The 57,671-nt window shown below is 31.5% G+C and carries 46 protein-coding genes and 5 tRNA genes (1 of these 51 running past the window's edge); 44 read left to right on the top strand and 7 right to left on the bottom strand.

Features of this window, described 5'->3' with window-relative positions; genetic code table 11:
* A protein-coding gene (locus ACVC08_RS07560) for a glycosyltransferase (RefSeq protein WP_452601589.1) crosses the window boundary here: on the bottom strand, window positions 1-1,135 show its 5' portion. The gene continues 5 nt to the left of window position 1, outside the view; the window shows 1,135 of its 1,140 coding nt (coding positions 1-1,135); it begins with the start codon at window positions 1,133-1,135; its stop codon lies beyond the left edge, outside the window.
* A 47-nt stretch (window positions 1,136-1,182) separates the two neighbouring features.
* Here ACVC08_RS07560 and ACVC08_RS07555 point away from each other — a divergent pair, with 47 nt between their 5' ends.
* Together ACVC08_RS07555 and ACVC08_RS07550 are read left to right on the top strand one after the other, a co-directional pair.
* Window positions 1,183-2,289, top strand: coding sequence for a glycosyltransferase (locus ACVC08_RS07555; protein WP_452601588.1), 1,107 nt, complete (start codon window positions 1,183-1,185; stop codon window positions 2,287-2,289).
* Between the two features lie 22 nt (window positions 2,290-2,311).
* Window positions 2,312-2,728 (top strand): sugar 3,4-ketoisomerase, encoded by a 417-nt coding sequence (locus ACVC08_RS07550; protein ID WP_452600194.1) that lies wholly within the window; start codon window positions 2,312-2,314, stop codon window positions 2,726-2,728.
* A 6-nt stretch (window positions 2,729-2,734) separates the two neighbouring features.
* Here ACVC08_RS07550 and ACVC08_RS07545 read toward each other — a convergent pair whose 3' ends face one another.
* Window positions 2,735-3,622, bottom strand: a complete 888-nt coding sequence (locus tag ACVC08_RS07545; RefSeq protein WP_452601587.1) for a glycosyltransferase family 2 protein — start codon at window positions 3,620-3,622, stop codon at window positions 2,735-2,737.
* 300 nt (window positions 3,623-3,922) lie between these two features.
* On the opposite strand from ACVC08_RS07545, the gene ACVC08_RS07540 reads away from it, so the two are divergent.
* Complete coding sequence (locus ACVC08_RS07540) at window positions 3,923-5,353, top strand: hypothetical protein (RefSeq protein ID WP_452601586.1); 1,431 nt, start codon at window positions 3,923-3,925, stop codon at window positions 5,351-5,353.
* A gap of 1 nt (window position 5,354) precedes the next feature.
* Window positions 5,355-6,821 (top strand): hypothetical protein, encoded by a 1,467-nt coding sequence (locus ACVC08_RS07535; protein WP_452601585.1) that lies wholly within the window; start codon window positions 5,355-5,357, stop codon window positions 6,819-6,821.
* Window positions 6,822-6,826: 5 nt separating this feature from the next.
* Here ACVC08_RS07535 and ACVC08_RS07530 read toward each other — a convergent pair whose 3' ends face one another.
* Window positions 6,827-7,510: a cell division ATP-binding protein FtsE gene (locus ACVC08_RS07530; protein ID WP_452601584.1), complete on the bottom strand. Its 684-nt coding sequence runs from the start codon at window positions 7,508-7,510 to the stop codon at window positions 6,827-6,829.
* Between the two features lie 223 nt (window positions 7,511-7,733).
* Here ACVC08_RS07530 and ACVC08_RS07525 point away from each other — a divergent pair, with 223 nt between their 5' ends.
* The 9 genes from ACVC08_RS07525 (at window position 7,734) to ACVC08_RS07485 (ending at window position 18,945) form a co-directional block, all read left to right on the top strand.
* On the top strand, window positions 7,734-10,754 hold the full coding sequence (locus ACVC08_RS07525) for a tetratricopeptide repeat protein (protein ID WP_452601583.1): 3,021 nt from the start codon (window positions 7,734-7,736) through the stop codon (window positions 10,752-10,754).
* A 52-nt stretch (window positions 10,755-10,806) separates the two neighbouring features.
* Entirely contained in the window at window positions 10,807-12,549 is a 1,743-nt protein-coding gene (locus tag ACVC08_RS07520; protein ID WP_452601582.1) for a TonB-dependent receptor, read from the top strand.
* A gap of 118 nt (window positions 12,550-12,667) precedes the next feature.
* On the top strand, window positions 12,668-14,383 hold the full coding sequence (locus tag ACVC08_RS07515; RefSeq protein ID WP_452601581.1) for a hypothetical protein: 1,716 nt from the start codon (window positions 12,668-12,670) through the stop codon (window positions 14,381-14,383).
* A gap of 13 nt (window positions 14,384-14,396) precedes the next feature.
* Entirely contained in the window at window positions 14,397-14,867 is a 471-nt protein-coding gene (locus ACVC08_RS07510; RefSeq protein WP_452601580.1) for a hypothetical protein, read from the top strand.
* Window positions 14,868-15,269: 402 nt separating this feature from the next.
* Complete coding sequence (locus ACVC08_RS07505) at window positions 15,270-15,749, top strand: hypothetical protein (RefSeq protein WP_452601579.1); 480 nt, start codon at window positions 15,270-15,272, stop codon at window positions 15,747-15,749.
* A 73-nt stretch (window positions 15,750-15,822) separates the two neighbouring features.
* Complete coding sequence (locus tag ACVC08_RS07500) at window positions 15,823-16,389, top strand: hypothetical protein (protein WP_452601578.1); 567 nt, start codon at window positions 15,823-15,825, stop codon at window positions 16,387-16,389.
* Between the two features lie 114 nt (window positions 16,390-16,503).
* Window positions 16,504-18,126, top strand: a complete 1,623-nt coding sequence (locus tag ACVC08_RS07495; protein ID WP_452601577.1) for an amidohydrolase — start codon at window positions 16,504-16,506, stop codon at window positions 18,124-18,126.
* A gap of 30 nt (window positions 18,127-18,156) precedes the next feature.
* The gene (locus ACVC08_RS07490; RefSeq protein WP_452601576.1) at window positions 18,157-18,684 is read left to right on the top strand and encodes a DUF2059 domain-containing protein; all 528 of its coding nucleotides are present in this window, start codon (window positions 18,157-18,159) and stop codon (window positions 18,682-18,684) included.
* Complete coding sequence (locus tag ACVC08_RS07485; protein ID WP_452601575.1) at window positions 18,685-18,945, top strand: hypothetical protein; 261 nt, start codon at window positions 18,685-18,687, stop codon at window positions 18,943-18,945.
* Window positions 18,946-19,071: 126 nt separating this feature from the next.
* Here ACVC08_RS07485 and ACVC08_RS07480 read toward each other — a convergent pair whose 3' ends face one another.
* Window positions 19,072-19,770, bottom strand: a complete 699-nt coding sequence (locus ACVC08_RS07480; protein ID WP_452601574.1) for a class I SAM-dependent methyltransferase — start codon at window positions 19,768-19,770, stop codon at window positions 19,072-19,074.
* A gap of 57 nt (window positions 19,771-19,827) precedes the next feature.
* Between ACVC08_RS07480 and ACVC08_RS07475 the strand changes: the two genes are divergently transcribed.
* The 4 genes from ACVC08_RS07475 to ACVC08_RS07460 all read left to right on the top strand — a co-directional run bounded on the left by ACVC08_RS07475 (window position 19,828) and on the right by ACVC08_RS07460 (window position 23,680).
* Window positions 19,828-20,319, top strand: a complete 492-nt coding sequence (locus tag ACVC08_RS07475) for a YkgJ family cysteine cluster protein (protein WP_452600260.1) — start codon at window positions 19,828-19,830, stop codon at window positions 20,317-20,319.
* A 91-nt stretch (window positions 20,320-20,410) separates the two neighbouring features.
* Complete coding sequence (locus ACVC08_RS07470; protein WP_452600261.1) at window positions 20,411-21,223, top strand: sterol desaturase family protein; 813 nt, start codon at window positions 20,411-20,413, stop codon at window positions 21,221-21,223.
* A gap of 74 nt (window positions 21,224-21,297) precedes the next feature.
* Entirely contained in the window at window positions 21,298-22,509 is a 1,212-nt protein-coding gene (locus tag ACVC08_RS07465) for a hypothetical protein (RefSeq protein ID WP_452601573.1), read from the top strand.
* A gap of 319 nt (window positions 22,510-22,828) precedes the next feature.
* Window positions 22,829-23,680, top strand: coding sequence for a hypothetical protein (locus tag ACVC08_RS07460; protein WP_452599320.1), 852 nt, complete (start codon window positions 22,829-22,831; stop codon window positions 23,678-23,680).
* Between the two features lie 2 nt (window positions 23,681-23,682).
* Here ACVC08_RS07460 and ACVC08_RS07455 read toward each other — a convergent pair whose 3' ends face one another.
* The gene (locus ACVC08_RS07455) at window positions 23,683-24,936 is read right to left on the bottom strand and encodes an exo-beta-N-acetylmuramidase NamZ family protein (protein ID WP_452601572.1); all 1,254 of its coding nucleotides are present in this window, start codon (window positions 24,934-24,936) and stop codon (window positions 23,683-23,685) included.
* A gap of 10 nt (window positions 24,937-24,946) precedes the next feature.
* Here ACVC08_RS07455 and ACVC08_RS07450 point away from each other — a divergent pair, with 10 nt between their 5' ends.
* Together ACVC08_RS07450 and ACVC08_RS07445 are read left to right on the top strand one after the other, a co-directional pair.
* Window positions 24,947-26,182: an ABC transporter permease gene (locus ACVC08_RS07450; protein WP_452601708.1), complete on the top strand. Its 1,236-nt coding sequence runs from the start codon at window positions 24,947-24,949 to the stop codon at window positions 26,180-26,182.
* A gap of 83 nt (window positions 26,183-26,265) precedes the next feature.
* Window positions 26,266-27,246, top strand: coding sequence for a PLP-dependent cysteine synthase family protein (locus ACVC08_RS07445; protein WP_452599322.1), 981 nt, complete (start codon window positions 26,266-26,268; stop codon window positions 27,244-27,246).
* A gap of 75 nt (window positions 27,247-27,321) precedes the next feature.
* Here the strand turns inward: ACVC08_RS07445 and ACVC08_RS07440 are convergent, their stop codons facing one another.
* Window positions 27,322-28,041, bottom strand: a complete 720-nt coding sequence (locus ACVC08_RS07440) for a TlpA family protein disulfide reductase (RefSeq protein ID WP_452601571.1) — start codon at window positions 28,039-28,041, stop codon at window positions 27,322-27,324.
* Window positions 28,042-28,181: 140 nt separating this feature from the next.
* Here ACVC08_RS07440 and ACVC08_RS07435 point away from each other — a divergent pair, with 140 nt between their 5' ends.
* The 24 genes from ACVC08_RS07435 (at window position 28,182) to ACVC08_RS07320 (ending at window position 51,712) form a co-directional block, all read left to right on the top strand.
* Window positions 28,182-29,450, top strand: coding sequence for a DUF2851 family protein (locus tag ACVC08_RS07435; protein ID WP_452601570.1), 1,269 nt, complete (start codon window positions 28,182-28,184; stop codon window positions 29,448-29,450).
* 184 nt (window positions 29,451-29,634) lie between these two features.
* Window positions 29,635-29,862, top strand: a complete 228-nt coding sequence (locus ACVC08_RS07430) for a PspC domain-containing protein (RefSeq protein WP_452601569.1) — start codon at window positions 29,635-29,637, stop codon at window positions 29,860-29,862.
* The gene (locus ACVC08_RS07425; protein ID WP_452598177.1) at window positions 29,859-30,887 is read left to right on the top strand and encodes a potassium channel family protein; all 1,029 of its coding nucleotides are present in this window, start codon (window positions 29,859-29,861) and stop codon (window positions 30,885-30,887) included. Before ACVC08_RS07430 ends, ACVC08_RS07425 begins: the two co-directional genes overlap by 4 nt.
* Window positions 30,888-31,014: 127 nt before the next feature.
* Complete coding sequence (locus tag ACVC08_RS07420; RefSeq protein ID WP_452598178.1) at window positions 31,015-32,610, top strand: alanine/glycine:cation symporter family protein; 1,596 nt, start codon at window positions 31,015-31,017, stop codon at window positions 32,608-32,610.
* Between the two features lie 14 nt (window positions 32,611-32,624).
* Window positions 32,625-33,500, top strand: coding sequence for a ComEA family DNA-binding protein (locus ACVC08_RS07415; RefSeq protein ID WP_452601568.1), 876 nt, complete (start codon window positions 32,625-32,627; stop codon window positions 33,498-33,500).
* Window positions 33,501-33,521: 21 nt separating this feature from the next.
* On the top strand, window positions 33,522-34,694 hold the full coding sequence (locus ACVC08_RS07410; protein ID WP_452601567.1) for an acyl-CoA dehydrogenase family protein: 1,173 nt from the start codon (window positions 33,522-33,524) through the stop codon (window positions 34,692-34,694).
* A gap of 383 nt (window positions 34,695-35,077) precedes the next feature.
* Window positions 35,078-36,505: a carboxypeptidase-like regulatory domain-containing protein gene (locus tag ACVC08_RS07405; RefSeq protein WP_452597590.1), complete on the top strand. Its 1,428-nt coding sequence runs from the start codon at window positions 35,078-35,080 to the stop codon at window positions 36,503-36,505.
* A 181-nt stretch (window positions 36,506-36,686) separates the two neighbouring features.
* Window positions 36,687-37,577, top strand: coding sequence for a tyrosine-type recombinase/integrase (locus tag ACVC08_RS07400; RefSeq protein WP_452601566.1), 891 nt, complete (start codon window positions 36,687-36,689; stop codon window positions 37,575-37,577).
* Window positions 37,578-37,615: 38 nt separating this feature from the next.
* The gene (gene hpf / locus ACVC08_RS07395; protein ID WP_452599655.1) at window positions 37,616-37,918 is read left to right on the top strand and encodes a ribosome hibernation-promoting factor, HPF/YfiA family; all 303 of its coding nucleotides are present in this window, start codon (window positions 37,616-37,618) and stop codon (window positions 37,916-37,918) included.
* Window positions 37,919-38,031: 113 nt separating this feature from the next.
* Window positions 38,032-38,105: transfer RNA gene (locus tag ACVC08_RS07390), tRNA-Thr, on the top strand.
* A gap of 75 nt (window positions 38,106-38,180) precedes the next feature.
* Window positions 38,181-38,262 (top strand) — tRNA-Tyr (locus ACVC08_RS07385).
* 46 nt (window positions 38,263-38,308) lie between these two features.
* A tRNA-Gly gene (locus ACVC08_RS07380) sits at window positions 38,309-38,381 on the top strand.
* 11 nt (window positions 38,382-38,392) lie between these two features.
* Window positions 38,393-38,464, top strand: a tRNA-Thr gene (locus ACVC08_RS07375).
* Between the two features lie 67 nt (window positions 38,465-38,531).
* Window positions 38,532-39,716, top strand: coding sequence for an elongation factor Tu (tuf, locus tag ACVC08_RS07370; protein ID WP_452601565.1), 1,185 nt, complete (start codon window positions 38,532-38,534; stop codon window positions 39,714-39,716).
* A 66-nt stretch (window positions 39,717-39,782) separates the two neighbouring features.
* A tRNA-Trp gene (locus tag ACVC08_RS07365) sits at window positions 39,783-39,855 on the top strand.
* Window positions 39,856-39,953: 98 nt separating this feature from the next.
* The gene (gene secE / locus ACVC08_RS07360; protein ID WP_452598358.1) at window positions 39,954-40,148 is read left to right on the top strand and encodes a preprotein translocase subunit SecE; all 195 of its coding nucleotides are present in this window, start codon (window positions 39,954-39,956) and stop codon (window positions 40,146-40,148) included.
* 12 nt (window positions 40,149-40,160) lie between these two features.
* Window positions 40,161-40,715, top strand: a complete 555-nt coding sequence (gene nusG / locus ACVC08_RS07355) for a transcription termination/antitermination protein NusG (RefSeq protein WP_452598357.1) — start codon at window positions 40,161-40,163, stop codon at window positions 40,713-40,715.
* 72 nt (window positions 40,716-40,787) lie between these two features.
* Window positions 40,788-41,228, top strand: coding sequence for a 50S ribosomal protein L11 (gene rplK, locus ACVC08_RS07350; protein ID WP_452598356.1), 441 nt, complete (start codon window positions 40,788-40,790; stop codon window positions 41,226-41,228).
* Window positions 41,229-41,245: 17 nt separating this feature from the next.
* Window positions 41,246-41,935, top strand: a complete 690-nt coding sequence (gene rplA / locus ACVC08_RS07345; protein WP_452601564.1) for a 50S ribosomal protein L1 — start codon at window positions 41,246-41,248, stop codon at window positions 41,933-41,935.
* A 20-nt stretch (window positions 41,936-41,955) separates the two neighbouring features.
* Entirely contained in the window at window positions 41,956-42,477 is a 522-nt protein-coding gene (gene rplJ, locus ACVC08_RS07340) for a 50S ribosomal protein L10 (protein WP_452601563.1), read from the top strand.
* 60 nt (window positions 42,478-42,537) lie between these two features.
* The gene (rplL, locus tag ACVC08_RS07335; RefSeq protein WP_452601562.1) at window positions 42,538-42,912 is read left to right on the top strand and encodes a 50S ribosomal protein L7/L12; all 375 of its coding nucleotides are present in this window, start codon (window positions 42,538-42,540) and stop codon (window positions 42,910-42,912) included.
* 125 nt (window positions 42,913-43,037) lie between these two features.
* Window positions 43,038-46,850, top strand: a complete 3,813-nt coding sequence (gene rpoB / locus ACVC08_RS07330; protein WP_452598823.1) for a DNA-directed RNA polymerase subunit beta — start codon at window positions 43,038-43,040, stop codon at window positions 46,848-46,850.
* A 91-nt stretch (window positions 46,851-46,941) separates the two neighbouring features.
* Window positions 46,942-51,243: a DNA-directed RNA polymerase subunit beta' gene (rpoC, locus tag ACVC08_RS07325; RefSeq protein WP_452598820.1), complete on the top strand. Its 4,302-nt coding sequence runs from the start codon at window positions 46,942-46,944 to the stop codon at window positions 51,241-51,243.
* 148 nt (window positions 51,244-51,391) lie between these two features.
* A complete protein-coding gene (locus ACVC08_RS07320; protein ID WP_452598819.1) occupies window positions 51,392-51,712 on the top strand; it encodes a DUF3467 domain-containing protein in 321 nt (106 codons plus the stop codon).
* A 193-nt stretch (window positions 51,713-51,905) separates the two neighbouring features.
* Here ACVC08_RS07320 and ACVC08_RS07315 read toward each other — a convergent pair whose 3' ends face one another.
* Window positions 51,906-53,495, bottom strand: coding sequence for a peptide chain release factor 3 (locus tag ACVC08_RS07315; RefSeq protein WP_452601561.1), 1,590 nt, complete (start codon window positions 53,493-53,495; stop codon window positions 51,906-51,908).
* Window positions 53,496-53,862: 367 nt separating this feature from the next.
* On the opposite strand from ACVC08_RS07315, the gene ACVC08_RS07310 reads away from it, so the two are divergent.
* A partial coding sequence (locus ACVC08_RS07310; RefSeq protein ID WP_452601560.1) for a beta strand repeat-containing protein occupies window positions 53,863-57,671 on the top strand: 3,809 nt, incomplete at its 3' end.

Raw genomic sequence — 57,671 nt, 5'->3', positions numbered from 1 at the left:
TATTGTTCCAGTAATTTAAATATCTATTTGCAGCATCAATATAATTATGTTTTTCCTCTATAAATTGCCTAGCATTTTTAGAAATTTCGACTATTTTTTGTGGATTTAAAATTAACCACTCTAATTTTTTTACAATAAAATCAACATCAGGTAAAATATTTATGGCAACTAAATCTTCTTTTAAATTATAATAATCTAACCACTCTATTTCAGCGCCTGTAAAAACAACTTTACCTTTAGCCATAGCCTCTAGTGCGTTATAGCCTTGATCGAAACTATAAACTTGATCCATTAAAATATGTGCATCATTATAAATTTTTATGTAGGTTTCATACGGAATATTACAAGTACTTTTTACAGACACTTTATTGGGGTACTTCTTAGCAATAATCTTTAATGCCTCATCAATGATTTCACCTCCTTTTTTTATAGTATTACTTTTATTAATGCCATGAAAAATAGTTATTGTCTCATTAATCTCTAATGGAGAATAAATAATAGTATCTGTATTTATAGGGTTTGGAATCATCCCTAAATATTTTGGATGATTTAATAGCGGTAAATGGTAATCTATATCTGAAGCAATAACGCCATTTATATTATTAAAAATAAATGAGTGTAATTTATAATGAGAAGGACTTAAGTATTTAAGAACAAATTGATATTCTTTAGTTAAACCCATTTCATGATAAGGAGTCATAATAGAATATCTAATTTTTTTATCATAAGCATATTTTACACTACTATAATCTGTGCCACAGGATAACAGAAAAAGTTTTTTATTTTGTTTTAAAACAGCTTTTAAAAAACGAATTTCTAACTTAGTACTCGTGTTAACAACCTTTTCATTAATTAATTGTACAAGATCGAAGTCTTTTAATTTAGGAAGAGTAGCTTTAAAATTATAGTAGTTTTCTAATTCATGTAAGTTAATACCAGTAAATTTTAAAATTAGTTTACTTAAAACCTTTAGAGCGCTATATTTTAAGACTTTAGATTTAATCTTAATATCTGCTGGGTAATCTTTAAAACCATCGCCAGTACTAATAAGAGTTACCTCGTGTCCTAGTTGTATTAATCCTTCTTTTAATGAATTATGTAACCTACTATACTCTCCTATTAATAAAATCTTCATTCACTATATTTGTTGGAAATATTAAATAAGTTTGCTAAAAATAACCAATGCAAAGTAATAATAAAAAAAAGATATGTATTGTAGTGTCTTCATTAGGAAGAGGAGGAGCCCAAAAAGCATCGGCAACACTGTCTAAAATGTTACACGCTATTGGTTATAAAGTGCATATAGTTAGTGTTTTAAATCAAGTAGAGTACGATTATAAAGGCACGCTGTTTAATCTAGGAGAACTAAAAGATAAAAAAGATACTTTTTTAGGCAGGTTAGATAGACTTCGTAAATTTAAAACGTATTTAAAAAAGCATCAATTCGATTGTATAATAGACAATAGAGCGCGAGTGTCTGCATATAGAGCGTTTTTAGTAAGTAAATTTATTTATAAAAACTGGCCTGTAGTTTATGTTATTCATAACTATAAAACAAGTCATGCCTTTTCTCGTTACAATTGGTTAAGTAAATTGCTCTATAAAAATGAAAATATGGTTGCGGTCTCTAATGAAGCAGCAACAAAATTTAAAAAGAAGTTTAGTTTAAAAAGAGTGACAACAATTTACAATGCTTTCGATGATAGTAATGTTAATAAAGAAGATAAAGGCGTAACACCGCAAGAATTAAACTTAGATAAATATATTATTTTCTTCGGAAGGATTAAAGATAAACACAAAAACTTAAAACTTTTATTAAACGCATATAAGGTATCAAAACTTTCTGCGTTAGACTATAAATTATTAATATTGGGAGACGGTGAAAATTTACAAGAAATTAAAGATTACACCGCACAATTAAATCTAAATACAGACGTTGTTTTTAAAAGTTATGTTGTTAATCCAGCTTATTTAGTCGAAAATGCCAGATATACAGTTTTAACAAGCAGGTATGAAGGGTTTCCTATGGTTTTAATAGAATCTCTGTCTTTAAAAACACCAGTAATTTCAGTAAACTGTAAGTCGGGGCCAAAGGAGGTAATTATTAATGAAGAAAATGGGCTGTTAGTTGAAAATTATAATGTAAATGCTTTTGCAGAAGCCATGAATAGGTTAGTGCTAGATGATACACTATATCAAAAATGTAAGAGTAATGCCAAACAGAGCATAGCACGGTTTTCAATGGAGCGTATAGCACAAAACTGGAAACAATATATAGAGCAACTATAAAGCAAAAAAAATAAAAATGTAAATGAAAAAAAATACAATCGATTCTACAACCGTTATAGAAATCCCAAGAATAGTAGACGAAGGAGGGAGAGGAAATCTATCTGTTATAGAAAAAGACTGTTTACCATTTAAAATAGAACGTGTTTATTATTTATACGATGTACCTATAGATGCTTATCGAGGAGGACATGCTCATAAAAACTTAAAACAATTTTTATTACCATTAAGTGGTAGTTTTGATGTTATTTTAAAAGATGGAAAAAATACTAAAACAGTAACACTTAATAAACCTAATAAAGGCCTATTAATAGTTCCTGGAATTTGGCGAGAGTTAGAGAATTTCTCTTCAGGAGCTGTGTGTTTAGTATTAGCTTCAGATGTTTATAAAGAAGACGATTATATTAGAGATTTTGAAGAATTTGTTGCTGCTAAAAAGTAGTCTAGATTAAAGAGAGTTTACTTTTTTTGAAGTATAACACATATATGAGATTTTATAAAACTGTAAAACTCCAATTAAAGGTCTGTCACTTGTTAAATTTAAACACATAATTGGTTTTAATAGTTTATACAAACTACTAAAAAATGAAATTAAGTGGTAGCGTTTCAATTTAAGGTATAACAACAATAGGTCATTGCTGTGGGCTGTAATAGTATTAGAATTATATAAGTGAATTAAAGTTTCGGCAGCCTGTTCTTTTTTCTTTAAATAATCTTTACTTTTCTCAATACCTAAATGATAGACTTCATTATCTGTATGGAGTACTTTAATACAATGTTGTTTTAGTAAGGCTCCAAAATAATTATCGTAGCCATAACCTTTTCCATTCATTTTAGTATTAATGGTTTCAAAAATAGATTTTCGTATTAAATAATTAGCAGAAATAATAACTTTATATGGGTTATGGTTTCTTTTTACAGAAGAGACTTGTTCTTTTGTTTTTCCATATTTCCAACGTAAAACATAATTTTTTTTAGGCTTATCTTTATAATAAGCAAAGCCTCCAAAAATAACATCGTAACCTAGTTTTGTTTGCAATATATAATCATGAATAAAAGAGCTTTTTTTTGGAAGCACATCTGCATCAAGAAATAATAACCAATTGTATTGCGCTTTACTAGCTAAAAATTGTCTAGCACTCACACGACCTAGATTAGATTTATTAATTAAAACCTGAGTGTTTGTTAAGTTTAAACTTGTATTTATATGTGTAGTACTACCATCTTCAAGAATAATGATTTCAAAATCGACAAGACTAGCTTTTAGTTGCTTATGTACAGTTTGTAACAGCGCACTTATGTCGTAATTATATGTGGGAATTAATACCGAAATCATACATGATATATCTTCAAAAGTACACCTTTTCTATATTCAATAATAACGTTTATGTCTTTTTTTAAAAATAATAGTCAGTATTGTTTGGCATTTCTTACAAAAATATTCATTGGAGCTTATATACCTTCATATTTTGAAGATAATTAAAGAGTAACTTATATGAAAAAAGAAAAAAAATAAGGTTTTGAAAAAGAAAAGAGGTTAATAGATAAAATATTAACTTGCAAGCTTACTTATAGAATACTCTAACTACTTTTATGGTTATAAGTAGGATTAATGTAAAAGTGTAAAAATTAATTAATGTTTAAAAAGCAATTTTTATTTACAGATAAGCAAGTACAATTACTAGGTAACTTTAAAGAAGTTACTATAGGTACGTATTATTTGCAGTATAGTAAAATATTAAATTATACTACCGCCAGTAATACCGAAACAACAATACATTTACTTGGAGATGTTTTTAGCTATAAATCGCCAGAGTTATCTAATTATAATATTGTAGAACACTTATTACTAGCAAATACTTTCGAAGCCTTTTTAGTGAATCTTTCGGAGTATTATGGGCAGTATGTTATTATTTATAAAAATGAGACAGAGTTAATTCTGTTAAATGATGCCTGTGCACAATCCGAAATATATTACACTACAAATTACAAAGCTTTTGGATCGCAAGTAAAAATATTAGAACAATGTGTAAATACAATTCCGCATAGTAATCCAGAGGCAAAAGCATATTATAACTCAAACGAATTTAATAAATTAAGACTGTTTATTAATAACACGACTCATGTTGAAAATGTAAAGCATTTATATGCAAATCACTATATCGATATTAATAAAAAAGAAATAAAAAGATTTTACCCTAACCAATCAAATTATAAAATAACTATAGATGAAGCAGTTGTTAAAGTTGCAACAATGCTAAAAGGCTATTTAAAAGCAATTTCTTTAAGGCATAAAATATGTTTACCAGTAACAGCTGGTTACGATAGTAGAGTTTTGTTTTTGGCAAGTTTAGGTTTAGACTGCAACTATTTTGTAACACGGTTTAAGGAGATGGGGGATAACCATAATGACTTGGTAATCTCAAAAAAACTGGTAGAGCTCTACGGTAAAGATTTTAACATTATAGAAGATAATATTCTTAAAAAAGAGGACTTTGACCCCAATTACGAGAAGAGTTTAGACTTTCCATTATTTTTAAGTCCAGATTTAGTTAACGGTAGAGTTATTATTAATGGAAACATAAGTGAGATAGGACGCAATGGACTTTATTACATAAAATGGATAACACCAAAAAACCTCAATGTTGCTAATTTTTTTAAACGCCATCCGTTTATAACTCAAGAATATAGTAAGTGGTTAAAACAAAATAAGAAGCGTTTAAAAGCTCTAAAATACCATGTTTTAGATATCTTTTTATGGGAACAATTTATGGGAATTGTACATGGAAAGGCTAAATCTCAAAATAAAGAATTAGGAGTAACAGTTATGAGTCCATACAATTCAAGACAGCTTCTAGATATAATGTTACGGGTAAATAGAAATAAAAGAGACCGCTTAGACAATGAGTTCTTTAATAAAATCATTGCACATTTATGCGATAATAATGAAGCAGTAATAAAACTACCTATAAACCCGAGTGCTTCAAAAATGAAATATTTAAGAATTAAAAAATTTAAACTGCACAAACTATATAGTACTTTAAAAATTAAATTAAAATCCCTGTAAATTGAAAAAAAACTTAGTAATTATTATCACAGCACTTGTTGGTGTTATAGCAGCAATATACCAATACCTATACAATAGAAGTGTGTGGCTAGATGAAGCTAAGTTGGCATTAAATATTTTAGATAGAGATTACCTAGGTTTAACACAACCACTAGACAGTGGGCAAGTAGCACCTATTCTGTTTTTATGGATAGAAAAATGTAATATAGAACTATTTGGAAGTAATGAATTAGCATTACGGTTATTACCGTTATTAGCATTCCTTATCTCAATTATACTGGTTATTAAAGTCACAGCATTAATAACCCAAAATAAAATGATTGTATGGTACACAACAGCTTTGTTTTGTTTATCGCCAAGACTAATATATTATGCCTCAGAGATAAAGCAATATAGTGTAGATGTTATGGTTTTACTGTTGCTATATTATGTGTTTTTTAAATCGTACAAAACAAAAAATAGTAAACGTGCAGTATTAATTATAGTAGGTATGTTAACTATTTTTATCTCTAACATATCTGTATTAATTTTATTTGTTTTTGGGTGCTATACTTTAGTATTTAACAGAAACAAAATAAGACCATTACTATTACCAGCTGCCTTTTGGGGTGTTACTTTTGGAATCTATTATTCATTATTTATACACAACCACCCAAATGCAGTTATCATGAAATCGTATTGGGGCTTTGCCTTTTTGCCAAGGAATCCTTTTTCTATGGCATTTTGGGATTGGATCTGGCAAACATTTAAAACTATTTTTATATACCTATTGGGGTTTGTTGCAAAATTCCATATTAATAGTGTAATGGCTTTACTATACGTATTCAGTATTGTAATAATGTTGCAAAAGCGAGCCTATAAAGTGTGTTTTTTGGTATTGTTTCCAATAATATTGCACTTAGTGCTATCAATGCTAAAACTATACCCATTTGCACCTAGATTAGTGTTGTATCAAGTGCCATTATACCTTTTAACTATGGGCTATGGTTTAAATAGTATTTTAAGTTATGGTAAAGAAAAATTTAATGATAAGCTGGTTCTAGCCTTTACATTATTTCCAATACTAATAGCAGCAATTTTATTATGGAAACGGTTACCTTTAAAAAAAGAAGAGATAAAACCTGTTTACGATTATATAACCAATACTATACAGCCAGAGGACAAAATATATGTTTATTCTAAAAATCAGGATGTCTTCGATTTTTATAATAAAATAGGCTATTTAAATTATAAAAATGAAATAATACTAAGTGGAAGTAATCGAAAGAATTTTAAAAACAATGATGCTGAATTAGACAAACTTAGTGGTCACGTTTGGTTTATTTTTGCACATAATTATAAATTTAAGCACGATAAAATATCCGAACAAGAATATATTTTAAACTATATGAAAGCGAATGGAGGTGTGGTACAAGACTCTGTTTTAAGTATAAAAAGCGATGGCTATTTAATAGAAGTAAAACACTAAACTATTTAATTGCGTCTTTGTACAACTTCAAAAACTTGATTTTCGTCACATTTTAAGGTCTTACTTGGGTATTTTAATAATAAAGCATAATCATGGGTTGCCATTAAAATAGTATTACCGTTTTTATTAATTTCTTGCAATACTTGCATGATTTCAACACTAGTTTGCGGATCTAAGTTTCCAGTAGGCTCATCTGCCAAAATAAGCTCAGGCTCATTAAGTAGAGCACGAGCAATAGCAATACGTTGTTGTTCTCCACCAGATAACTCATGAGGGAATTTAAAACCAGTAGTTTTCATGCCAACCTTATCTAAAACCTCTGCTATTCTAGAATTCATAGCATTCTTATCTTTCCAACCAGTTGCTTTTAAAACAAACAATAAATTGTCGTTTATAGTACGATCGGTTAATAATTTAAAATCTTGGAAAACAACACCAAGCTTACGTCTTAAAAAAGGAATATCTCTTTCTTTTAAAGTTTTCAAATCAAAATCAACAATACTACCATCACCTTCCTTTAAAGGTAAATCGGCATAAAGCGTTTTCATAAAACTACTTTTTCCAGACCCAGTTTTACCAATTAAGTATACAAAATCACCTTTGTCTACTTGCACATTAACATTAGAAAGCACAAGACTTTCTCCTTGAAAAATAGAAGCGTTTTTAAATTCTAAAATGGTTTTGGACATACGTTTATTATTTTGAAAAAACTTAAGACAAGTACAACTTACTTAATACATGGTAAAAGTATCATTAAAAAGTAAAAAGACAAAAACTAGACGCTTTAAAATTAAAATAGTGGCACGATATATGTTAAAAAATAATACGTTCAACTATAATTATAATTAAATTCTTTCGTTATCAGGTAAAGATAAATTTTATCTTTGGGTGTAAATTAAAATACGTAGTTTAATGACTAGAAAATATATTTTAACAAGTCTATTATTTACCGCATTTAGTATTCAACTGTATGCACAGCAATCGGCCGTGTATACTAGTAATCTAGAAGACTATCAAAAAGCGCTATCACTATACAATAATCAACAATATCTAGCAGCTCAGGCATTGTTTACGCAAGTAAAAAAGGATGCCGCTACAGATAACATAGCATCAGACTGTGCTTTTTATGTAGCCAATTGTGCGGTACGATTAAACCAGCAAAATGCAGACCAATTAGTAGAGCAGTTTGTAGAAGATTACCCTACAAGTACTAAGCGAAATACAGCTTTTGTAGATGTTGCAGATTATTATTTTGAGAACGGAAAATATGCCTATGCGCAAAAATGGTACGAAAAAGTAGATGAAGAATCCTTAAGCAAATCCGAACAAGAAAAATATAACTTTAATAATGGGTATGTTTCTTTTTCTACTAAAAATTATAAAGAGGCTAAAAAATATTTAACACGTGTAGAAACATCAGAAAAATACGGAGCGCAAGCAAAATATTATATAGGTTTTATGGCTTATGAAGGTGATGATTACGATAAAGCCAATGAATATTTTGATCAAGTAAGTGACAAAGAAAAATACAAAGAGAAACTATCGTATTATCAAGCAGATTTAAATTTTAAATTAGGAAAATTTGAAAAAGCAATAGAATTAGCAAAAAGTAAATTAGATACAAGTAGCGATGAAGAAGTATCCGAGTTATCTAAAATAATAGGAGAAAGTTATTTTAATTTAGAACAATATGCAGAAGCCATTCCATATTTAACCGAATATAAAGGGAAAAACGGAAAGTGGACTAATACCGATTATTACCAATTAGGATATGCGTATTATAAGCAAGGCGATTACGGCAAAGCTATTTCTGAATTTAATAAAATTGTAGATGGTAATAATAGTGTAGCACAAAATGCCTATTACCATTTAGGAGAAAGTTATGTTAACGTAGATAAAAAGCAAGAAGCATTAAACGCTTTTAGAAATGCATCGCAAATGGATTACGACTTAAAAATTCAAGAAGATGCTTGGTTAAACTACGCTAAAATTAGTTACGAAATAGGTAATCCATACCAATCTGTTCCGCAAGTATTAGCAGCCTATCTAGATAAATACCCAGATACGAGCTATGAAGAAGAAATAGAAGGCTTATTAATAGATTCTTACATTACATCAAAAAATTACAAAGAAGCCTTTGTGTTGTTAAAAGGGAAAAAAAGTTTTGAAAGTAAAAAAGCATATCAAAAAGTAGCTTTCTATAGAGGCATAGAGTTGTATAACGAAAACAATTACAAAGCAGCAGAAAACATGTTTGATGCTTCTTTAAAAGAACAGCAAGATCCAAAATATACCACACGTGCTACATTTTGGAAAGCAGAAGCAGACTATAACTTAACAGATTACGAAGAAGCATTAATTGGGTTTAAACAATTTCAACAACAAACAGGAGCTTCAGAAACTAAAGAATATAAAAACTTAGACTATAATTTAGCATATACATATTTTAAGCAGAAAAATTATGCTAAAGCAACAGAACACTTTAAAACATTTATAGATGCCCATAAAGAGGATAAAGTAAGGTTAAATGATGCGTACTTACGATTGGCAGATGGTTACTTTGTTTCAAGTAACTACAATGAAGCAATAGCTGCTTACGAAAAAGCAATTCAAGTAGGAGAAATAGAATCAGACTATGCCTTTTTTCAAAAAGCATTAAGCTATGGTTATGTAGGGCAACCAGCTCGTAAAATTAAAGAACTAGAACAATTCATTTCAAAATATTCAAACTCTAAACTTAGAGACGATGCAATGTATGCTTTAGGAAATGCCTATGTAAAAGCAGGAGATAATAATAAAGCGATGACAATGTACGATCGTTTAAACTCAGAATATAGTAATAGTTCATTCGTGTCTAAGGCATTATTACGACAAGGTTTAGTATATTATAATGCTAGTGAAAACCAAAGCGCTTTAACGAAATTTAAAAAAGTAGCAGGAGACTTCCCAGGAACACCAGAAGCTAATCAGGCCGTGTCTACAGTGCGTTTAATTTATATAGATTTAGGACAAGTAGAAGACTACGCCGCTTGGGTAAAAACATTAGATTATGTAGAAATTACAGATGCAGACTTAGACAATACAACTTATGAAGCTGCCGAAAAACAATTTCTAGATAATAATGTAGAAAAAGCAATTAAGCAATTTAATGGGTACATTAATCAATTTCCTAATGGATTGCATGCACTACAATCACATTTTTATTTAGCACAGTTATACTTTAAAAAAGATTTAAAAGAGAATGCAGCACCACACTTTAAATACGTTGTAGAAGCATCACAAAGCGAATTTACAGAAGAAGCCTTATTACGCTTGTCTCAAATTACTTTAGAAGGTAAAAATTGGGAAGAAGCCATTCCAGTTTTAAAGCGATTAGAAACAGAAGCAAATTTTCCACAGAATACACTATTTGCACAATCTAATTTAATGCAAGCCTATTATCAATTATCGCAATACGAAAATGCCGTAACCTACGCAGATAAAGTATTGCTTCAAAACACTATAGATAATAAAGTAAAAAGTGATGCACAAGTAATTATAGCGAGATCTGCTATAAAAACAGGAGATGAGGTAAAAGCAAAAACAGCATACGCAGAAGTAGAAAAAACTGCCATAGGAGAAACTGCAGCCGAGGCATTATATTACAATGCTTACTTTAAAAATAAAGAAGAAAAATACGAAGCATCTAATAAAACTGTACAACGTTTAGCCAAAGACTATTCTGGGTATAAATATTACGGAGCAAAAGGCTTAATCATTATGGCTAAAAACTTCAATGCATTAGGAGATGCTTTTCAAGCAACATATATATTAGAAAGTGTAACTAAAAACTTTACAGACTACGAGGAAGTAGTTGAAGAAGCAAAAGCAGAGTTAGCTAAAATAAAAGCAGAACAAGCTAAAACAAATGCTTCTGTAGAAGAAGAGGATTAGTTATGAATTCATGATTTGTATAAAAAATAAAAAACAAAATAAACTAGATTATATGTTTAGTAGAAAAAAACAAATACTATTATTAACCTTGTCTTTAATATCAACAGTTCTTTTGGCGCAAGAAGAAGAGCAAGACACCATTAAAACAGATGTTATTAATGTTATTAAGCCCTATAAGCCTACAATTTCAGATGCCTTTAAGGTAAAAGAAGTCCCTACATTAGATGATGAAGAAACATTAACTAAAAAGGAGATTAAGTATAACATATTTTCTTTTCCAGTAGCCTCTACATTTACACCAGCAAAAGGAAAAGCAGCATCTGTAGATAAAACAGAAAAAGCAAGACTGTTTGATAATTATGCAACACTTGGTGTAGGGGCCTATACAACAATTCTTGGAGAAATATATTTAAACCACGAGTTAGGAAGAGGCGAAAGTGTAAGCGCCTATTTAGGACACCATTCGTCTGGCGGTGGAATAGAAGATGTGCTATTAGACGACGATTTTTTAGACTCTAAACTTAATTTAAGTTACAGTAAAAGAGGACGAGATTTAACCTGGACAATAGGTGGAGGGTTTCAATTACAATCGTATAATTGGTACGGAGTAGCACAACCTAAATTTACACAAACCGATGTAGATGGGTTAGATGTTGGGCATACTTATACTAATGGTTATGTCTCTGGAGATATCGATTTTGAAGACGGCTATATAAATTCAGGAAGTGTGTTGTTTAGACGATTTGGAGATAATTTAGGCTCTGGAGAAAATAGATTTAAAGCTAAAACCACAGTAGATGTACCAGTAAAAGGAGAACTAGTATCTACAACAGTTAATATAGATTATTTAGGAGGTGCCTTCGATAGAAATTATTTCTCTACAGAAGAATTAAAATATGGAAACTTCCAAATAGGAATCTCACCAACATATCAATTAAAACAAGACGATTTAACTGTAGATGTTGGTTTTACAGCAACCTATTTAAACGATACCGAAGCGAGTAAAAGTAAATTCTTTATTTATCCAAAAATAAGTGCAACATACCGTTTAGTTGATGAGGTATTAATAGCATTTGGAGGAGTGAAAGGAGGATTAATTCAAAACTCATATTATGGTTTTGCACAAGACAATCCATTTGTATCGCCAACACTATTTATAACACCAACAGACCAGCAATACAATGCAGAGTTAGGTTTAAAAGGAAAGCTGTCTAATACCATGAGTTATAGTGTGCATGGAGGTTATCAATCTGAAAGAGCAAAACCTCTATATATTAATAATACCATAAATACAGGAGTACCAGAAACAACGAACTATTCTTATGGAAACTCATTCGATATTATTTACGATAATGTCTCTACACTTAGTGTAGGAGGAGAATTAAATGTAGATGTAAACAGAAACTTTACATTAGGTATAAAAGGAGATTACTTTGTGTACAATACAAAAACAGAAGAAGAAGCTTGGAACTTACCAGACATAAAAGCCTCTGTATTTTTAGATTACCAAATAACAGAACAATGGTTTGCTGGCGCTAATTTATTTTTTATAGGCGAGCGTAAAGATGTCTTTAGAGAAAACACGATTATACTACCTACAAATGTACCAGAAACCATAGTAACGTTAGATAGTTATTTCGATGTTAATGCAAATGTTGGTTACCACATAAACGATAGGTTTTCGGTATTTGTAAAAGGAAATAACTTATTTGGAGAAGAGTATACCAAGTGGCAAAATACACCAGTACAAGGTATTCAGTTTTTAGCAGGAGCCACTTATAAATTTGATTTTTAACTGAAATAGAATTTGTTATAACTTGTAATAAAATACGTAGTTCTACGTATTTTATCTTTTAAGTATTTGTCTTAGATTGCGGAAGTTAAGATAATCAGTAATAAAAATAAAATAACCGATGAAAACTCCCCAAGTAAAGCGTTTTATAATGTTAAGTACAAGCTCTATAATTTTACTAGCATTATTATTGTTTAACTGTGAAAATGAAGATTTAAATACATCTAATGAGACAACTTCTATTGTAGAGCATACAATATCTAAAGTCTCAAAACATAGTATTGTTAACAATACTAAATTAAAAAAGCAATTAAAAGTATTAGTAGAAAATATAGAAAAACAAAAAGTTAAACAAAAAACAGTAGAGTCTAGTGTTTATAACTTCTATATAAATACAGATTATGCAACTTATATAGAAAGTCCAAATGGTAATAACCACTCCTATACTTTCGCTATACAACGTGAAACAGAAACGGAAGTATTAGAAAATTTGGTGTTGTCTTCTGGAAATGATGGTAGTTATGATATGTATATAGTAACATACAATATTACACTGCAAGAGAAGGACAATTTAAAACATGGAATAGAGGTAGATTTAAATAATAAGGTCTCGTATTTAAGTATAAACGATGAAGGTTTCATTACAGATCTTTTTAGTAAAGAAATTACTTGTCTAGAAATAGCTATCAGTTTTTGTAAATATGAAATAGAAGGTCATGTTGATGGTTATGAGGAAGACGGTTCTCGTTGTGGCGGTTATACAGAGCAAGTTATAGGAACTGTGGGGGATTGTGATAGTTCTTCTAATGGAAACACAACAGGTACAGATACTTCAAACACTAATGATACTAGTAATACAGATACTACAAATACTACAAATACAGATACCACTAGTACAAACACTACAAACCCCAATGGAGGAGCAGGTAATAATACAGTAGCAACAAGTCCAACAACAATATGTAGAGATTGTTTGGAGTTTGATGAAGAATGTGAGATGTCTGATGAAGATTTTAATGCATCTTTTAGTGCAAACTCACCTTTTAATGTCGATTTAAGTGAAGTTAGAAAAAACTGTAATACGATAGATACAACTGGAGTTGCTTCTAACGAAAAGTTTATGTGTATTTATAAAAAATTGACTCAATCTCCTAAATTTAAAGATTTATTTATAGATACTTTTGGGGAAAGTGAGAACTTAAATGTTAAATTTGAAGTAGTTGATAATATAGCTCCAGTACCTCCTTCAGATGTAGAACCAAATGGAAAGACATTAGTTAGAATTGATTTAAATGCAACAAATCCTTTAGAATCATATGATGTGACTATAAAAATTAATAAAAGTAAAATGGATAATCAATCTGCAATTTATGTAGCTAAAACGATAATTCATGAAGCTATTCATGCATTTTTGAAATTAAAACAATATGGATGTAACCAAGGTTCTCAACTTGAAGATTTTGATGACGTAGAGTTAAGTGAAATATTAAATCAGTATTATTCAACAGCCTGTACACTCCAATCTGATCACGAATTTATGTTTGATTATCTATTGCCTGTAATGTCAAACATCCTTTCTGAGATAAAAGATGATTTAGTGCCTTTAAATCACCAACAAGGTGCAGAAGGGCAAATGTTCGTGGATGAAAGTAATCCTAATGGGCCAATGTTACCATGGAATTGGAATAGTTTTTATAAGTATCTAAGTATGAGTGGATTGCATAATTCTGATGCTTTTCAATTTGAGATGCTTCCAGTTAGTTCTGCTAAATATCAAAATTTTAATCATTACGTGAACACTGGTAGAAATTTATTTAAAAAAGATTGTTTAGATTAACAAAATAAAAAACATGAAATATTTAATTCTTCTTTTTTCTTTTATGACTATTAATTTATTCTCACAAAATTTAAAAATAATAGAACAAAGTGAAGTAGTTTTTATAGCCCACAGTGGCAAAGATGGTAATTACGAAACTAAAAAAGAAAATAGTGCTAAAATGAAAATGATTAATTATAATTATTTTTTTTCTGATGGGCCAAAAAATAAAACAAATAATATTCAGCTAGTCTATACAAAGTTTTTAGATTTTGATGAAATGGAAAAAAATAATCCTGTACCATTTTTCCAAATACATAAAAGCTTTTTAAAAAAGAATAAAGACATTATTCTTACTAGAAAATTTATGCAAGAGATTGGGTCAGATATATCTATTGAGATACTTCAAAAAGCAAAATCAATTTTTTTAATAGATAAAAGTGAGATTAGGAATAAAAAGATAACGATTAAAGAGGTTAGGTTTAATAATTTAAGTGAAGAGTAATGCAATAAATCAATTTTCTAAAACATGTTACAATTAATAAAATCATACTTTCTTTAATCCTATTATTTAGTGTTCATTTAGTTTTAGGTCAAGTAGCAAAAACTATTCATATAGATGAAAATGAAAAATGTAATGAACAGAAATTATTAAAATGAAAAATTGATAATAACGACCTAGTTAAGAAGTATTCGAAATTTAATACATTATTTCTTTTATTCAAAGAGGCTAAAAATGTAACAAAATATAAATTTGTAGAACGTAAAAGATTAAGGACACTTCTATTAGTTGTGCTTAACTAATAAAAGATTCTGTTTCTTTCGGATTTGCTTATAAAAAATATATAGATTTTGATAAGAGAGAAGTAGATAGTAGTTCTTCAATTCTTACTAAAAAAATAATATAATGAAAAATATAATTATTATTTTATGCTTATGCGTTTGTACTGGTTTTGCCCAAAACTTAGAAAAAATTAAAAATAGCGAAGTTCTTTTTATTTATTATAGTGGAGACGAATATGAATCTAAAAAAATAATGCAAACTTATAAGGATAAAAAGGAAGATATTATGTATTTCTACAAGTTCAATGAAACCGATAATTGTTCTTTTACAAATAATACAATTGAAATTGTTTTTAATCAGTTCTATGATTTTGATGAAATGTTTAAAAACAATCCTGTTCCTTTTTTTAAGATAAATAAAAGTTTTTTAAAGAAAAATAAAGAGATTATTATTAATACAAAATTCATGCACGAGATTGGTTATAATGAATCCTATTCTTTATTGTATAATGCTAAAACTATTTTTTTAATAGATAAAGATGATATTAATAATAATATAATTACTGTAAAGAAAGTTAGATTCTCTAATGTAGCAGAAGAATGAATTACCTAATTATAGAGGGTATTGAATCTAAAAATGATTAATCAAGTACAAACAATTTTTCAAAACTATTGTAATGAAGAATAGCCTTTATTTTATTTTATTTTTAATTTATGTTAGTTCTTTTTCTCAATCAATACGTTTACCCGATGAAGAAGCAAACCCAGTTGAAATTGACTATGAGAAATTAAAAAAAGAAAAATCAGTACAAAAATATGCTAATACAGATACACTTTACATTTACATAAAACCCAATAAAAACATAAGTGTATTTGGTTATTTAGATCATAATGGGCATCAAATAATTAATTATACATTTAAATTAAAAGATAGTTCTACTGTAGAGTTAAATTACAGGAAATACGATGATTTCGATGATATGGCGTTGGGTAAAACGTCCTTAGTAAAAAAAGAACATAAAAGCTTTATTCGTAAACATAAAAAAGAAATTTTAACCTATAACTTTTTTAGAAAAAATAAAAAGAAAGATGTGGATTATTTATTACATATGCTTTTAGAAATCATGTACTCAAAAAAAGTAACGTTTATAATAGACGAAAACGAAAGGGAAGGTAAAGTAATAACTTTAAGGCAAGTAACACTAAATAATTATTCGCATAAGGCTCTTCATCCAGAAATATAAAATAAGAGGTTAGAATTATAGAGTTCAATAAAAATAATTAAGAAAAATAAATACAAGCGTCCTCTTTTCAAGGACGTTTTTTTATGGCTATATTTATACTCAAAATACTAGCCAATGAAAACTTTATATTTAAGCCTATTACTACTTGTTGTATTATCATGTAAAAAGGGTAAAACAGAAGTAGATACTATTGTAATTAATGCTAATGTTTATACCGTAAATAAAGACTTTGCAAAAGCCGAAGCATTTGCTGTAAAAGATGGACAATTTGTGGCGGTAGGTAATGCCATAGATATTCAAAATAAGTACGAAGCAGCTACAATTACAGATGCAGAAGGAAAAACTATTGTACCAGGATTAATAGATGCACATTGCCATTTTTATAACTTAGGATTAAGTAAGCTAAATGTAAATTTAGTAGGCACTAGAAGTTTTGATGATATGATGAAACGTGTTATTAGATTTCAAAACGATAAAAAAACAAACTTCATAATAGGGAGAGGATGGGACCAAAACGATTGGGACGATAAAAACTACCCAGATAAAAAACTATTAGATAAATTATATCCTAACGTACCAGTTGCATTAACAAGAATAGATGGGCATGCTATGCTGTGTAATCAAGCAGCATTAGATTTAGCAAAAATAACTAAAGACACAAAAATTGAAGGAGGAGAAATTAAAAAAGAAAACGGAGAGTTAACAGGGATACTAATAGACAATCCTATGGAGTTAGTAGAAGCTATTTTTCCTAAGCCAACACGCAAACAACAAATAAATGCATTAAACGAAGCGCATAAAATTTGTACTAGTTTAGGCTTAACAACCGTTTCAGACGCAGGTTTAGATAAACAAGTAATAGAACTAATAGATAGTTTACAGCAAGCAGGAAAACTAGACATGCGTATATATGCTATGATTAGTAATAAAAAAGAAAACTTAGACTATTATTTAAAAAAAGGAAAACTAAAAACAGAACGTTTAAATGTACAATCTGTAAAAGTCTATGCAGACGGAGCTTTGGGCTCTAGAGGCGCAGCATTAAAAGCCCCGTATGCAGACGAGCATAATCATTTTGGAGCTATGGTAATAGGAACTAAAGATTACGAAGCATTAGCTAAACGAATTGAAGCAGCAGACTACCAAATGAATACACATGCAATAGGGGATTCGGCTAACCGTTTTGTATTACAGACCTATAGTAAAGTATTAGAGAATAAAACCAATAGACGATGGCGAGTTGAACATGCACAAGTTATAACAGATAATGATTTTGAATACTTTAAAAACGAAAACATAATACCATCTATACAGCCAACACATGCCACAAGCGATATGTATTGGGCAGAAAAGCGTGTTGGAGCAGAACGTGTAAAAGGCGCTTATGCCTATAAAACATTATTAGAAAAAAGCGGAAGAGTAGCATTAGGAACAGATTTTCCTGTAGAGAAAGTAAGCCCCTTTTTAACGTTTTATGCTGCAGTTGCTCGAAAAGATCTAAAAAACTTTCCGCAGAATGGATTTCAAAAAGAAAATGGATTAACTAGGGAAGAAACTCTAAAAGGAATGACTATTTGGGCTGCCTATTCTAATTTTGAAGATCACGAAAAAGGAAGTATAGAAGTTGGTAAATATGCAGACTTTATAATCTTAGATAAAGATATTATGACGGTGCCAGAAAGACAATTACCTTATATAAAAGTTAAGGAAACCTACATAAACGGTGTGGCACAATAATTGAAAAGAATTATAAAAAACGAATACAAGATGAAAAAACTACTAACCATTATATGCTTTATTGCATTTTCTACAACAACGTTTGCGCAAACAAAAGCCTATAGTAAAGCAGTAAAACAATGCATTAAAAGTAATGGAACCATGTCGTATTACGAAAATGTTGTAGACCAAATGTATACAATGTTAGAAAAACGATTTGAGTCGCAGAATGTACCAACCTCAGTTTGGGTAGAAGTAAAAAAAGGAAAAGCAAAGGCCATGGATAATTTAGCAGATAAAATAGTCTCTGCATATCAAGGTTATTTTACCATTGCAGATGTAAAAAAAATGAATGCCTTATACGCAACAGAAGCAGGTAAAAATATGTTTAAAAAAGACGCTTTAACCGAAGGCGATAAAATTATTTTAAATGAATTCTACCAAAGTGAAACAGGGCAGAAAATAGTAAGTTCTCAAGAGGAGATGAATGCATCTATGAGTAAAATATCTGAATCCTGGAGTGGTAATTTGTATAAAGAAGTAATTGAGTTATTATCCTCTAAGGGGTATAATTTATAAATGAAAAAACAACTCCTCTACATTAGTTGTCTTTTTTTGTTTTCTTACAATAGCTTTTCGCAGAACTTAAAGTGTTGCAAAACTATAGAAGAAGTTAAAGAAAAACTTTCAGGTAAATGGAAACAAGTAAAACCAGAATCTCAAGACATTTACCATTACGAATTTGAAGGTAAACTAGGCAGTTTAGAAATATACAACAAACCTTTAGATAGTAACATTGTCGCAGTTATTGTGTCTTGTCAAGCAGTTTTACCGTTTTAAAAAATAAAAAAGGATTTCAATTGGAATATACATATATGCTAGGAACGGATATAAATGTTATAAAATACCTTAATAAAAACAAAATGACTCTTGTAGAAGAAGGTGTTGAAACCGAATATAAGAAGCTTAAAGACTAAGCTTTGCTAAATAATCAAAATGCTCGCCATCTAATACTTTCTCACAGTTAAGACCAACAGAAGCACAAGCAATAGCTAGTGTGTTAAAATCTAGATACAACCATTTTAAAGGGATTTCTTTTTCATTCTTATAACTTAAAAAATAATCCAACTCTCCATAATAATTAGCATTAGCATCATGCCAATACCCGCCATCATCATCTAGATACATATATTTAATATCGCTAGAATCTATTAAAATTTGACCATAAGAATTTAGTAAACTTTTTAAATGCATTAAATAATTAGGTAATTCTAGTAAGGATTGGAAAATACCAGTACCATTCATTAATAGTAAAATGGTGTCAAAAGTGCTAGTTTCTTCAAGAAGAGGCCTTAATTCTGCTTGCTGTACACCTCTTAATTTACATACTTCTATAGCGCCTTTAGAACTATCTATAGCTTTAACAGAAAACCCTTTTTTTTGTAAATATAAACTATGGCTTCCAGCCCCAGCACCTACATCTAGAATAGAACCTTTAACTAGCTTAAGAGCTCTTTGTTCTAATTTAGGCATTTCAGAATAAGCTCTAAATAAGTAATCAAGTGGTAAAACATCTTCATCAGAAATACTAGTAGAAGTAATAATATCCTCAGTATAATTTCCGTTTTGGTAATCTAATAAAGCGGTTCCGAATATATCTTTCATAAAAAAAACTATTTTTTTATTTCCGAGAATACGGAAATCTCTTATTATTTTTGCGACATGCAAGACCAAATAAATAATCTGCCAAAGTTGGCCAAAGATAAGCATAAGGAAAACAAAACCTTTTTTACTAAGCTTAAAAAAAAGCCGCCTAAGCAATTAGATTATTTAATGCAGGAACTACATGAAGAAGAGTTTGAGCGCACAGACTGCTTAGAATGTGCTAATTGTTGTAAAACTACGGGGCCATTATTTACAGATAAAGATGTAGAGCGAATAGCAAAACATTTTAAAATGAAAACACAGCAATTTATAGAGCAATTTTTACGAGTAGATGAAGATAATGATTATGTGTTGCAAAGTGTACCCTGTACGTTTTTAGGAAGCGATAACTACTGTTCTATATACGATGTAAGGCCAAAAGCCTGTAGAGAGTTTCCGCATACCGATAGAAAGAAGTTTCAACAAATAGCAAACATTACCATTAAAAACGTAGCTATATGCCCAGCAGCTTATAATATTGTTGAAGCTATGAAAAAACGAATTAAATAATAGAATATAGATTAGATTTATAGCAGTAAATTACAAATAGCAATTACAGATAACAGCCCGTTTTTTTGTTATATTTATAAAAAAGATAAAAGTGGAAACCATTTATAATTATTTTGAGACAATACCATCATTACACAGAAGTATTATTTTGGTTGTTGGAATTTCGTTTTTTTGGTTATTAGAAGGTGTTTTACCACTTTTTAAATTTAACTACAGTAAGTGGAAACACGCTTGGCCTAATTTGTTTTTTACCATAACCACTATTGTTATTAATTTTTTGTTAGCGTTTTTGTTACTAAGTGTATCAGATTGGACCGTAGCAAATAACTTTGGAATAATTAATTGGTTGCCAGAAATGCCATTATGGTTATATACCATTTTAGGCATATTGCTTCTAGATTTTATAGGAGCCTATTTAGCACATTATACAGAGCATAAAGTAAGTGTGTTATGGAGAATACACCTTGTGCATCATTCCGACCATAAGGTGGACACAACAACAGGTAATAGACACCATCCTTTAGAAAGTATTATACGTTTTATTTTTACTTTAATAGGAGTCTTTATTATAGGAGCTCCCATTGCAATTATAATGTTATATCAATCATTATCTATAGTATTTACTCAGTTTACTCATGCCAACATTAAACTACCTAAAAAAGTAGATGCTGTTATTAGTTATATATTTATATCTCCAGATGTACATAAAGTGCATCACCATAATGTATTGCCATACACAGATTCTAATTATGGAAATATATTTTCTATATGGGACCGCCTATTTGGAACATTCATGAGGTTGGAAAGAGATCAAATTAACTATGGTATAGATACCTTTCCAGATGAAGCTAAAAATAGTAGTTTAAAATACTTACTGTTAAAGCAACCTTTCGTAAAAAAATAATTTTATTTTAAGAATTGTTTTCTACAATTAAAAGTTAATTTTGCGCTCTTATTAATCAAAAAACAATTTTTAGAATGAAATTTATTAGATTTTTTTTAATCTTATTTACTTGTAGTGCTTTTGCTCAAGATAACTTTGTCCAAGGTGAAGTTGTGATAAACAATGGAGACACTTTAAAAGGGGAAATTAACTATCAGGACTGGAAAGTTACTCCGGAAAAAATTGAATTTAAAAGTGGAGGCATTTTAAGAGTATTTAGAGTATCAGATGTTAAGTCTTTTAAAGTGAAAGGAGACAGGTTTATTAGTGAAAAAATAAAATTAGATGTTACTGTGCAAAAACTGCAAAGAATGAATAGAACAGATAAACCTCGATTTACAGAAAAAAAGGTGTTTCTAAACGTTTTAGAAGAAGGGGATGTTAGTTTATATGAATATTATGATTCTAGACCTCATTATTTTGCAAAGAAAGGAAATGATCTTATAGAGTTAACTAATAGAGCTTATTTAGATGATGATAATAACTTAATTACAAATAAAAAATACTTAGGGCAGTTAAGTTTGTTATTAAATGAATGTTCTTCAGTTAGAATTAGTGAAAATTTAAGTTATAAAAGAAAAGAATTATCTAAATTAATAGGAAAGTATAATACTTGCATAAATCCGAGTCTAGAGGGAGGATATACAAAAGATTTAAATAGAAAAACAAGTCATTTCTATGCTACAGCTGGTTTTTTTGCATCTAATCTAGCTATAGAGAGTAGGGCAATTACTTTAAAAAACTTTGATGGAGGTTCTTTATCAACGCCAAGTATAGGTGTTGCTTATGAAATAGGTATTTCTAAGAACAGACAAAAGTGGGCAATGTATACAGAATTAGTATATAATAGGTATAATCAATCCTATGATAATGATAAACCGTCAACCTCTTTTGTGAAATATGACCCTTTAAAAGTTGATTACAGTACTATTGGACTGTCTGTACTATTTAGATATAAATTTCATAAAGATAAACGTAAAGTTACTCCGTTCTTTAATATTGGAGCAGGATATAGTTTAATAATCTCTAATAATACTACTGTAACTAAAGTAAACAGTTTTAATGGCAGTGAAGAGCCGTTACCTGTAGAATTTAGAGCTTCGTATTTTAATATTCCAGTAGGGGTCGGTGTTATGTATAATAAAATAGCGTTAGAGATAAGGTACTCAGTTTCAGATAATTTTATATTTTTTACAGATAAAAATAATATATCTAATTTAGGATTAATGTTAAGTTATAGACTTTAATGTCGTAATAAACTATAAGACATAAAAATGATTTATCGTATACTTTAAAAAGTATGGTAAATCATTTTTTTTTTGATCATTTTTTTGCTAAAATGACTATCAGAAACTTTTACGAGAATTTCTTACTGTTTTTTTTTTTTAAAATAAGTTGATAATCAGTGTTATTTTGTGTTTCGTCGATTATTTTATGTACATCAAGCCTTTTTTATTAAATTAAGGTGTAAATGATAATTAAAGTTATAAGTATGCAATACTTTTAACTCCCTCCTGTTGTTGATTGATTTTTAGCAAAAACAAGTTAATTGTAATCTTTTTAGTTATGAGAGATCTAAGAATCCTATGTCTGTTTTTAAGTGTAATGCTGTGTAGTACTATATGTTACTCACAAGTTTCTGTTACCTTATTAGAAAGAAACTTTAATAATCGAGCAAAAGATTTAATTCAAGAACTTAGTAAAACTAAAGATACTCTTAAGCTAAAGAGTGAAATTAATATATTAAGAGTTAGTTTTTTTAGCCATACAGATAAAAAAAAACTAATAGTAGATTTAGATTTTAAGGAAGTTAATATCCCTTTACATCACTTAGATACAGGCCGGTTTACAATAACAGTACATAGGGCAGATAAAATTATAGTATTAGGAATTAACAGGTTAAAAACAATCTTAAAACCAAAAAATGCAGTTGCTAATATAGAAGAAAGCATTATAGAAGCTAGTTTATCTATAGAAAAACAAGGTTCAAGAAGAACCAAAGCATTAAAATCGGGCATTAAAAAAGACGATAAAACCAATGAAAAAAGAAATACAAGAGTTGTTTTAACACCAAAAAGAAAACCGAATAAAACTAAAAAAACTAAGGGTAAAGTAAAAGAAAAATCAAGACTAGCAATTAGTAGAAAGCCCGTGGTGCAATACGATAAAAAAAGAGAAGAAAAAGCTATTAATGGGGCTACAGATAATGTATTGGTAATAAATAAAGAAAAGGATGCTACAGAAAAAGGGTCAATAAATATAGTTAAACCAGAAGATTTGGTTAATAGCTCTAACCCTAATAAAAATGTAACTTACAATATAACACTACTTAGAGGGAACGACAAAACCGTTAAAAAACAAAGTAGAGAAGAATACAGAAAAACACATCTTAGACCCAATGGTAAAAAATATGATTAACATTAATCATACAATAAATACGGTTTTCTAATTTGCTTATATTCATCCAAACCACTTTTCCAAGAGGCTTTTATTTGTTGTTCAGGTAAACCATCTTCAATTTGTTGCTGTAATGTTTTTGTGCCAGCAAGTTTAGTAAAAAAACCATTAGAAATAAAAAAAGCTGATTTATCTTTTGTAATAGTGTAAGCATTAATTAAAAAACTTAAATCTAGAGCATTTAAAGATTTTAATTGAGTAAGATTATAACCATTACACGTTTTATTTTCATGCTTTGGGTATTTAGCACCATGATTAGGCTTAGGTATAAAAGAATACTCTGTTTTAGGTAAGGTTGGAGCGCCATACACCTGAAACTGTAAAGATGTCCCTCTACCAACACTAATATTAGTACCTTCAAAAAAACATAAACTTGGATATAAGTTAATAGAAATGTCGTTTGGTAAATTTGGAGAAGGTTTAATAGGTAAACTATAAGGGAGGTTATGAGTGTAATTTTTTACAGGTATAACCGTAAGCTCACAAGTAACGTTATTGTTTAACCAGCCTTCACCATTTATCATTTTAGCATATTCGCCAATAGTCATACCATGTACAATGGGTACAGGATGCATGCCAACAAAACTTTTATGCTCTTTTTCCAAAATAGGACCATCTATATAATGACCATTAGGATTTGGTCTATCTAATATAAGCAAAGGTATATTTTGCTCAGCGCAAGCTTCCATAACATAATGTAAAGATGATATATATGTATAAAACCTAGCACCTACATCTTGTATGTCGAAAATAGCAAGGTCTATATTTTTTAATTGCTCTTGAGAAGGTTTTTTGTTCTTACCATAAAGTGATACAATAGGAAGTCCAGTTTTAGTATCTACACCATCTTTTACAACTTCGCCAGCATCTGCATTTCCACGAAACCCATGTTCTGGAGCAAAAACCTTTTTTATATCCATGTTCAATGAAACTAACGAGTCTACAAGGTGAGTATAAGTATCATCTGTTTTAAAGATAACAGAAGTTTGATTCGCAATAACACCAATACGTTTCCCTTTTATTAGAGGGATATAATCTAGAGTTTGGTTTGCACCAACTATTATTGGTAAGTCTGTTTTAATAGAAGTTTTGCTTTCTTCTTCAGAGTGTGCTTCCACAATATTATTGATTTCAACTTCTGTTTTGGTTGTACTTCCGCAAGAAATTCCTAAAAGAATAAATAATAAAACTGTATTTTTGAACAAAGTAAATCGCATAAGCACTAAATTGAATTTCGAATATTTTATAACTAAACGCATTATTGATAGTAAAGCGTATAAAAGTAGCATATCGGCGCCAATAATAAAAATTGGAATTGTAGCAATTGCTATAGGTATTATTGTAATGATGGTAGCTATTGCAACAGGAATAGGCTTACAACAAAAAATACGAGATAAAGTCGTTGCGTTTAATGGTCATGTTTCTATAGCCAAATACGACACGAATAATTCAGAAGAAAGCCAGACACCAGTATCAATTAATCAAGAGTTTTACCCAAACTTTAAATCGGTAGAAGGTATAAAGCACATACAAGCAGTAGCTTCAAAATCTGCTATTATTAGAAAAGCAGAAGATTTTGAATATATAATAGTAAAAGGAGTAGGAGGCGATTATAATTGGGAATACTTTAAAGAGTATTTAATAGAAGGGGTACTACCAGATTATACTAAATCTAGAAACGAAGATGTTTTAGTATCAGAATATTTGGCAAATAGATTACAAATAAATGTAGGCGATAAGATTAATACTTACTTTATAAAATCGGATATAAACAAGCCGCCAAGTATAATTTCTTATAAAGTAGTTGGTATTTATAATTCAGGATTCAAAGACTTTGATGAACTGTATATTGTAGGAGATATAAGGCATATACAGCGCCTTAATAAATGGAAGAAAGATGAAGTAGGAAATTTTGAAGTTTTCATAGAAAACTACAATGAGTTAGATAGAAAAGGAATTGAGATTTTTCAGAATATACCATCTGTATTAAACTCAATAACAGTAACAGATAAGTATCCATTAGTTTTTGAATGGATAGGTATATTCGATAAAAATATTTATGGTATCATTGGAATTATGATCCTAGTAGCAGGTATTAACATGATTACTGCATTATTAGTGTTAATTTTAGAACGAACACAAATGATAGGTATATTAAAAGCCTTAGGAACTAGTAATCTGGGAATAAGAAAAATCTTTATATATAATGCAACTTACCTTATTTTATTAGGATTATTCTGGGGGAATTTAATAGGTTTAAGTTTGCTCTTTGCTCAAAAATATTTTGGATTATTTCCTCTAAATCCGGAAACCTATTATGTTTCTACAGTACCAGTTTATATTAACGCTGGTTATATAATATTATTAAATATTGGAACATTTATTTTATGCTTATTAATGCTATTAATACCATCTTATATAATAACTAGAATCTCTCCAGTAAAAGCGATTCGCTTTGAATAGAGTGTTTATAAAAACATTTTATAGTACATTTTAACTCTATAAACTATAAGAATTAACTACTTTTGCACCAGTAAAAAAACGATATGAATTACGCAAATAATATATTAGAGACTATTGGGAATACGCCATTAGTAAAACTAAATAAGTTAACTGAAGAATTACCATGTTTAGTACTTGCTAAATATGAAACATTTAACCCAGGAAACTCGGTAAAAGACCGTATGGCATTGCAAATGATAGAAGATGCAGAAGCAGACGGACGTTTAAAACCAGGAGGAACCATTATAGAAGGAACTTCTGGAAATACAGGAATGGGCTTAGCATTAGCCGCTATAGTAAAAGGGTACAAATGTATTTTTGTAATGGCCGATAAACAGTCTAAAGAAAAAGTAGATATACTAAAAGCAGTAGGAGCAGAAGTTGTGGTGTGCCCTACAGCAGTTGAGCCAGACGATCCACGCTCGTACTATTCAGTATCTAAACGATTAGGAGAAGAAACACCTAATTCTTGGTATGTAAATCAATATGACAATCCTAGTAATGCTAAAGCACATTACCAAAGTACTGGACCAGAAATATGGAAACAAACAGAAGGTAAAATTACACACTTTATAGTTGGAGTAGGAACAGGAGGAACAATATCGGGAGTAGGTAAATATTTAAAAGAACAAAACCCTAATATCAAGGTTTGGGGAGTAGATACTTATGGTTCTGTGTTTAAAAAATATCATGAAACAGGAATTTTCGATGAAAACGAAATATACCCGTATGTAACAGAAGGTATTGGTGAAGATATATTACCTAAAAATGTAGATTTCGATATTATAGATGGCTTTACTAAGGTAACAGATAAAGACGCATGTGTATATACACAACGCCTATCTAAAGAAGAAGGGATGTTTTTAGGAAACAGTGCTGGAGCGGCTATAAAAGGAACATTACAGCTTAAAGAACACTTTACAAAAGATGACGTTGTTGTTGTTTTATTCCATGACCACGGAAGTCGTTATGTAGGTAAAATGTTTAACGATGATTGGATGAGAGAAATGGGATATATAGAATAGTATAACCAATACAATTATAAAAAAGTGGTAACTTAATAAGTATACCGCTTTTCTTTTGCCTAAAAAGAAGACCCTTTATAATGCTTTCTCAATAGTCTTTTCAATATGCTTTCCTATTTCGGGGAAACCACCATTAGTTATATCAGAATAATTCCCTTTTTTATCAATAACAATATTTGTAGGATATCCACTAATACCAAAAGTGTTTATTGTATTTTTCGAATTAGAAACCACAGGATATTTTAAAGGGTGTTTTAATAAAAAAGATTTAACAGCTTCTTTTTTATTAAATGTAATAGAAGCAAAAACAACATTTTTATTGCTTTTATATTTTTCATAAACGCTATTTAACTCTGGTATTTCCATAATACAGGGTTTACAAGTTGTAAACCAGAAATTTAAAACAACAACTTTTCCTTTAGTGTTTTCTGAAGTAATTAAATTACCCTCGGTATCAGTCATTTTAAAAGAAGGTGCTTTTGTACCCACAAGCTTAGAAGTTGCTTCTTCTTCCATAGACATTTGTTTAATCATTACTTTTTCAGATTCAGTAGCTTTTCTAAGTTGCATATAATCATTACCATTATTATCTTTTTTAGGGTCTACCATCCATTCACCAGAATTCATTAAATTCATAAATGTCATCATATCTACCTTTTTTCCTTTTTCATCTTTAATAATAGTATTTTCATTTATCATTATTTGTTTGTCCATTTCCATGTCTGGAGATTGAGAGTATCCAAAAGATATAATACTAAATAGGGCTAATGCTGTAATGTAAATTAATCGTTTCATATCGTTATTTTTATAGAGCAAAGATGAAACTTAAAAATATAAAGCATAGTTAACCAGTGTTAATTACTGTTAACCATTACTACTTGTTTTTTTACTAAAATCTATTAGCAGATTATAAATAAAATTGTAATTTCATTGTTATGCAAGAAGATTTTTTACACTATTTATGGAAATATAAAAAAATTAATACACCTAATTTAAAAACAACAGCTAATGAGGTTATCTCAATAGCTAATGTAGGTGAACATAATTTTAATGCAGGTCCAGATTTTTTTAATGCCCGATTAAAAATAGGAGATCAATTATGGGCTGGAAATGTAGAAATTCATGTAAAATCTAGTGACTGGTTTATACATAATCATGAAACAGATAGTAATTACGATAATGTTATTTTGCATGTAGTATGGGAACACGATACAGAAGTGTTTAGAAAAGATAATAGTAAAATAGAAACATTAGAGCTTAAACATTATATCTCTAAAACAACACTCTCTAAATACGAAAAACTATTTGGAGCTTCTAAAAAGTGGATTAATTGTGAGCAAGATTTTAATACAATTGATGCATTTAAGATTAATAATTGGTTAGAGCGTTTGTTTTTTGAACGACTAGAGCGAAAGTCTAAAGCTATAGAAACAATATTGAAAACATCAACCAATAATTGGGAAGCAGTATTATTTAAATTATTAGCCAAAAACTTTGGACTTAAAGTTAATAGCGAATCATTTTATAGTATGGCTAATTCTTTCGATTTTTCAATAGTTAGAAAGCAGCAGTCTAATTTATTAAGTCTAGAAGCATTATTCTATGGACAAGCAAAAGCTTTAGAAATAGAAGAGGAAGAGTCCTATGTAATAGAACTACAGAAGGAGTATGAATTTTTAAAGCAGAAATTTAAATTATCTAATACTAATGTTGTACCCATACAATATTTTAGGCTGAGGCCAATTAACTTTCCCACAATTCGATTATCACAATTAGCTAATTTATATCATTTGCATCATAATCTGTTCTCAAAAATTATAGAAGCAAAAACACTAGAAGAATTATATAAGTTGTTCTTAATAGAAACATCTCCATTTTGGAAAACACATTATACTTTTGGAAAACAATCAAAAACAACAACAAAGCAACTGGCTAAATCATTTATAGACTTATTAATTATAAATACAATTATACCTCTAAAATTTAGTCATGCAAAATACCAAGGGAAATCTATAGAAGAAGATGTTTTGCAGATTACGGAGCAAATTGCTTCAGAAAAGAATAGTATAATAGATAAGTTTAATACGTTAAAACCAGTTTCAAAATCAGCATTACAATCCCAAGCATTAATTCAATTAAAAACAGAATACTGCAATAAAAACAAATGCTTACAATGTGTTATAGGAAACGAATTATTAATGTAAAGAAGTCTAGAGAATTAATATAATTGACCACATTTTTTTTATCTTGCAACTACGATGGGAGTCTATAACAAGCTAAAACTTAATTAGAAAAAATAAAATGAACTATTAACAAATTTTAATGTCAATTGAAAAGTTAAATGGTACATTACACCCAATCCAATAAAAAGTAGTAAAAATTAAACAAATGAAAGTGCTCTATAAGCCATTACTATATTTCCAAAAACATGGTTACCATGTTTGCCAACGTATTGCAGATCGTTTAGGAATAAGAGCAAAAGTGGTTAGAACTTCTTTTATGTACCTTACATTTGTAACCGTTGGTTTTGGTTTTGCCTTATATTTATTCCTTGCCTTTTGGATGCGTATTAAAGATATGTTATATACAAAACGATCATCAGTCTTCGATTTATGAATAATCTACTAAATGAGATTTTTAAAGTAAAAATATATAGAGCAATAATGCAGGTTGTGGCATTATTACTTATTGGTGTTATTGGTTTTATGGCGCTCTCAGGAGTATCAGTTATAGATGCGTTGTACATGACTGTTATTACAATTACCACAGTTGGTTTTGGAGAAGTAGCACCTTTAGACGCAAACGCTAAAATATTTACAATATTTTTAATACTTACAAGTGTAGTTGTGGTTGGTTATGCATTAACCATAATAACAGAACATATTGTAAATAGAAATAGTCTTGAAGAATTAAAACAAAAGAAAATGAAAAAGAAAATAGACAATCTCTCTAATCATATTATTATTTGCGGCTATGGACGAAATGGAAAACAAGCAGCCAAAAAGCTGCTAGCACATAATAGACCATTTGTAATTATAGAAAAAGACAAAGATATTATTGAGAAATTTCAAGAAGAAGGTGTCGCTTTTGTTTATGGAAATGCTAATGAAGACGATACACTATTAGAAGCAGGAATAGATAGAGCTAGTACATTAATCTCTGCTTTACCAAATGATGCAGATAATCTGTTTGTAGTATTATCTGCAAGGCAAATAAATAATGAGATGCAAATAATTAGTAGAGCCTCTCAAGAAACGTCCTATAATAAATTAAAATTAGCAGGAGCAAATAATGTAATATTACCAGACAGAATAGGAGGAGACCACATGGCCTCTTTAGTCGTTGTGCCAGATTTAATAGAGTTTATAGATAATTTAGGAATTGTAGGAGAAGATAACGACAACATAAATATAGAAGAAGTAAGTGTAGATAAGCTATACAATACATCTAATATTCGCACCATTAGAGATTTAGATTTACGAAACAAAACAGGATGTACCGTTATTGGTTTTAAAGGATCAGATGGTGAGTATCTGGTAAACCCAGAAGCCGAATTAAAACTAGTACCAGATTCTAAAATTATAGTTTTAGGTCGCCCAGAACAAATACAGAAATTAAACTCACTTTATAATTTAGACTAAGTTTTAACAAAAAACCTGTTAAAATGAAATGATAACAAGCATAATTTAATAAGTATACTTTTAAAAAGTCATCATTTTTTTGCATCTTGCTGGTCTTAAAATAAATATTAACTAACTAAAATATATTATGAAGAAATATCTTCTTTCAATTTTTACATTAATTTTACCACTTTTAACCTTTGCACAAGAGACTACAGAAAAAGGTTTAGATCAAAAAATAGATGAGGCATTTGGAGATGCTACAGGATGGTTTGTTAACTTCATATTTTATCAAATAGATTTTGGGGGAGGAGTTAAAGTCTTTTGGGTCTTATTTCCATTAATCTTAGGAGCATTATATTTTACCATATATTTTAAGTTAATAAATATTAGAGGCTTTTTTACATCTGTAAATATTGTTCGTGGTAAATATGATCATCTAGATCACCACGAATCTATGGTGATGGCAGGAGATTCTACTCCAGGAGGAGATGCTATAGAAACTATAGCAGTAGAAGGTCATGAAGGAGAAGTGAGTCACTTTCAAGCATTAACAGCAGCGTTATCAGCTACTGTAGGTTTGGGGAATATTGCTGGAGTTGCCATTGCAGTTTCTATTGGAGGAGCTGGAGCAACATTTTGGATGATTATAGCAGGTCTGTTAGGTATGGCTTCAAAATTTGTAGAGTGTACGCTAGGTGTTAAATATAGAGATATTGCAGAAGATGGAACTGTTTATGGAGGTCCAATGTATTATTTAACAAAAGGGTTAAAATCTAAAGGGTTTGCAGGTTTAGGGAGAGTATTAGCAGCTTTATTTGCGATATTTGTTATTGGAGGTTCTTTTGGAGGCGGTAACATGTTTCAAGTTAACCAAGCATTTCAATTAGTTGAAAGTATTACAGGTGGTAATGAATCTTTTTTACATGGTAAAGGATGGTTATTTGGTATTATTATGGCAATATGTGTCGGAGTTGTTATTATTGGAGGTATTAAAAAAATAGCTAAAGTAACAGATAAGATAGTACCATTTATGGTTGTTATATATGTAGCAGCATCTTTATTTGTTATTTTTGCAAACTTCAATATGGTAGGTGATGCTTTCGTTCAAATTTTTAATGGAGCATTTAGTCCTGAAGGAGTTGCAGGTGGAGCTATTGGAGTTTTAGTTCAAGGGTTTAGAAGAGCCGCCTTTTCTAACGAAGCAGGAGTTGGTTCTGCATCTATTGCTCACTCAGCAGTAAAAACAAAATACGCCGCAAGTGAAGGTATGGTGGCTTTATTAGAACCTTTTATAGATACTGTTGTTGTGTGTACCATGACGGCATTAGTGTTAGTAATTACAGGAAATGTAACGTCTGCTAATGCGGGATTAAATGATGCTCAAGCTATTCTGTTAACTTCAGGAGCGTTCGAATCTGTTATATCATGGTTTCCTTATGTATTAACTGTAGCTGTAGTGTTATTTGCTTTTAGTACAATGATTTCATGGTCATATTATGGTTTTCAAGGTTGGGCTTACTTATTTGGAAGAACAAAAAAAATGGAGTATACATATAAAATTATATTTTGTGTTTTTGTAGTAATAGGAGCAGCGGCTAGCTTAGGGTCTGTTATTGGTTTCTCTGATGCAATGATATTTGCAATGATGGTTCCTAATATGGTTGGTTTAGTTATTCTAGCGCCGAAAGTAAAAGATGAATTTAATAGGTATATGAAAGCTATAAAAGAAAAAAAAGCATAATATAAGATATTAAAATGAATGCTATTAAATCTCTTTTCGTTAAAACTAAACAACAACGAAAAGGGATTTTTTTATTACTACTACTCATAGTAGTATTACAATGTATTTATACTTTTGTAGAATTTCCATCAAAAGAAATTACTGTAGATACAAAAACGTTAGAAGCGTTTAAACTTCAAATAGATTCTCTTAAAAACGTTGAAATAGATAATAAAAAAACTAAAATATTTCCTTTTAACCCAAACTACATATCAGATTATAAAGGAGCAGTCTTGGGGATGAACACAGCAGAGATAGATCGTTTATTAAAATTTAGAGCACAAAATAAATGGGTTAATTCTGCTAAAGAATTTCAAAATGTAACAAAAGTTTCAGATTCTCTTTTGGTAACAATGTCTCCCTATTTTAAGTTTCCAGATTGGGTGAAAAATCCAAAACCTAGAGCTAATTTTTCTAAAACAAATCAACGTACTTTAAAGGATAATTACGAAAAAATAGATTTAAGTACAGCAACAGCTATCCAGCTTCAAAAAATATATGGTATCGGCGAAAAACTATCCGAGCGTATTATAAAATACCGTACTAAAAATAAAGGCTTTATTGCCTTAATAGAATTACAAGAGATATATGGTCTATCACCAGAAGTCATTGAAAATATTAAAGAACGTTGTGTTATTAAATTACCTAAAAAAGCAGTAAAACTAAATGTTAATACAGCTACTAGAGACGAATTAGTAACTATTAAATACATAGATTACGAAATAGCACATAATATTATTGAGGAGAGAACACTAAGAGAAGGATTTAAGTCTATTGATGAATTAACAAAAGTAAAGGACTTTCCAATAAAAAAAATAGAGATAATTAGATTATATTTGACAATTAATTAGAAATAACGAATAATAACATAAATGGATACCAGATACTTCACAGAAGAACATCAATTATTTAGAGAAAGCTTACAAGATTTTTTAAAGAAAGAGGTTGTCCCTCATATTGAAAAATGGGAGGAAACGGGAAAAATAGACCGTTTTATATGGGAGAAGTTTGGAGAAATGGGATTCTTTGGAATAGCATATCCTGAAGCTTACGGAGGTTTAGACTTAGATTTGTTTTACACAGTGATTTTCTTAGAAGAATTACAAAAAATAAATTCTGGAGGATTTGCTGCAGCAATGTGGGCACATGCCTATTTAGCTATGACGCATGTTAATGCAGAAGGAGGAGAGGCAATAAAAGAAAAGTATTTAACAAAAAGTATTACAGGAGAGTTAATAGGTGCAATGGCAGTAACAGAACCCTTTGGAGGAAGTGATGTTGCAGGAATGCGAACAACAGCAGTTAAAAAAGGAGACACCTATGTTATAAATGGTTCTAAAACTTTTATTACAAATGGAGTGTATAGCGATTATATTGTAGTCGCAGCTAAAACAAATCCAGAACTAGGAAATAAAGGGATTAGTATGTTTATTATAGATAGAGATACTCCAGGTGTAACAGCCACAAAGCTTGATAAACTTGGTTGGCGAGCTTCAGATACAGGAGAAATAGCTTTCGATAATGTTGTTATTCCCGCTAGTAATTTAATGGGTGAAGAAAATAAAGGGTTTGCATACATCATGCAGCATTTTGCATTAGAACGCCTAATAATGGGAATAAATGCCCATGCAAGAGCCGAGTTCGCACTAGAATATGCAATTCAGTATATGTCCGAGCGTCAAGCTTTTGGTAAATCTATAAATACATTTCAAGCATTACGCCATACAATGGCAGATGGGTATGCAGATATGGAAGTTTGTAAAGAATTCAACTATTCAGTAACAGCAAGATTAGATAAAGGAGAATATGTTGTTAAAGAAGCGACCATTTCTAAGTTGCGATCTACTAAAATGGCAGACGATGTAATATACCAATGTCTTCAAATGCTTGGAGGTTATGGTTACATGGAAGAGTACCCAATGGCAAGACTACTTAGAGATAGTCGTTTAGGGCCAATAGGAGGCGGCACCTCTGAAATTTTAAGAGAAATTATCGCCAAAATGGTAATAGATAAAAAAGAGTATAAACCAGCGGTAAAGCATTAATAGAAATTAGCATTTTGGTGAAAATACTCAAAAATTATCGCCAAAATGGTAATAGATAAAAAAGAGTACAAGCCAGCTGTAAAGCATTAATAGAAATTAACATTTTGGTGAAAATACCCAAAAATTATCGCCAAAATGGTAATAGATAAAAAAGAGTATAAACCAGCGGTAAAGCATTAATAGGAATTAGCATTTTGGTGAAAATACCCAAAAATTATCACCAAGATGGTAATAAGCAAAGAGAAAAATAAGTTTGTGTAATCACTCTAAGGTTATTCTATATAGATAGCAATAATTAGAATGAAAAAGCGTTAGTTTAAAGAAATCATTTATATTGGCATTACTCTTGCATAGTTTCTAAATAAATTTAAACCTCATTTAAAATGTTTAAAACTAATTACAAAAAATATTTAGCCCTAATTCTGCTGCTTATTGGATCATCTACACTGTTTGCTCAGATAGAGTTAAAAAATAAAGTAGTAGACTTTAATAAAGGAGAAGGCATAGAAAGTGCTAGTGTATATATAAAAAATACTACAATAGGTACGATAACAAATGCAGATGGTAAATTTGCACTTCAAGTACCAAGAGAACACGAAAACGATTCGCTTGTAGTGTCTTCAATAGGATATTCTACCTATAAAATACCAATTTCTGAGTATGATGCAGATTTTGAAATTTTTCTTGAAGAAGAGATCGCATCATTAGAAGAGGTGTTAATAGTAGGAGAACCAAGACCAACAACAGGAAACGATATTATGGTTAGAGCCATAGAACGGTTGCCAAGAAACTTACCTGATTCTTCATATATTCAAAAAGGATTCCTAAGACATAAAGAACGTAATAAAAATGAGTTTAAATGGCTTATAGAAAGTGCTATTACCGTTTACGATTCTGGATTCACTGTTCCTACAACAAGAAATTTTCTTAAAATAAATGTAGATCAAGTTAGAAAAAGTTACGATTTAAGAGATATAGATAGCTTATTTACTTACCAAGCCTATTTAAATCAAAACAACAAAAAGTATTACAACAAAAAAGATATAAGAAGAGAACAAGTAAAAACAGCTGATTTAGTTAAAGCTATAAAATGGAATGACGATAGAGTTAATGGACTTCAAAATATTTTTAAAGGAAAATTAAACCTACTCCGCAATGCAAATAATGCAAAAGCGCTATTTGGAGAAAATATGCTAGAAAAGCATCAATTTGAGCTGGATACTATTTTAGTTGATAATGAGAGGAAGCTATATAAAATAAAAATATTAAAAAGTACAGACTTTGTTGGTTTAGATACAAAAGGAATATACAATGAAGGATTTGAAGCCAATGGATGGGTGTATATATATTGGGATAATTATGCCATTAAAAAAATTGAGTACGAGCTAGTAGCCGCTTCCAAAGCACAAAAAATAAGAAGTAAACGTCTATTTGATACGCAGCTTAATCACAAATTAGTTATTTCATATAAAGAGTATGAAGATAAAATGTATCCAAATTATATTTATTATGAGACGCCAAAACTAGTTAATATAGGAAGAGCGCAAGAAAAGTTAACAGAAGCAGAAGAAGCCCGTTATAAAAAAGAAGAACGCTATTACTATACCGTACAAGAAATTTTATTCTCCGAAGTTATATTAGATAAGGACAAAATAAAAGAAGCATTACAAAAAAAGTGGGATAAAGATATTTTTTCTCCAAAACCATATAATAAAGAGTTTTGGGATACGTATAATATTTTATTAGAAAGCGAAGAAGACGAGAAGCTAATTGAAGACTTAACACAGAGAGCATCGTTATTTAAAGAATAAATAGTCTAATCTATTACAAAAAAGAAAGCCAGAAAATAATAGTTCTGGCTTTTTCAATTATAAAATGAGCGTGCGCATAATAACTTTAAGAACTCTCTCTCTAATATTTTATAAGAAGCTTACAGTGAGTTTACAAAAATTATCATATTAATGTTATGTAAAAGTTCTTATATTTAAACCTATGCAACTAGAACAATTTATAGAGTATTTGTTACTTGAGAAAAAATATTCTCAGTTAACCGTTAACGCTTATCAAAAAGATATAGAATCTTTTATAAAGTTTTTTGAGTTAGAATATGGAGAAGTTGTCGTAGAAGAAATAAACTATGCACAGATAAGACAGTGGATAATTAGTTTGGTTGAAAGCAAAATTTCTAATCGAAGTATTAATAGAAAAGTATCGGCATTAAACTCTTTTTTTAAGTTTTTACTAAAAGTAGAAACCATAACACAAAATCCTTTAGCTAAACATAAGGCACTTAAAACAAGTAAAAAAGTTCAAGTTCCATTTTCCGAAGTTGAAATTAATAAGGTGCTAGAAGAATTTAATCATGATAATACATTTGAAGGTATTAGAAATAAACTTATAATAGAATTATTTTATTCCACAGGAATAAGGAGAATAGAGTTAATAGAAATAAAACTTTCAGATTTAGATTTAGAAAACGGAACATTAAAGGTGTTAGGAAAGCGAAACAAAGAACGCTATGTCCCTTTATTACATTCTGTAGTGCAAACAATAAAACTGTATAAATCTCAGCGACAGGGCTTAAGAGAAATAGTGAATTTTGAATATCTTTTTTTAACAAAAAAAGGGGTTAAAATATACGAAACACTTGTATATAGAATAATAAATGAGTATTTTAGTATGGCATCATTAAAGGTTAAAAAGAGTCCACATATATTAAGGCATTCGTTTGCGACTCACTTATTAAACCAAGGTGCAGATTTAAATGCTGTAAAAGAACTTTTAGGACATTCTAGTTTAGCTGCAACACAGATTTATACTCACAATAGTATAGCAGAACTAAAAAAAGTATACTCTAAGGCGCATCCTAGAAGTAAAAAGTGATAACAGCAACTCATTGTTAAACCAATAAAAAGAAGAGTATGAAGGTGAACACACAATCCGTAAATTTCAATGCAGACCAAAAACTATTGGATTTCATTCAAAAACGAATGGATAAGCTAGAACTGTTTTATGACAAAGTCATAAAATCAGATGTATTTTTAAAAGTAGAAAACACAAGTGATAAAGAAAATAAAATATTTGAAGCAAGAGTAAGCGTGCCAGGAGATAGTTTTGTAGTAAAGAAACAATGTAAAACGTTCGAAGAAGGAGCAGATAGTGCTATTGCCTCTTTAGAAAGACAACTAAAAAAGCGAAAAGAAAAACTTAGAGCACACATGTAGAAAAAATATTTAAAATATTTTAAAAAAATGTTTTGAATAAAAGAATAAATATATACATTTGCAGTCCGTTAGAAATAGCGGGCTTTTTTTATGATTAAAAATGCAGAAAAAAAGCCGATGTAGCTCAGCTGGCTAGAGCAGCTGATTTGTAATCAGCAGGTCGTGGGTTCGAGTCCCTCCATCGGCTCAAAAAAATAAACAGATTTTCTAATTTTAGAAATGAAGTTTTAAAGTTCTTTAAAAGAGTGATAAATTTAAAATAGGGGAGATACTCAAGCGGCCAACGAGGGCAGACTGTAAATCTGCTGACTATGTCTTCGCAGGTTCGAATCCTGCTCTCCCCACTATTTTTTTAAATAGGTTTTAAATTAAAAAGGAATTTAAATAATTGCGAGAGTAGCTCAGTTGGTAGAGCGTCAGCCTTCCAAGCTGAATGTCGCCGGTTCGAACCCGGTCTCTCGCTCTAATATTTAAGCCGGTGTAGCTCAGGGGTAGAGCGTTTCCTTGGTAAGGAAGAGGTCACGGGTTCAAATCCCGTCATTGGCTCAATTTTAAAGGCGTAAAATATAGAACACTAATATTATTATATAACTAAGATTAAATTATTAAAAGCATGGCAAAGGGAACTTTCGATCGTTCAAAACCACACTTAAATATAGGTACAATTGGACACGTAGATCACGGGAAAACAACGTTAACTGCTGCTATTACTAAAGTATTAGCTGACGCAGGTTTATCAGAAGCTAGAGATTTCGATCAAATCGATAACGCTCCTGAAGAAAAAGAAAGAGGTATTACAATTAATACATCTCACGTAGAGTATCAAACAGAAAATCGTCACTATGCTCACGTTGATTGTCCAGGTCACGCCGATTACGTAAAGAACATGGTAACTGGTGCTGCTCAAATGGATGGTGCTATATTAGTAGTTGCTGCGACAGATGGTCCAATGCCACAAACTCGTGAGCACATCTTATTAGGTCGTCAGGTAGGTATCCCAAGAATAGTAGTATTCTTAAACAAAGTGGATATGGTTGATGATGAGGAGCTTTTAGAATTAGTAGACATGGAAGTTAGAGAATTATTATCTTTCTACGAGTACGATGGAGATAATGGTCCTGTAGTTTCAGGTTCAGCTTTAGGTGCACTTAACGGTGAGCAAAAATGGGTTGATACTGTATTAGAATTAATGAAAGAAGTAGATGCATGGATTGAAGAGCCATTAAGAGAGGTTGATAAAGATTTCTTAATGCCAATCGAAGATGTATTCTCTATTACAGGTCGTGGTACTGTAGCAACTGGTCGTATTGAAACTGGTATTGCTAACACTGGAGATCCTGTAGAGATAATTGGTATGGGAGCTGAAAAATTAACATCTACTATTACAGGAATTGAAATGTTCCGTCAAATATTAGATAGAGGTGAAGCTGGAGATAATGCAGGTATCTTATTAAGAGGTATTGCTAAAGAAGATATCTCTAGAGGTATGGTAATCTGTAAGCCAGGTTCTGTAACACCACACAACAAATTCAAAGCAGAGGTTTATATCCTTAAAAAAGAAGAAGGTGGACGTCACACTCCATTCCATAACAACTACCGTCCACAGTTTTACGTACGTACAACTGACGTAACAGGAAACATTGCTTTACCTGATGGAGTAGAGATGGTAATGCCTGGAGATAACTTAACAATTACTGTTGATTTAATCCAACCAATTGCAATGAACGTAGGTTTACGTTTCGCTATCCGTGAAGGAGGTAGAACAGTTGGAGCTGGACAGGTAACTGAAATTTTATAATAAACGTAGTTTATTAAATATAAAAAGTTAAGGTGTTTCTTTTTTGAAGCGCCTTGACTTTTATCTACGGGTTTAGCTCAGTTGGTAGAGCACTGGTCTCCAAAACCAGGTGTCGGGAGTTCGAGTCTCTCAACCCGTGCTTAGTGAAAAATAAAGTCTTTTGAGTTTTGTTTTTCAGACGTTAAGTTAAAATTACAAAGGAATGATTTATGTCAATCCTTGAAAAAAGAAATATAAATGGCTGGAATAGTAAATTACATAAAAGAATCATTCGGTGAATTAAAAAATAATGTGACTTGGACGCCTTGGTCCGAAACACAAAATTTAACCGTTTTAGTTGCTGTATTTTCAATTATATTCTCTTTAGTTGTATGGGGAATAGATACTGTTTTCAGTAAAGTTATAAGTCAATATTTTAATTTAATATCCTAAAGTTAAGATTCGATGGCTGAAGTAGGAGAAAAAAAGTGGTACGTTGTAAGAGCGGTAAGTGGTCAAGAAAATAAGATTAAAACCTATATCGAGAATGAAATAGCTCGTTTAGGATATCAAGATTATGTTGAGAAAGTGCTGGTTCCTACAGAAAATGTAGTACAAATAAGAAATGGAAAAAAAATAACCAAAGAGAAAGTATATTTCAGTGGTTATATAATGATTAAAGCGAATTTAACAGGAGAAATACCTCACGTAATAAAATCAATTACTAACGTTATAGGTTTCTTAGGCGCTACAAAAGGAGGAGATCCATTACCGTTAAGACAATCTGAAGTAAACAGAATGTTAGGTAAAGTAGATGAGTTAACTGTAGAAACAGATACTAATGTAGCAATCCCTTATACAAAAGGAGAAACTGTAAAAGTAATAGATGGACCATTTAATGGATTCGATGGTACCATAGAAAATATAAACGAAGAAAAGCGTAAGCTAGAAGTAATGGTGAAGATTTTTGGAAGAAAAACACCATTAGAGTTAAGCTATATGCAAGTAGAAAAGATATAATAATTGTTACATAAAGATGGGATTAATTTATGCTTCCAAAATATAAATTAATACCGAACTAAATTATTAAAAATGGCAAAAGAATTAAGTAAAGTAGTTAAGTTACAAGTAAGGGGAGGTGCTGCGAATCCGTCGCCACCGGTTGGACCCGCTTTAGGTGCTGCTGGAGTTAACATTATGGAGTTCTGTAAGCAGTTTAATGCTAGAACACAGGACAAATCTGGTAAAGTATTACCAGTTGTTATCTCGGTTTACAAAGACAAATCTTTCGAGTTTGTTATTAAAACCCCTCCAGCTGCAGTACAATTATTAGAAGCGGCCAAAGTGAAAAAAGGATCAGGTGAACCTCACGTAAAAAAAGTAGCAAAAGTTTCTTGGGATCAAATCAGAACTATTGCAGAAGACAAAATGCCAGATTTAAATGCATTTACAATCGAATCTGCAATGAAAATGGTAGCTGGAACAGCAAGATCTATGGGTATAACTGTTAAAGGTGGTGAAGCACCTAATTAACCTAAAAAGATTTTAAAATGGCAAGATTAACAAAGAAACAAAAAGAAGCTCAAGCAAAAATCGAAAAGGATAAAGTATATTCTTTAGCAGAAGCTTCAGCATTAGTAAAAGAAATAACCAATACAAAGTTTGATGCATCAGTGGATATCGCTGTTCGTCTTGGAGTAGATCCAAGAAAAGCTAATCAAATGGTGAGAGGAGTAGTATCTCTTCCTCACGGTACTGGTAAAGATGTAAAAGTATTAGCATTAGTAACTCCAGATAAAGAAGATGAAGCAAAAGCAGCTGGAGCAGATTACGTTGGATTACAAGAATATCTTGATAAAATTAAATCAGGATGGACAGATGTAGACGTAATTATTACTATGCCTAGTGTAATGGGTAAATTAGGGCCTCTAGGACGTGTTTTAGGACCTCGTGGATTAATGCCTAACCCAAAGACAGGAACAGTAACTATGGATGTCGCTAAAGCGGTAACAGAAGTAAAAGCTGGTAAAATTGACTTTAAAGTTGATAAAACAGGTATCGTACACGCTGCAATAGGAAAAGCATCTTTTAGTGCTGAGAAAATTGCAGGTAACGCAAACGAATTATTAACAACATTAATTAAACTGAAGCCAACTGCGGCAAAAGGAACTTACGTAAAGAGCATTCATATGTCTAGCACAATGAGTCCTAGTATTGCAGTTGATACTAAAATCGGTTAGTAGTTAAATAACTTATTATTATGACAAGAGAAGAAAAATCACAAGTTATTGAAGAATTAACTGGACAGCTAGCTGAGAATGCTAATATATACTTAGCAGATATCTCAGGATTAAATGCAGGTACTACTTCAGACCTACGTCGTGCTTGTTTTAAAGCTAACGTAACATTAGCAGTAGTTAAAAATACATTACTTGAAAAAGCAATGGAAGCTTCAGATAAAGATTTTGGAGATTTACCATCAACGCTTAAAGGTAATACATCTGTAATGTACTCAGAAACTGGTAATGCACCAGCTAAAGTAATCAAAGCATTCCGTAAGAAGTCAGAAAAGCCTTTATTAAAAGGAGCTTTTATAGAGGAAGCTGTTTACATTGGAGACGATCAACTAGACATGTTAGTTAACATTAAGTCTAAAGAAGAATTAATTGGAGATATCATTGGATTACTTCAATCACCAGCTAAAAACGTTATTTCTGCACTTAAATCAGGTGGAGGAACATTAGCAGGTATTCTTAAAACATTATCTGAAAAAGAAGGATAATTTAAAAAGTACGCACTTTACACAATTATATTATTACAAAAATTATTAAAACGATAGAAAATGGCAGATTTAAAAGAATTCGCAGAACAATTAGTTAACTTAACAGTAAAAGACGTTAACGAATTAGCAAACATATTAAAAGATGAGTATGGTATCGAGCCTGCTGCTGCTGCTGCAGTTGTACAAGCTGGACCTGGAGGTGGTGGAGACGCTGCTGAAGAGAAAACTGAATTTGATGTAATCCTTAAAGCTGCAGGTGGCGCTAAGTTAGCTGTTGTAAAATTAGTTAAAGAATTAACTGGATTAGGATTAAAAGAAGCTAAAGGATTAGTTGACGATGCACCAAGTGCAATCAAAGAAGGTGTTTCTAAAGATGAAGCAGAAGGTTTAAAATCTTCTTTAGAAGAAGCTGGAGCAGAGGTTGAGCTTAAGTAAGCTTTACTCTAAAACATTACAAAGGTTTAGGTCTGGAGAGTAGTCTCTAAGACCTAGACCATTTGTCGTATATAGTGACAAGCTATATACAATCATATTTTTTTTAATCAAAATTTCGTCCATTGATGTTAGTAACACAAGCTGAAAGATTAAATTTCTCGTCTATAGTCAATAGAACAGAATATCCAGATTTTATGGATATTCAAATAAAATCCTTTCAGGATTTTTTCCAACTAGAAACAAAATCTGAAGAAAGAGGTGATGAAGGGTTATACAACACCTTCATGGAAAATTTTCCAATTACAGATACCCGTAATCAATTCGTATTAGAATTTTTAGATTACTTCATAGATCCACCAAGATATGCCATTGAAGAATGTATAGAAAGAGGACTTACTTATAGCGTTCCGCTTAAAGCAAGGTTAAAGTTATATTGTACAGACCCTGAACACGAGGATTTCGAAACTATTGTTCAAGATGTGTACTTAGGAACGATACCTTATATGACACCTAGTGGTACGTTTTGTATCAATGGTGCAGAACGTGTAGTTGTATCTCAATTACACAGATCTCCAGGAGTATTTTTTGGACAATCTTTCCATGCAAATGGAACAAAATTATATTCAGCAAGAGTTATACCTTTTAAAGGGTCTTGGATTGAATTTGCTACAGATATTAACCAAGTAATGTATGCTTATATCGATAGAAAAAAGAAGTTACCTGTAACGACTTTATTTAGAGCTATTGGTTTTGAGCGTGATAAAGATATTCTTGAAATTTTTGATTTAGCTGAAGAAGTTAAAGTATCAAAATCAGGATTAAAAAAGTATCAAGGAAGAAAACTTGCAGCGCGTGTATTAAACACATGGCATGAAGATTTCGTTGATGAAGATACAGGAGAAGTTGTATCTATCGAGCGTAACGAAATTGTATTAGATCGTGATACTGAATTAGACAAAGAAAACATAGAAGAAATCATTGAAGTTGGAGTTAAAACAATCCTTTTGCACAAGGAAACTTCAGAACAAGGTGATTACGCCATTATACATAATACGCTTCAAAAAGATCCAACAAACTCGGAGAAAGAAGCAGTAGAACATATTTATAGACAATTACGTAATGCAGAGCCGCCAGATGAGGAAACTGCACGTGGTATTATAGATAAATTATTCTTTAGTGATCAACGTTACTCTTTAGGAGAAGTTGGACGTTATAGAATGAATAAAAAATTAGGTCTTGATATTGGTATGGATAAGCAAGTGCTTACCAAAGAAGATATCATTACCATTATAAAATACTTAATAGAACTTATTAACTCTAAAGCAGAGATTGATGATATTGATCACTTATCTAACCGTCGTGTACGTACAGTAGGAGAACAATTATCTCAACAGTTTGGAGTAGGTTTAGCACGTATGGCACGTACTATTCGTGAGCGTATGAATGTTCGTGATAACGAAGTATTTACACCAATAGATTTAATTAATGCAAAGACCTTGTCTTCTGTAATTAATTCTTTCTTTGGAACAAACCAGCTATCTCAATTTATGGATCAAACAAATCCATTAGCAGAGATAACACACAAACGTCGATTATCTGCATTAGGACCTGGAGGACTATCTAGAGAAAGAGCAGGGTTCGAGGTACGTGATGTTCACTATACACACTATGGACGTTTATGTCCTATTGAAACACCAGAAGGACCAAACATTGGTTTAATATCATCTTTATCTGTATATGCAAAAGTGAATTCTATGGGATTCATAGAAACACCATACAGAAAAGTAACAAACGGTGTTGTAGATATTAACAGTGCACCTACCTATTTAAGTGCAGAAGAAGAAGAAGAAAAATTAATCGCGCAAGCCACTGTAGAAGTCGATGAAACAGGAAAAATCCTTCACGATAAAGTAATTGCTCGTATGGAAGGTGATTTCCCTGTAATGGATCCAAAAGAAATTCATTATACAGATGTTGCACCAAACCAGATATCTTCTATCTCAGCCTCTTTAATTCCATTCCTAGAGCATGATGATGCCAACCGTGCATTAATGGGATCTAACATGATGCGTCAAGCCGTACCATTATTACGTCCACAAGCTCCAATTGTAGGAACAGGATTAGAACGCCAAGTAGCATCAGATTCCCGTGTATTAATAAATGCAGAAGGAGAAGGTGTTGTACAATATGTAGACGCAAACGAAATTGTTATAAAATACGACCGTACAGAAGATGAAGCTAAAGTAAGTTTCGATAGCGATATCAAGACATATCCTTTAGTAAAATTCAGAAAAACAAACCAAGGAACCTCTATTAACCTTAAGCCTATCGTTAAAAAGGGAGATAAAGTAACAAAAGGTCAAGTATTATCTGAAGGATACGCCACTCAAAAAGGAGAATTAGCTTTAGGTAGAAATATGAAAGTAGCCTTTATGCCTTGGAAAGGGTATAACTTTGAGGATGCGATTGTAATTTCAGAAAAAGTAGTACGCGAAGATATATTTACATCTATCCATATCGATGAGTATTCTTTAGATGTTAGAGATACAAAATTAGGTAACGAAGAGTTAACTAATGATATCCCTAACGTTTCAGAAGAAGCTACAAAAGATTTAGATGAAAACGGAATGATTCGTATTGGTGCGGAAGTTAAACCAGGTGATATCCTTATCGGAAAAATTACACCTAAAGGAGAAAGCGACCCAACACCAGAAGAAAAATTATTACGTGCAATCTTTGGAGATAAAGCAGGAGATGTAAAAGATGCCTCTTTAAAAGCATCACCATCTTTACACGGTGTAGTAATTAATAAAAAATTATTCTCTCGTGCTATAAAAGATAAACGTAAAAGAGCTCAAGACAAAGAAGATATCTCTCAATTAGAAGGAATCTATAATGCTAAGTTCGAAGAATTACAATCTGTATTAGTAGATAAACTATTTACTATAGTAAACGGAAAAACTTCTCAAGGAATCTTCAATGATTTAGGAGAAGAAGTATTACCAAAAGGTAAGAAGTTTACATTAAAAATGTTAAATGCTGTAGATGATTATACACACTTAACATCAGGAACTTGGACAACAGACGAGCATACCAATAAATTAGTTGCAGATTTAATTCATAACTATAAGATTAAAGAAAACGATTTACAAGGTTCATTACGTCGTGAGAAGTTTACAATTTCTGTAGGAGATGAATTACCAGCAGGTATTATAAAATTAGCTAAAGTTTACATTGCTAAAAAACGTAAATTAAAAGTAGGAGATAAAATGGCAGGACGTCACGGTAACAAAGGTATTGTTGCACGTATTGTTCGTCAAGAAGATATGCCGTTCTTAGAAGACGGAACACCAGTAGATATCGTATTAAACCCATTAGGAGTACCATCACGTATGAACATTGGACAGATATACGAAACAGTGTTAGGTTGGGCAGGACAAGACTTAGGTCGTACCTATGCAACACCTATATTCGATGGAGCTACAATAGACCAAATTAACGAATTTACAGATGAAGCTGGAATTCCAAGATACGGACATACTTATTTATACGATGGAGGAACAGGAGAACGTTTCGATCAGCCAGCAACAGTTGGTGTGATTTATATGTTAAAACTGGGACACATGGTAGACGATAAAATGCACGCACGTTCTATTGGACCATACTCTTTAATAACACAACAACCTCTTGGTGGTAAAGCACAATTTGGTGGACAACGTTTTGGAGAGATGGAAGTATGGGCATTAGAAGCCTATGGAGCATCTGCAACATTAAGAGAAATCTTAACTGTAAAATCTGATGATGTAGTTGGTAGAGCTAAAACTTACGAATCTATCGTAAAAGGTGAGCCAATGCCAGATCCAGGATTACCAGAATCATTCAACGTACTTATGCACGAATTGAAAGGTTTAGGATTAGACATTAGATTAGAGGAATAATTTTATCCCCGCGAAAGCGGGGAACTTATAAATTGAAGTTTTAATTTTTTAAGTAAAACTTTAATTATAAAAAAATCAAAGTTTCAGCATTATGGCAAGAAAACAAGATAAGAATACAGTAAAGAGATTTAATAAAATCTCAATTGGTTTAGCATCTCCAGAGTCTATTTTAGCAGAGTCAAGAGGAGAGGTGTTAAAACCTGAAACTATCAATTATCGAACACATAAACCAGAAAGAGATGGTTTATTCTGTGAGCGTATTTTTGGTCCTGTAAAAGACTACGAATGTGCTTGTGGTAAATATAAAAGAATACGATACAAAGGTATTGTTTGTGACCGTTGTGGAGTTGAAGTAACAGAAAAGAAAGTACGTAGAGATAGAGTAGGGCACATCAACCTTGTTGTACCAGTAGCTCATATTTGGTACTTCCGTTCTTTACCAAATAAAATAGGATACTTATTAGGATTACCATCTAAGAAATTAGATATGATTATTTACTACGAACGTTATGTAGTAATACAAGCTGGTAATGCTAAAAATGAAGAAGGAGAACCATTACAAAAAATGGATTTCTTAACAGAAGAAGAATACCTTAATGTATTAGAAAGTCTACCTCAAGATAATCAATACTTAGAAGATACAGACCCAGAGAAGTTTATTGCTAAAATGGGGGCAGAGTGTCTTATCGAGTTATTATCTAGAATAGATTTAGATACATTATCATACCAATTACGTCATAAAGCAAATACAGAAACGTCTAAACAACGTAAAACTGAAGCTTTAAAACGATTACAAGTAGTTGAAGCATTACGTGAATCTAATAACAACAGAGAAAATCGTCCAGAATGGATGATTATGAAAGTTGTGCCAATTATTCCGCCAGAATTACGTCCATTAGTACCATTAGATGGAGGCCGTTTTGCAACGTCGGATTTAAATGATTTATACCGTCGTGTAATTATACGAAACAACCGTTTAAAAAGATTAGTGGAGATTAAAGCTCCAGAAGTAATCTTACGTAACGAGAAGCGTATGTTACAAGAATCGGTAGATTCATTATTTGATAACACACGTAAATCATCTGCAGTAAAAACAGATTCAAATAGACCATTAAAATCATTATCAGATTCACTTAAAGGTAAGCAAGGACGTTTCCGTCAAAACTTACTAGGTAAACGTGTAGATTATTCAGCACGTTCTGTAATTGTTGTAGGACCAGAATTAAAATTATTTGAGTGTGGTTTACCAAAAAATATGGCAGCAGAACTTTACAAGCCTTTTATTATTAGAAAACTAATAGAAAGAGGAATTGTAAAAACAGTAAAATCTGCTAAGAAAATTATAGATAAAAGAGAACCAGTGGTTTGGGATATCTTGGAAAATGTTCTTAAAGGACATCCAGTATTACTAAACCGTGCACCTACGCTTCACCGTCTTGGAATTCAAGCATTCCAACCAAAATTAATAGAAGGTAAAGCAATACAGTTACACCCATTAGTATGTACGGCCTTTAATGCCGATTTCGATGGAGATCAAATGGCGGTGCACTTACCATTAGGACCAGAAGCTATTTTAGAATGTCAATTATTAATGTTGGCTTCACATAATATCTTAAATCCTGCAAATGGATCACCAGTAACCGTACCATCTCAGGATATGGTACTTGGTCTATATTATATGACTAAGTTACGTAAGTCTACACCAGAATTAACCGTTAAAGGAGAAGGCTTAACATTCTACTCAGCAGAAGAAGTAACAATAGCTTATAACGAGAAACGTGTAGATTTAAATGCAGAAATTAAAGTAAGAACCATTGACTTTAATGAAGCAGGAGAATTAGTACCACAAATTATAGAAACTACAGTTGGACGTGTACTTTTCAATGAAAAAGTACCAGCAGCAGCAGGATACATAAACCAAGTTTTAACTAAGAAGTCGCTTAGAGACATCATTGGAGATATCTTAAAGGTAACAAGTGTACCAGAAACAGCAGCTTTCTTAGATGAAATTAAAACATTAGGATATAACTTCGCCTTTAGAGGAGGATTATCATTTAGTTTAGGAGATATTATTATCCCACCAGAAAAACAATCAATGATTGATGCCGCTAATAAAAAAGTAGACGGTATTACAGGTAACTATAACATGGGACTTATAACAAATAACGAACGTTATAACCAAGTTATTGATATCTGGACATCAACAAATGCAGAGTTAACAGAGTTGTCTATGAAGCGTATTCGCGAAGACCAACAAGGATTTAACTCGGTATATATGATGCTTGATTCTGGAGCCCGTGGATCTAAAGAACAGATTCGTCAACTTACAGGTATGCGTGGATTAATGGCAAAACCTAAAAAATCTAATGCAGGAGGAGGAGAAATTATTGAAAACCCGATTCTTTCTAACTTTAAAGAAGGACTTTCAATTTTAGAATACTTTATCTCAACGCACGGTGCACGTAAAGGTCTTGCCGATACAGCACTTAAAACTGCCGATGCAGGATACTTAACACGTCGTTTAGTAGACGTATCTCAAGATGTTATAGTAAACAGTGAAGACTGTGGAACATTAAGAGGTGTTGAAGTAACAGCATTAAAGAAAAATGATGAAGTTGTAGAAAAATTAAGTGCACGTGTTGTAGGACGAATAGCTCTTAACGATGTTTATAACCCATTAACAGAAGAATTAATCGTAGAAGCAGGAGCATTAATAGGAGACGAAATTGCAGAAGCAATTGAAGCTTCACCTCTAGAATCTGTAGAAGTACGCTCACCATTAAGCTGTGAAGCTCTAAAAGGAATTTGTGCTAAATGTTACGGTCGTAACCTAGCAACAAATAAAATGGTACAACGAGGAGAAGCAGTAGGTGTAGTAGCCGCGCAATCTATTGGAGAACCAGGAACACAGTTAACACTTCGTACATTCCACGTAGGAGGTATTGCAGGTAACATTTCAGAAGAAAATAAGTTAGTTGTTAAGTTTGATGGAATTGCCGAAATTGAAGAACTTAAAACAGTTAAAGGCGAAGATAAAGAAGGAAACGAAGTAGATATCGTTATCTCTCGTACTTCAGAATTAAAACTTGTAGATAAGAAAACAGGAATTACACTAAGTACAAATAATATTCCATACGGGTCTACCATTTTTGTTAATAACGGTGATAAGTTAAAAGCAGGAGATGTAGTATGTGAATGGGATCCATACAACGGTGTAATTATTTCTGAATTTGCTGGAAAAGTAAGATATGAAAATATCGAACAAGGGGTAACATATCAAGTAGAAATTGATGAACAAACAGGTTTCCAAGAAAAAGTAATTTCAGAGTCTAGAAATAAGAAGCTAATTCCAACACTTATCGTAGAAGATGGCAAAGGAGAAGCAATACGTTCGTACAACTTACCAGTTGGAGCACACATAATGATAGACGATGGAGAGAAAATTAAAATAGGTAAAATTTTAGTTAAAATACCACGTAAATCAGCTAAAGCAGGGGATATTACAGGAGGTTTACCACGTGTAACAGAGTTATTCGAAGCTCGTAACCCATCTAACCCAGCAGTAGTAAGTGCAATCGATGGTGTAGTATCATTTGGTAAAATTAAGAGAGGTAATCGTGAGATTATTATAGAATCTAAATTAGGAGATATTAAGAAATACTTAGTAAAACTATCAAATCAAATTCTTGTACAAGAAAACGATTTTGTAAAAGCAGGTATGCCTCTATCAGACGGATCTATAACACCAAACGATATCTTAAATATTAAAGGGCCAGCAGCAGTACAACAATACTTAGTAAACGAAGTACAAGAAGTATACCGTTTACAAGGTGTAAAAATTAACGATAAGCACTTTGAAGTTGTTGTAAGACAAATGATGCGTAAAGTAAAAATTATCGACTCAGGAGATACAATCTTCTTAGAAGACCAATTAGTACACAAAGCAGACTTTATCGAGCAAAACGATGATATATTTGGTAAAAAAGTTGTTGAAGACGCAGGAGACTCAACGAATCTTAAAGAAGGACAAATCATTACATCTTTCGAGTTAAGAGACGAAAACTCTTTATTACGCCGCGAGGACAAGAAGTTAGTTGTAGCTAGAGAAGCACAACCAGCAACTGCAACACCAATTTTACAAGGTATAACAAGAGCATCGTTACAAACTAAATCGTTTATCTCTGCGGCCTCGTTCCAAGAGACAACGAAAGTACTTAACGAAGCAGCAGTAGCAGGTAAAGTAGATTCATTAGAAGGACTTAAAGAAAATGTAATTGTAGGACACAGAATTCCAGCAGGAACAGGAATGCGTTCTTACGACAACATTATAGTAGGATCAAAAGAAGAATTTGATGAAATGATGAAAGCAAAACAAGAAGTTAATTATAATTAATAATTATTATTCCTGAGAAGACAGGAATCTTGTTAAACTTCATATAAGTTAAAAATCTTTATAAATAATTAAAAAGTCCTGTTTAAAAAGCAGGACTTTTTTAATAGAAAACTAAATAACTCTGTTTTACGGAATAAAAAAACAAAAAATGGCAGATAAAAAAGATGAAAAGCCAAAACAAGGCCAAATAAATATAGAATTAGACGAAAAAATTGCAGAAGGAATCTATTCTAACCTAGCAATAATAAATCACTCAGTATCTGAGTTCGTTGTAGATTTTGTAAGTATTATGCCAGGGGCGCCAAAAAGTAAAGTAAAGTCCAGAATAATATTAACACCGCAACATGCTAAGCGACTATTAAAAGCATTAAATGATAATGTAAAGCGCTTTGAAAATGCGCATGGAGAAATTAAGGATTATGAACAACCTCCAATACCTCTAAATTTTGGACCAACAGGTCAAGCATAAAAAAATCCCCTAGATAGGGGATTTTTTTATTTATAAATATAAACTATTATAAAACAATATTTAATAATTTATTTTGATGTGTTATAGAAAAACGACTTATTTTAAATAGTATTTAAGCTATTTTTATAGATTTAATATTATAATATGGTAGTAAGTTTAAAAGTGTATTAAAATTATTGTAAATACGTTTTTATTATTCAAACTCAGAAACATAATGAAATTTAATACTTGGATACTTTTGTTGTGTCATTTGTAATGAGAAAGAAGAATCTGCTAAAAACACAAGTTGCCCACGTTTGTCTTTTGCTAAGAAACGTTGTTTCACTCTTAAAAAATCTTTATATTCATCATTTTTAGAATCTTCAGGATCTACCCAACACGCTTTATACACATTTAAATTTTCATAAGTGCATTTTGCACCATATTCATGCTCTAATCTATATTGAATAACCTCATATTGTAAAGCACCAACAGTACCAATAACTTTACGCCCATTAAGCTCTAATGTAAATAATTGAGCAACACCTTCGTCCATTAATTGATCTATACCTTTATATAATTGCTTAGATTTTAAAGGATCTGCATTATTAATATATCTAAAATGCTCAGGAGAAAAACTAGGAACACCCTTGTAGTTTAGTATTTCACCTTCAGTTAAGGTATCTCCAATTTTAAAATTACCAGTATCTTGCAAACCTACAATATCACCTGGATAAGAGATGTCTACAATCTCTTTTTTTTCTGCAAAAAAGGCATTTGGGCTAGAGAACTTTACTTTCTTCTTGTTTCTAACATGTAAATATGGTGCATTACGCTTAAACTCTCCAGAAACAATTTTAACAAAAGCCAATCTGTTTCTGTGATTAGGGTCCATATTAGCATGAATTTTAAAAACAAATCCAGTAAATTTTTCTTCGTCTGGTTCAACTAAACGTTCTTCACTTTGTTTGGGTCTTGGTTTAGGGGCAATATCAACAAAGCAATCTAATAATTCCCTTACACCAAAGTTATTAAGTGCTGAACCAAAAAATACAGGTTGTAAATTACCATTTAAATAATCATCATTACTAAAACTTGGGTAAATGCCTTCTACAAGTTCTAATTCTTCCCTTAGCGTATCAGCAGCAGTACTACCTATTAATGTATTTAATGCTTCAGAATTTAAGTCAGAAACTTCAATCGTTTCTTCTATATCTTTTCTACTATCTCCACTAAATAAATTAATATTTTTTTCCCATATATTGTAAATACCTTTAAAATCGTAGCCCATACCAATAGGGAAACTTAAAGGCGTAACTTTTAAACCTAATTTTTGTTCTATTTCATCAAGTAGTTCAAAAGCATCTTTACCCTCACGATCCATTTTATTTATAAAAACGATCATTGGGATGTTTCTCATTCTACAAACTTCAACTAATTTTTCAGTTTGCTCCTCAACACCCTTAGCAACATCAATAACTACTATAACACTATCTACAGCAGTTAGCGTTCTAAAAGTATCTTCGGCAAAATCCTTGTGACCAGGTGTATCAAGAATATTAATTTTAATACCATTATATTCAAAAGCTAATACAGAAGTAGCAACAGAAATACCACGTTGGCGTTCTATTTCCATAAAGTCACTAGTCGCCCCTTTTTTTATTTTATTACTTTTTACAGCTCCGGCTTCTTGTATAGCACCTCCAAAAAGTAAAAGTTTCTCAGTTAATGTTGTTTTTCCTGCATCTGGATGAGAGATTATTCCGAAGGTTCTTCTTCGTTTAATTTCGTCTGTAAATTTCATAAAACTAAATTTTGGCAAATATAATTGTAATAAATGCAACTCTTTATCTTTTTTATTTAAAACCACAATAAAACCTAGCTCTTTTTTGTAGTGATAGTCAGCTTAAATTCAAATTTAGATAACAATAAAAAAAATTAAGATATTTTTAGTAAGAATTAACTTATGAAAAAACGTAAAAGGCATTTGGTCGTTGTAATGTGTTTTTAATCGATTTTAATCGATTTTTATAAAAAAAATGAAAACATATTATGTGTAAAAATATACATTTGGTTGATAGTGTAATTGATAGCTCTATAGATTTAGCTTTAAAAATCTATAATTATAGAATACATAATTAAGTACATAGTAATAATATTTTCTCTCGAATATGAATAACTTTACGAAATTAAGTGAGGTATCTATTATAGATATTTTTGATAGCTCAACTTTTACAGATAAAAAACAAAAAACTTTATCTAATCAAGCCACTACTACTGCTAGTGCATCTAATAACCACTTCAATTTTATTTCTTCAAGCATGAAAAACTTTACGAAGTTCTCGTATGGTAATACTTTATTTACAAAGGTTTTACTATCATTTTTATTTGTAATATCCATAATAAACGTTTCGTTAGCACAAGACTTACACACAGTACCTACGTGTTCTGGAGCAAGTCAGTCAGGAACATTAATATGGGATTCTACACCAACTACGTCTAGTGAATTTAATTGGGCGGCAGGAGCACTATCACAAACCTTAACGGATATCTCAGGAACAGGTATAAATGCTACCATTACATTTTCTGGAAGAACAGATGCTTTTGCACCATGGAATGGTGGATCTAATGTAACACCTGGAGTGCATACAGATGCATCAGGAGGTGCACCAGAAGTTTTAGAATTTTTCTCTAATGGATATTTAAATAGTGAAAACATAACAATTACTATAGATTTTTCATCTCCAATTGATGCTATAGGGTTTGATTTGTATCATGTTAACGGGGCAGGACCAAATGGAGATATTTTTACTATAACAGCAGAAGAAGCAATTGGAGGAGGTACAATTTTTCCAACATTTACATCATCACCTACACCATCATATACCGTTAATGCTGTAGGAGTTGTAGATTCTAATAATAATAGCACAGCAGGTAATAATGATCAAGTTGGAGTTAATTTTGCTAGCGCAAATAAAATATCGTCTATAACTTTAGTATGGGGAAATTGTTCAGCATGTTCAGATAATACAGTACATGGGTCATCGTTTAGTAATATTGCATTTTGTGCTGTAGCACCAGATCCAGAATTACAAGTAACAAAAACAGCGAATCCATCAGGAGATGTAAATACTGGAGATACAATTTCCTATACAGTTGAAGTCGAAAATATAGGTACTGTAGACGCTCAAAATATTGAAGTTGAAGATATTTTACCAGCAGGAGTAACATATACAGGTGGAACTGCAATGGTAACATACCCAGGAGGAGCACCAACAACAGGAAGTTTTACACATACTTTCGCACCACTTAATCAAACCTTTAATAGTACAGGATTAACACAATCATATACGGTAACAGCAAGCGATATTCCTGCAGGAGCAATAATAACATCGTATAGTTATGACGTAACAGTTAGTACAACAGATTGGTTGTCTGAAATTTCTTTAGTTGGTACATACCCTAGTGGTAGTGTTAACGGTACCTCATTTGGAGGTGATTCTGCAGGAAATAACGTTAATCAAACAGGTGCTGGGACAATAGCAGGAACGCCATCTGCACTTGGAACATATACCTTTGTATGGGATGATCCAAATGATTTTGGAACTAATACTGTAAATACCGCATCATTTACAATTAATTACTCTATACCAGGTACTACAACTGTGGCAGCTAATGCTCCAGCAAATATGGTAACATCTGGAGATGCAATTACATTACAGCCAGGAGAAATAATGACAGTCACTTTTGATGTTACAGTAGATGCTAACGCTTCAGGTACACTTACTAATACGGCAAATGCAATCGCCGATTCTATGGTAACACCAGCAACAGATACAGCAAGTAATAATGTGATAGGAAACCCTTGTAATGCAACAACATCAGGTAATCCAGATAATGACAATGATAATGTAAGTGATATATGTGATTTAGATAATGATAATGATGGAATTTTAGATACTAATGAGTTAAGATGTGATCAAGCATCAATAGCAAATTCAACTTCTGGTTCAGGTGCTTTTCAAGATCAATTATACTTTTTTAACTGGACTGGGGCTGATTTTACAGATGGAATTCATGATGGAGATAGCCAAACATTTAATCTTCCAGACGGATTGGTAATTACTGCTACATTCTCAAATATAAGTAATGCGACAAATGCGGCAACATACTTACCTTCAGATATGCAAACATGGGGAGGGGCATTTATTCATAACTTATATAATACTCCTAGTTCTTCAGAAGCATTGTATGGAGCAGATGGAGCAGATGTGTCTTTAAGAGTTTCATTTACAGCAACAAAAGGAGGATTGCCTTTTCCTATAGATCTTCTAGCTATAGACCCAGAGAGTACTAACACAAATGAAGATCTTATATACACTACAAATGGTGGTAATTGGACTTTATTAGAACAATACAATGGAGGTGGAGTTTGGAGTGGAGTTGGAACCACTACTTTAGAAGCTCTAGATACAGAACCATCAGGAGGTAATAGTATTTTTTACTCTAGAAATGCTACAGTTATTGATATTTCTATAAATCCTGGAGAACGAGAAGGTATTGCTTTTGGGGTTTTACTTATATGTGACACAGATAATGATGGAATACCAGACTACTTAGATGTAGATTCTGATAATGATGGATGCAATGATGCTATAGAAGCTGGGCATACAGATACTACTCCAGCTGATGGAGAAGTAGATGGTACTGGGTATGATGCTAATGGACAAGTAACAGGAGCAACAACAGCATATACAGGAACAAATACAAATGTAATTACAGCAACTCAAGTAACAGTAAATACAGCACCAACAAATCAAACAGAATTAACAGGAGATTCTGCAACATTTACAACTACAGCTACAGCAGACTCAGCAACAAGCTATACCTCAGGAACGCCAGTTTATGGGACACCAGGAAATGCTAATTCAGGAATTAATTATCAATGGTACATTGGAGATCCAAATTCTGGAGGTGTAGCAATTACTGCAGGAGATACTAATTATTCAGGAGAAAACACCAATACATTAACAGTTAATGATGTAACAGGGTTAAATGGAACGCAGTATTGTGTTTTAATTACGCACGATGACAATATATGTATTAATCAAGTAAACTGTGCAACACTCACAGTAGATTCGTTAGTAACAGTAACAATAGCTGATGCAACAGTCAACGAAGGCGCTGGCACAGTAACCGTTCCAGTAAGCATAGATACCGTAAGCGCAACAGACGTTGTAGTGGATATTGTCACGACAACAGGCACAGCCGGGACAAGCGATTACACAGTCACGACAACAACCGTGACCATTCCAGCCGGTTCAACATCAGTAGACGTTGTTATTCCAATTACAGACGATGCCATAGATGAAGCCGATGAAACCTTTACCGTCGATGGCACAGTAACCAGCGGAAACACAGCAAACACAGACCCAAGCGGAACAGTAACAATCACCGATAACGACAATGCGCCAACAGTAACAATAGCCGACGCAACAGTCAACGAAGGTGCCGGCACAGTAACCGTTCCAGTAAGCATAGACACCGTAAGTTCAACAGACGTTGTAGTGGATATTGTCACGACAACAGGCACAGCCGGCACAAGTGATTACACAGTCACGACAACAACCGTGACCATTCCAGCAGGAAGCACGAGTGTCGATGTAGTGATTCCAATCACGGATGATGCCATAGATGAAGCCGATGAGACCTTTACCGTTGATGGCACAGTAACCAGCGGAAACACAGCAAACACGGACCCAAGCGGAACAGTAACGATCACCGATAACGACAATGCGCCAACAGTAACAATAGCTGATGCAACAGTCAACGAAGGTGCCGGCACAGTAACCGTTCCAGTAAGCATAGATACCGTAAGCGCAACAGACGTTGTAGTGGATATTGTCACGACAACAGGCACAGCCGGGACAAGCGATTACACAGTCACGACAACAACCGTGACCATTCCAGCCGGTTCAAC

It is taken from the genome of Pontimicrobium sp. MEBiC06410 (assembly GCF_053601615.1).
The sequence above is the reverse complement of the archived record's forward strand: the minus strand, read 5'-3'. Positions and strand labels throughout refer to the sequence as shown.

Excerpts from the sequence above, each read along its gene's own strand:
- ACVC08_RS07480 (WP_452601574.1), bottom strand. The coding sequence starts at position 19,770 with ATGAAAGATATATTCGGAACCGCTTTATTAGATTACCAAAACGGAAAT.
- ACVC08_RS07490 (WP_452601576.1), top strand. The coding sequence starts at position 18,157 with ATGAAAAAACTACTAACCATTATATGCTTTATTGCATTTTCTACAACA.
- rpoC (WP_452598820.1), top strand. The coding sequence starts at position 46,942 with ATGGCAAGAAAACAAGATAAGAATACAGTAAAGAGATTTAATAAAATC.
- ACVC08_RS07425 (WP_452598177.1), top strand. The coding sequence starts at position 29,859 with ATGAATAATCTACTAAATGAGATTTTTAAAGTAAAAATATATAGAGCA.
- ACVC08_RS07435 (WP_452601570.1), top strand. The coding sequence starts at position 28,182 with ATGCAAGAAGATTTTTTACACTATTTATGGAAATATAAAAAAATTAAT.
- rplL (WP_452601562.1), top strand. The coding sequence starts at position 42,538 with ATGGCAGATTTAAAAGAATTCGCAGAACAATTAGTTAACTTAACAGTA.
- ACVC08_RS07445 (WP_452599322.1), top strand. The coding sequence starts at position 26,266 with ATGAATTACGCAAATAATATATTAGAGACTATTGGGAATACGCCATTA.
- ACVC08_RS07400 (WP_452601566.1), top strand. The coding sequence starts at position 36,687 with ATGCAACTAGAACAATTTATAGAGTATTTGTTACTTGAGAAAAAATAT.
- ACVC08_RS07315 (WP_452601561.1), bottom strand. The coding sequence starts at position 53,495 with ATGAAATTTACAGACGAAATTAAACGAAGAAGAACCTTCGGAATAATC.
- rplA (WP_452601564.1), top strand. The coding sequence starts at position 41,246 with ATGGCAAGATTAACAAAGAAACAAAAAGAAGCTCAAGCAAAAATCGAA.
- ACVC08_RS07460 (WP_452599320.1), top strand. The coding sequence starts at position 22,829 with ATGAGAGATCTAAGAATCCTATGTCTGTTTTTAAGTGTAATGCTGTGT.
- ACVC08_RS07465 (WP_452601573.1), top strand. The coding sequence starts at position 21,298 with ATGAAATTTATTAGATTTTTTTTAATCTTATTTACTTGTAGTGCTTTT.
- ACVC08_RS07505 (WP_452601579.1), top strand. The coding sequence starts at position 15,270 with ATGAAAAATATAATTATTATTTTATGCTTATGCGTTTGTACTGGTTTT.
- ACVC08_RS07515 (WP_452601581.1), top strand. The coding sequence starts at position 12,668 with ATGAAAACTCCCCAAGTAAAGCGTTTTATAATGTTAAGTACAAGCTCT.
- ACVC08_RS07530 (WP_452601584.1), bottom strand. The coding sequence starts at position 7,510 with ATGTCCAAAACCATTTTAGAATTTAAAAACGCTTCTATTTTTCAAGGA.
- ACVC08_RS07500 (WP_452601578.1), top strand. The coding sequence starts at position 15,823 with ATGAAGAATAGCCTTTATTTTATTTTATTTTTAATTTATGTTAGTTCT.
- ACVC08_RS07405 (WP_452597590.1), top strand. The coding sequence starts at position 35,078 with ATGTTTAAAACTAATTACAAAAAATATTTAGCCCTAATTCTGCTGCTT.
- ACVC08_RS07415 (WP_452601568.1), top strand. The coding sequence starts at position 32,625 with ATGAATGCTATTAAATCTCTTTTCGTTAAAACTAAACAACAACGAAAA.
- ACVC08_RS07485 (WP_452601575.1), top strand. The coding sequence starts at position 18,685 with ATGAAAAAACAACTCCTCTACATTAGTTGTCTTTTTTTGTTTTCTTAC.
- ACVC08_RS07320 (WP_452598819.1), top strand. The coding sequence starts at position 51,392 with ATGGCAGATAAAAAAGATGAAAAGCCAAAACAAGGCCAAATAAATATA.
- hpf (WP_452599655.1), top strand. The coding sequence starts at position 37,616 with ATGAAGGTGAACACACAATCCGTAAATTTCAATGCAGACCAAAAACTA.
- ACVC08_RS07420 (WP_452598178.1), top strand. The coding sequence starts at position 31,015 with ATGAAGAAATATCTTCTTTCAATTTTTACATTAATTTTACCACTTTTA.
- ACVC08_RS07550 (WP_452600194.1), top strand. The coding sequence starts at position 2,312 with ATGAAAAAAAATACAATCGATTCTACAACCGTTATAGAAATCCCAAGA.
- ACVC08_RS07410 (WP_452601567.1), top strand. The coding sequence starts at position 33,522 with ATGGATACCAGATACTTCACAGAAGAACATCAATTATTTAGAGAAAGC.
- ACVC08_RS07455 (WP_452601572.1), bottom strand. The coding sequence starts at position 24,936 with ATGCGATTTACTTTGTTCAAAAATACAGTTTTATTATTTATTCTTTTA.
- rplK (WP_452598356.1), top strand. The coding sequence starts at position 40,788 with ATGGCAAAAGAATTAAGTAAAGTAGTTAAGTTACAAGTAAGGGGAGGT.
- ACVC08_RS07430 (WP_452601569.1), top strand. The coding sequence starts at position 29,635 with ATGAAAGTGCTCTATAAGCCATTACTATATTTCCAAAAACATGGTTAC.
- rplJ (WP_452601563.1), top strand. The coding sequence starts at position 41,956 with ATGACAAGAGAAGAAAAATCACAAGTTATTGAAGAATTAACTGGACAG.
- ACVC08_RS07475 (WP_452600260.1), top strand. The coding sequence starts at position 19,828 with ATGCAAGACCAAATAAATAATCTGCCAAAGTTGGCCAAAGATAAGCAT.
- ACVC08_RS07495 (WP_452601577.1), top strand. The coding sequence starts at position 16,504 with ATGAAAACTTTATATTTAAGCCTATTACTACTTGTTGTATTATCATGT.
- tuf (WP_452601565.1), top strand. The coding sequence starts at position 38,532 with ATGGCAAAGGGAACTTTCGATCGTTCAAAACCACACTTAAATATAGGT.
- ACVC08_RS07510 (WP_452601580.1), top strand. The coding sequence starts at position 14,397 with ATGAAATATTTAATTCTTCTTTTTTCTTTTATGACTATTAATTTATTC.
- ACVC08_RS07545 (WP_452601587.1), bottom strand. The coding sequence starts at position 3,622 with ATGATTTCGGTATTAATTCCCACATATAATTACGACATAAGTGCGCTG.
- ACVC08_RS07555 (WP_452601588.1), top strand. The coding sequence starts at position 1,183 with ATGCAAAGTAATAATAAAAAAAAGATATGTATTGTAGTGTCTTCATTA.
- secE (WP_452598358.1), top strand. The coding sequence starts at position 39,954 with ATGGCTGGAATAGTAAATTACATAAAAGAATCATTCGGTGAATTAAAA.
- ACVC08_RS07540 (WP_452601586.1), top strand. The coding sequence starts at position 3,923 with ATGTTTAAAAAGCAATTTTTATTTACAGATAAGCAAGTACAATTACTA.
- ACVC08_RS07520 (WP_452601582.1), top strand. The coding sequence starts at position 10,807 with ATGTTTAGTAGAAAAAAACAAATACTATTATTAACCTTGTCTTTAATA.
- ACVC08_RS07525 (WP_452601583.1), top strand. The coding sequence starts at position 7,734 with ATGACTAGAAAATATATTTTAACAAGTCTATTATTTACCGCATTTAGT.
- ACVC08_RS07440 (WP_452601571.1), bottom strand. The coding sequence starts at position 28,041 with ATGAAACGATTAATTTACATTACAGCATTAGCCCTATTTAGTATTATA.
- rpoB (WP_452598823.1), top strand. The coding sequence starts at position 43,038 with ATGTTAGTAACACAAGCTGAAAGATTAAATTTCTCGTCTATAGTCAAT.
- nusG (WP_452598357.1), top strand. The coding sequence starts at position 40,161 with ATGGCTGAAGTAGGAGAAAAAAAGTGGTACGTTGTAAGAGCGGTAAGT.